This window comes from Marinomonas gallaica (assembly GCF_001639745.1).
Taxonomy (GTDB): Bacteria; Pseudomonadota; Gammaproteobacteria; order Pseudomonadales; family Marinomonadaceae; genus Marinomonas; species Marinomonas gallaica.
Genome location: NZ_LTAX01000023.1, coordinates 1 through 55,214 on the forward strand (window position 1 = coordinate 1; position 55,214 = coordinate 55,214).

Genomic DNA, 55,214 nt, shown 5'->3' on the forward strand with positions numbered 1-55,214 from the left:
TTCCCTGATAGCTCAGTTGGTAGAGCAAATGACTGTTAATCATTAGGTCACTGGTTCGAGTCCAGTTCAGGGAGCCATATCTAGCACTATATGGTGGGCGTAGCTCAGTTGGTAGAGCTCCGGATTGTGATTCCGGCGGTCGTGGGTTCAAGCCCCATCGTCCACCCCATTAGTTGCCTATTTAATATTTTCTTCCTTTCGCTTTTCCCTTCAGTATTTTTCATTTTCTACATTTCTACATTTCTACATTTCTACATTTCTACATTTCTACATTTCTACATTTCTACATTTCTACATTTCTATATTTCTACATTTCTACATTTCTACATTTCTGTTACTTGTCGTTCCTTGAGTGGTTGCTATGAATAGCCGTAGGTCTTGAGGGGGGGGGGGGGGGGTTCTCTGATAGCTTTTCGAGCCGTTTTGTTGTTCAGGTGTTGTGGTTGCTTTGGTGTTTGATAGGTCGGTCTGCAAAGTATTTCTAAGCTATTGAGAGGGGTTATCTTGCTTGCTCCTTGTTGAGTCGTGCTTATTAAAAGTCTGCACCAATCGTGGGTCGTAGATTGACTGGTTTGGGTGGGTCGTTGCTGCTTGCTAGAGTTTTCTTTGTTGTGCTCCCATTATTTACGTATCAATAACAAGATTTTTCGCTGTGGTTGGTCTGAGGTTTTATCGGATGATTCGATACGGGTGCAGGCTTCATGTTATGGGCGAATATAGCAGTCTTGGTGTGTTTGGTTTTGTAGGGGTGAGTTGATCGCTGAGGGGCTGACTGGTGCTTAGTTAAGTAGTTCTGTGATGTATGGGCCTGGGAGAAAGCTTATGTGTGGGTGCTCAGTATCAGTGGTTTCTGTGGTGTTCCGAGGTTTCTTAGTTGCTTGTAAGTGGCTATTGATATGGGAGTTGTATAGCTAATAGGTATCTGAGCTGGTCTAGTGGTTATTTAGTTTGAGAGGGTTGGGTGTCTGGATTTATTGATGGAGAGGGTTTGAAGGGTTTTCTCTGATATAAATAATATCGCTATGTTTGAAGTGCTTAAATAATTATAGAAATGGTTTTGTTGTTCAGTTGAAGTGTTTTTAATTACTTAAGTCAGAATGACTCGATAGATAAATTTTTAATTTCGAACGATTTTTATAAATGAAAAATCGAGAAAATAAAAATGGTGGAGGGAGGTGGATTCGAACCACCGAAACTTTCGTGGCAGATTTACAATCTGCTCCCTTTGGCCACTCGGGAACCCCTCCACAGCAGCGAGGCATATATTACGTATAGCCCCGCCTCTTGTAAACCCCTTTTTTAACTTTTATTCGTTAAAAGTGCTAATTTAGCTTTCATGCGCTCTTCAGGCGACAGATTATCGAATTGAGGGTCTTGTTTTGGTTGGTTGCGCTCTTTGTTTGATGAGCGTGGGTTTGCTTTGCCTTTGCTTTTATTTGCTTGAGGTTTGTTGTCTTGAGGACGTTTGCCTTTGTTGTGTTTAGGCATTGGCTTTTTCGCCTCAGGTGCAGCAGTAGGCTTCTTAGTGTTAGGAAGTGCTGGTTCATCGCTTACCGCGATGCCTTCTAAGTCAATACGAGGTTGGCCCGACTGTAGACACTTCTTGTAACGGTCAGAGCGTGTGTAAGCGGCCATGGCGCGCTTTTGTTTGCTGGCGTTAAACTCTTCGTCCAAGGTCATATCTTTATCGATACCAACCTTAAGTGGGCGAGGGTTATTCCAATCGAATGCTTTGGGGTAGCGATCTTCCAACATCTTAATCAGGCGACGATTGTTCTTCTGATTTTTCTGACGACGCTTCTCCTCGGCACTGAGTGATGCTGTTTCAGGAGTTTCGCTAGGCGTAGAGGTTGTTTCAGTATGCTCAACTTCAGTCGCAGCAGTCTCTTGGATGTCAGCGGTGATCGTTGTTTGTTGTTCAGTAGTCATAGGAGAGTCTTTTGTTTCTTGAATGTCTTCAGTTGGTTGATCTTCCAAAGCAGAGTGAAGAAGGTCAAAGTTTAAAGTGGTCTGGTTGTTGTCTGTTTCTGGCTCATCTGCCTCTGATTCAACAGGATTGAGCAGGTCTAAACTGTCTTCAATGTACAGTTGTAGCTGTTCTTCGGTTGAACGGCGCTGGCTCATTGAAGAAAGTAGATCTAACGAGGCATCACTTGGCGCGCTGCTTTCATTAGAGTGGGTGTGCTCTTTTAATTGCTCAATTTCAAGTTTAGCGAGTTCTAACTGATTCACTAAATCATCGATTTTGCCTTCTAAGGCTTTGATTAAGCGGTCCATAAGTTAATTTCCTGCATCAGCAAGCCAAAGTGGTACACGCGGAGCGTCTTCAAGGCCAACCATTTTATTTAGCTGCTGGGGGGTAGGCAGAACAACCAGAGAAGGTGTGCTGTTTTCCAACCAGCGATAGACGCTAATCAGAGCAATACAAATAATAAGAATCGCAAACAGTTTCATAGCGTTAGAATGTTAGACCCACGCCGATGGTAGCATGGCGATCGTAAGCAGTGTCGTTAGAGTTATACACCTTCATAAAAAGGTCGATACGAGTGTCATCGGTAAGACCGATGCGAAAGCCGGCCTCTGGATAAAACGCAACATCATCTAATACATTAACGCCAGCACCTAAGTAGCTCCAAACAGGAGCGGAACCATTGACATAAAATAGTGGTGTTGGCGTATAAAAGCGCATGCCAACGTGGCCGCCCGTTTCAAAGCTGTCTCGTAAAATGAAAGACACACCACCATATACTGATAGGCTACGAGGGTAAGTGTATTCCATTGAAGCATTTATAAAGCTTGATGTTGTGCCTGTTGCTGTTGTCGGCTTGCTGAAAACGCCTTCAAAGCTGAATAGAGGAGAAAATTGTCCAGCGGCAAATGCGCTGGTGGCCCCTGCAAGAAGTGCCGCTGTAACAAATTTTTTCATAAACGTTAATTAATCCAGTTGGTTAAGTTTGCTCAGCATTTGGTTCAAGCTGCTTTCCCAGTTTGTGGTTTGCTCAGCTTGTTGTGCCAGTTGTGCTTTTGTTTCGTCACGCTCTTCTGATAGCTCGTAGTTCTGCATCTCCAGTTCAGAGATGCGTTGACGAAGTGTTGAAATCTCTTCTACTGCTGCATTGATACGCTGTTCTAGGTGATGTAATAATTCGTTGTTCATGTAACTTCTATCCTGATCATATAGGTTGTTGTGGCTTGATTTTATTCAATTACCAAGCGATCACAACATCTTGTTGTTGTACGTTTAGAATTCTAGCTTCGACAGCGAGCTCGCCAATTGCAAAGTTCGGTTGAACTTGCGTAATTGTAACATTGATGTTGGCGTTATTAAGCTGTGTTTGCGCATTCTGCAATTGGTCAAATATCTCATAGCGACGAAAAACTTGAAACTGGTCGCCTTTTTTAATTCCAGCTAAGGCTCCAGCGTTTAAATAGATCTGGTTTCCTTGTGTACGAAAAATGTTGGCAACAAATGGTTGGCAACGTAAATCATCGCTGGTATCGATAGACATTGCATTCAATGTCTGAGCCACGACTTTACCATAATGTAGCGCCCAAAACTGTGAAGATCCAAAGCCAACCTTGTTGTTTTCTTCGGTGTCCCAGTTACCAACTTCATCATAACGATGTTGAAAGATCAAAGCGCCACTAAATCCATCGTAAATATATAAATCGAGCACAAAACTACGTTGTCCATCCTCTTTGTTCGCCCAGCTGAGCAAAGAGTTAAGGGGAGTCTTGTCTTTAGGATGTTTAGGGTACAGCTCACTGATGTCTCGAATCACACCACTTATGACGTATTGCACGCCAAGATCTTCGCCGATGCGAGCCACATCTGTTAATGAACCGTCATTATTAGCTGAGGTAGGTGCATTGATTAAATCGGGATAAACACTCAGATGGGTTGCCGCCAAAGCTCTTATATAACCTTGCTGGTTGATTGCGTCGACCAAGTTTTTAGGTAATTGACGACCAATGTTATGTAATGCACCGAGTGTGGCTTGTTGTGGAGATTGTAAGGCAAAGCCTGTTACGCCAACGGACTTTCGATAAGGGTTAACGGTACCGTTATCGCACATGTCGTCTGTATTAATATTAGCCTCAATGGTAAGGCTTAAAATATTATCAAACACTTGCTCCGAAATGATATCGACATTGTCAGCTTGCCCTGAGGCTTGGATAGAAAGGTTCGAGTTTAGTGTGCCATTACTTAGACTGTCATTGCTTCGTACTAATGCGCTGGCTTGAAGCGTTGCCTGTTTAATTGCCTGTTGTGTTGCGCGGTAGCGAGCATCATTTATATCTTGATTATAAATAATGGCTTGGCCCTCTGCTTGAATGACTTGTGCAGGAAGGCTCAATGACAGAAGCAGTAATAGAGAGGAAACCAAAACTTTCATTATTGCACGCTATAAAATGAGGACGGTTGTTTTTTGGGAGCTGCCATAGTGCTCGATGGTGTGCTGCGTTTACGTAACTGGCAGTTGGGATTGGAACGAATGGCCTCAGGAGAGCTGGCACATTGCCTAAAGTTTTCTTGTAATGCCAGCTCAACAACCGTTTCGAATGTACCGTCTTCCAGTTCTCGCTGTGAAATCACTTTGGCACCTACTAAATAAGCATTTACATAAGTTCGAAGTTGGTCATGTTCCATCATCATGTTGCTCAGGGAGCTGGTGCCATCCAAACTGATCCCATAAACACGTTCGGAAAGGTTTCGATAAGCTTCAAGCTTTGAGCCCCTCATGGACATAAGACGAGCTTGAGACTTCGACATGGACTTACTGGAAATTGGAGCAGAATAGCCGGTAGCATTAATGACAATAGGGTCTCTTTGTACGACATCTACGATTTCAACATTACGAGCTTGTTGCGATGCAGCTGGGCTGCCCGCTACGGATGCCATACCGTCAACACAAGGCGATGTTGAGGTGCAGATAGGCGTGCGTGGTTGCGTGGTGACACAGCCTGAAAGTAACAGCATTGATGTGCACGCCACGGTTAGCAGACCACCTTTTAATTTCATTGAAGCTCCTCCATATCGGCATGCCTTGTTCATATTGCATCGCTAAATTCATATTCCCTATAGTGTACGGTGTTTACCACCCAATCTTGAAGTAAATTTGCACAAAATTGCATCATAAGGCTGCTATTCATATGAAAATCTTGTCTTTAGAAATTGTAAGACAGGGTAATCCATTCTGGTGAAAGTCTGATCTGTGTCTATACTTATCTCGATAAAAGTGGGAGGTTGCATATGATAAATGTCCTTGAACTTAGCTTGTTGAGTCAAGCTCATAACCTGCCAGCCTCATTAGCCGAGCGTTTGCGCTTTGAAGTCGAGCAAACTCTAAAGGGATTGTATGCTGATGAGTCCTTAGCAGACCGAATTGATGATCTTTTTTTGCCCTTTGCTCGCTGGGTGAGCGACTGTTCCAAGCCTAAGCATGCACCGCTGATTCTTGGTTTAGGTGGTCCGCAAGGTTGCGGTAAAACCACTTTTTGCTCCGTTGTTAGTCATATTTTGGCAAAAGGCTTTGATTTGAATGCCGTTGTCGTCAGCTTGGACGATTTATATCTACAGCGTTCGGATCGACTGTCCTATGCCTCAAGAAAGCATCCATTATTTGGAACCAGAGGTGTGCCAGGGACTCATGATACTCAGCTGGCGCTTACTATTTTTAATCGTTTAAAAAACTTAAAAGCAGGTGAAGTAATGTACGTACCTACTTTTGATAAGTCTTTAGATGATCGTAAGCCTGTGCACCGCTGGCAAGAGGTGTCTGGCCCTGTTGATGTGATTTTCTTTGAGGGCTGGTGTGTTGGTGCTCAGGCCATGCCTGAAGAGCATTTAATGGAGCCAATGAACGTCTTGGAAAAAGACAAAGACCCTGATGGCATATGGCGTAGTGAGGTGAATAAGCATTTACAAACGGATTATCAAACGTTATTTGATTTAATTGATGTAAAAATGTGGATGCAGCCACCCAGCTTTGATGTGGTATATGATTGGCGCAATAAGCAAGAGCGTGTTCTCGAGGCGCATTTGTATGACATACATGGCGGTGTTTTAGATACGTTAGACATAAAAGTGATGTCGCCTGAAGTGTTAAAAGGCTTTATGCAATATTATGAGCGAATTACGCGTCATATGATTTGCTCGATGTTACAGCAAGCGGATGTTCAGTTTGTATTAGATGAACATCAAAAAGTGCTGGAAACAAAGTTGCCGAGCTCTCATTAAGCAGAGCAGAAATAACGCTGAGATATGATAGGCTATCGTGATAAACGATAGCCTATTTTTTTTGGAGATACCCGTGGCAGAAGCACTTGAATATATAACAGTTGATACAGCAGAGAATCCACAATATGCCGTGATTTGGCTGCATGGATTGGGTTCAGATTGTCATGACTTTGAAGGTTTGGTTCCGCAGCTAGGGTTATCAGGAAAGGGTGTGCGCTTTGTTTTTCCTAATGCGCCCATTCGTCCGGTTACGATTAATGGTGGCATGAAAATGCGTGCTTGGTATGACATATTAGAAATGACGCTCGATCGTAAGGTCGACATGGACAATATTCATGAATCGGCAGAGCAAATTGAAACCATCGTTACAGATTTAGCCGAGCAGGGGATTTCAAGTGAAAATGTCGTGATAGCAGGATTTTCCCAAGGAGGCGTAATTGCTTACCAAGTCGCCTTATTCGGTCAGCATCGCTTTGCTGGCGTAATGGCGCTGTCTACTTATCTTGCGGATCCAGACGTCATTGAAAACGATGGCTCGAATACAAACCAAGAAACACCATTTTTAATTCATCATGGCTCTTATGACCCTGTAGTGGCGCCTGTTCTAGCTGAGCGAGCTAAGCAGCACTTAGATGAATTAGGTTATGATTGTGAGTATAAAGTTTATGAGATGCCTCATGCCGTTTGCCCAGATCAAGTGCGCGATATCGCTTTATGGCTAAATCAACGTTTTTCATAAAAGGCTCGGAATAATGGACGAAGTAACGGTTGATGAGTGGCTAAGTTACGCTAAAAGTTGGGCGACACATGCGGGTGCAATGATACAGGAGGCACGCAATCTTGCTGACTTTTCTGAGCAATATAAGTCTGAGCACGAGTTAGTGACGTCAACAGATTTGGCTGTGGATGATTACTTGTGTAGACAAATTAAGCAGACTTTTCCTGATCATTTAATTTTATCTGAAGAGTCTTCTCCTGATTTAGCATTAGTGCAGAAAAGTGACGTCCCTGTATGGGTTATTGATCCCATTGATGGGACGATTAATTTTGCGCAAGGTTTACTTTACGTTGCGGTATCCATTGCCGTTTTATATCAAGGCGAGCGCTGGGTAGGGGTGGTGCATGCGCCGTTTCTAAATCAGACATTCAGTGCGATAAAAGGGCAAGGTGCTTGGCTAAACGGAGAAGAAATTCACGTAAGTAAACGTTCCGACATTCGCAATGCGATTGTGGCGACGGGGTTTCCTTATGACAAAACTGCCTTACCGCAGCTAATGCACTCATTAGGTTCAGTGTTAGCGTCTTGCCAAGATATACGGCGCAATGGCTCTGCTGCATTAGATCTGTGCGCCGTGGCGAGTGGTGTGATTGATGCTTATTACGAGACCGTTAAGCCATGGGATATGGCTGCCGGGGCCTTGATCGCGAATGAAGCGGGTGCTTTGGTTGGCAGTTATACGCCACAAAATGACTCGTGGCCTTCTGCCATAAACGGCCACTGTCTACTGGTGGCGCCCCCTGATTTATATCATTCTTTATTAGATATCTTGCAACTGTCGAAAATTTGACCTGATGTGCGTCAGTCTAGTTCATGACGTTTACTTCTAATCTGGTGATGAGTGTTTTAACCGAATAGGAGGTCGTTATGTTTTTAGATGATGTGGTTTTAGCGGGTGTTGTGACAGTAGGGTTGATGTGTGTCTTTTTTATTGGCTTTGGGGTCATTGTTTATCGTCATGTAACCCGTGACAAAAAGTGAAAACTCTGGGCATTGCAGTATTTGTGGTGCCCAATCCTCCTTCTTTTGCTGATCGTTTCCTGAACCCTGTGTAGAATAGATTCTGAGCACATGACCAGATCTCAGGAGACTTATGTCTACAACTTCATATTTTATTGCTTTGGCGGTTTGTTTACTTCTCATCGTCGCATCTATTTACTTCATCTCAAGACAGCTAAAGCTGAATAAACAGCGTGCTGATCGAATTCAAGCTGGTGAACAGCGTCTTCAAGAAGAGCGTGCGAAACGTATTGAAAGTGTTCGTATTCTTATGCAGGCCATTGAAGAGGATGACAAACTGACTTGGACAGAGGTCGCAATCCGTGTCAAAAATTTGCTAGATCAGTTAAGCATTGACTTGTCTGAACATGAAAGTGTAAGCGCGATTTATGTGGTCGAGCAAAATACGCAACATATTCCGACACATGATCAATGGAATGAGTTACCACTAAAGGCTCGCCGTAAATATCGTGACGAAATGGATGCGTTGGAAGCGAAGCATCTTGAGCAACTGCGTCAGGCAAAAATCGATTTGTTAGCGTATAAATTCGACTGATTATGGCACAAGCTATATTGGCGGTTCTAATTAGTTTTGTGGTGTTTATCACCATACTATTATTTTTTATAAAGCATCGTCAGCGTATGCCGTATTATCAGGTAGACCAAGAAGGGTGCATCAAAGTGCTTCAAGAAGCCGTTTCCGGCTCATTGTTAGAGCGTGATTGGCATATCTTTATTGGGATGCAGGTTCGCTATGATAATGAAATTGAAGCTTTGCGGTTGGCGTGCCTTGAAGTGGATGATAGGCATGTTATAAATACCGTTACTAAAAACGGAAAGGTGTACATGGTGTTCTCAAAACAGGGAACACTAGTGCTCCAAGATCTGTTAGATCATTGGCAGCATAAAAAAGACTATTTAGCTTAACTAACGAGAGAGTGGGAATTACTTATGGATGACTTGGAAAAGTGGATCGACGAAGGAAGCCAATGGCTACCTTGGATAACTGAGAAGGGTGTGGCCATCATTGCTGGCATCGTCATCTTCTTTATTGGTAAATGGCTTGCTAGACGTGTATCGGACTGGGTCGAAAACCGCATGCTTAAATCCAAAGTGGATAAAGCAGTAGCAGGCTTTGCATCGAGTATTATGTACGCTCTATTGTTTGCGGGCGTGGTGTTAATGGCCTTGGGCCAAATTGGTGTAGAAACCACATCATTTATTGCCATTTTAGGTGCGGCTGGCTTGGCAGTAGGTCTTGCTTTACAAGGGTCGTTGTCAAATTTCGCATCGGGTGTATTGATTATTCTTCTACGTCCATTCCGTGCCGGTGATTTCGTAGATGCTGGTGGTCAAATGGGAACTGTAAATCGCATTGAACTGTTCCATACTCATATGAAAACGCCGGATAACCGAGTTATTATCGTACCAAACTCGGATATTATGGACAGCTCAATTGTTAACTTCTCGCGAGAATCAACGCGTCGTTTAGATCTGGTGATCGGTATCAGTTATGAATCTGATATCAAAAAAGCGCGAGATCTAATGAAAGAAATTTTGGTTAATGATGAGCGAGTTTTGAAAGATCCGGAGCCTATTATTTGGGTCTTTGAATTAGCCGACAGTTCTGTAAACTTTGCTGTACGCCCTTGGGTTAAGGCTGAGGACTATTGGGCTTTGCGTTCAGACCTTTTAGAAAAAATTAAATACACATTTGATGAAAACGGTGTTGGTATCCCATTTCCTCAAATGGATGTACATTTGTCGAAAGAAGACTAATAGTCGTCCTTTGTAAATCAAAGGCGCTTCGTTTTCGAAGCGCCTTTTTTGTATCTAAAATATACGGGTAAGTAGAAAGTTATGAGTCGATATCGCCCACCAGGAGCACCTAAAGCTGCCTATATCACCAAAGAGGGTGCTGATAAGTTATTGGCTGAGCTTAAATATCTGTGGAAAGAAAAGCGCCCAGAAGTCACTCAAAGTGTGAGTGACGCTGCTAAGCTCGGTGATCGATCGGAGAATGCAGAATATATCTACGGAAAAAAACAGTTACGAGAGATTGATCGTCGCGTGCGTTATTTAGAGAAACGTTTAGATCAATGTACGATCGTGGATCGTCTGCCTATTGATCGTGGTATTGTGTTTTTCGGTGCTTGGGTGACTTTGGAAGATGAAGATGGAAATCTAGAGCGTTATCGTATCGTAGGCCCAGATGAAATAGATCATCATGAGGCTTATATCAGTATGGATTCGCCTGTTGCAAAAGCGTTACTAAAACGACGTGATGGGGATGAAGTCGTGTTACGACGTGTAGGCGGAGACAGAACCTTCTTTATTGAGCAAATTGAATACCTAGAGCCCTAATGTCGATGATTCGTTTTGGTATGGCGCAATGGCAACACCCTGCTTGGGTTGATTGGATCTACCCAAGGTCAGAAAGTACTGGCGCTCGATTGGGTCATTACGCGCGGTTTTTTAAAAGCGTGGAGGTGGGGAGTACCTTTTATACTGATGTGGCGCCAGAGCAGATTGAGCGTTGGTCACAACAAGTACCGGATGATTTTCGTTTTTCTTTCAAAGCACCGCGTCGTATCTCACACCAACTTAATGAAACACCTTTTGCAGAGGTGTTAAAAGACTGGCAGCAATTTCAAACATTGCTTCAACCGATTCAAGATAAGTTGGGACCCACCATGCTGCAGTTTCCTGCGTCTGTAGACAGCAGCTACCTCATGACAATAGCGCAGTTGTGCCAAAGCTGGTGCTTAACAAGCAGTTTAAGTGTTGAAGTACGCTCTTTGAGCTATTTTGATAAACAAGAAGGTGAAAGAGCATTATTACGTTTATTGGCGGGTGGTCAATACGATAAAGTGATTATGGACTCTCGTCCGGTTTTTTCTACGCCGGCGTATTGTGACAGTCTTGAGGATGCGCAACGTAAGAAGCCTCGAGTGCCTTGCCACGTATTAGCAACCGGCGGTTTTCCGGTCGTGCGTTTCATTGGGCATCCTGATCTTGAGCGAAACCATATTTGGCTAGATCAATGGGCTGCTAAACTAGAAATGTGGTTGACGGAGGGGCGAGAGCCGACGGTGTTTGTGCATTCGTCAGACAATATTGCGGCGCCAACCTTAGCTAGCTGGTTAGATGAGAAGCTATCGATCAAAATTAGCGGCTATGAGAAGCAGCTTGCTTTGCCTGTTCAGCATGAGCAGATGGGATTGTTATAGAGGAGTATGTCTAATGTATAGCTTGATATTTTACGTGCCTGAAACACACTTGGAGCAGGTCAAAGAAGCCGTATTTGCTGCTGGTGCGGGACACTTGGGAAATTACGATTTTGTGTGTTGGCAAGTAAAAGGAGAAGGTCAGTTTCAGCCGTCGTTACATGCCACTCCGTTTATTGGAGAAGCGGGTAAGCTGGAAGAGTTAGAAGAATATCGAGTCGAGATGATATTGCTGGACGATTGTCGGGAAGCGGTGGTCAGTGCGTTGAAGTTAAGCCACCCTTATGAAGAAGTGGCTTATCATCTGATTGCTATTGAGTGTTAACAATGATGTTGTCTTCATGGAAGCCATAATGGCCAGACTTATGATCTTCTATGAAGAACTCAAGTGTCTTGGTGACGCTACTGAAAGCCATCTCATCCCACGGAATGTCTGCTAATTCGAATAACTCAACTTCGGAGCTTTCTGAGGTAGGGTGAAAATCTGCTTTCTGTAATTCTGCTAAATAATAAATGTGTACTTGGTTAACATGCGGAATGCTGATCATTGAGAAGGGTTGCTTCGCAATGGCAACCGAGCCACTCTCTTCTAAGGTTTCTCTTAAGGCCCCTTCAAGCGTGGTCTCGCTGTTTTCCATAAACCCTGCTGGCAGTGTCCAGTAGCCTTTGCGCGGCTCGATATTGCGCTTGCAGAGTAGAACTTTGCCTTGGAATAGAGGCAGTGTGCCAGTGATCATTCGAGGATTATCGTAATCGATGAATTCACAGTTAGGACAAACCGCGCGTTTGCGATTATCGCCTTCTGGAATCTCCATGTTCACCTGGTGGCCGCATTTAGGGCAAAATCTCATAAGGTTACCTGCTAGCGTTTATGTTCTAGGCGTGCGTATTTAACAACTTTGTCTTCGATTTCTTGGATCTCAATGATGTAGTTATCCACCCATAAACTAATGGGGTGTTCTGGGATGAATTCAAGCGTTTCAATGATTAGTCCGTTAAGCGTTTTAGGTCCATCTGTCGGTAAGTGCCAGCTAAGTGTTTTATTGATGTCGCGAATGTGTGTTGAGCCTTCGATCCGGAATGAGCCGTCTTCCAGTAAGTTGATCTCTTCTTCTTCGTCTTCCTGTGGTGGCGTAAACTCACCGACAATCTCCTCGAGAATGTCTTCCAGTGCTGCAATCCCTTGTACATCGCCGTACTCATCTACAACGATCCCCATTTGCTGGTGATCTTTTTGGAAGTTTAGTAGCACGGTGTTAATCGACGTACTTTCAGGAATAAAGTAAGGCTCTAGTGTTGCTTTTAGTAGGGCGGCCTTGGAAGGGTTTGATTCTCTTAAGAATTGAGCCGCATGACGGGCATGCAAAATACCAATGACTTTATTAATTTCACCATTATAAACAGGCATACGCGTGTGTCGAGATTGGCAGATTTGCTCGATAATTTCTTCGATTGAATCTTCGATGTCGATTCCGACTACTTCGTTACGCGGGATCATGATGTCTTCAACAGAGACATTTTCAAGATCAAGGATCGAAAGTAGCATTTCTTGGTGGGCTGCTGGAATCAAACCACTGGCTTCGTTTACAACGGTTCGTAGTTCTTCTGAGCCCAGTTTGTCGTGGTTGCCATGAATGTGTTTAACGCCGACTAAACGCATTAATCCGTTAGACATGGTGTTTACAATGACGACTAATGGGTACAGAACTTTAAGCAGGACTGTCAGGACCCATGAGGCAGGGAAAGCAATCTTCTCTGGGTGAATCGTTGCCATGGTTTTTGGCGTCACTTCGGCAAAGATCAAAATAATCAATGTTAAGGCACCGGTTGCAATCGCAACCCCTGCGTCACCCCATATACGCACCGCAATGATGGTAGCGATGGCAGAAGCTAAAATATTGACGAAGTTGTTACCGATTAAGATAACGCCGATGAGACGGTCTGGCCGCTCAAGAAGTTTGCTGGCTTTTTTGGCGGAGCGATTTCCACTTTTCACAAGATGTTTGAGACGATACTTATTGATCGACAACATCCCTGTTTCGGAGCTAGAAAAGAACGCTGACAAAATAATTAGGAAAAACAGTATTCCAGCGAGAATACTTAAGGGAACTTCGTTCAAAAAAATTGTGCCTCAATGATATGGTCTGACCGGATTATTAGGGGTCGCAAGACGACTGTCAAATATCCTAGTCATTTATTAATGATTTCTATCGCGATCTGGGTGCCAAAGTACCCGATCATCAATAATGCAAAGCCGCTTAACGTCAGTTTTACCGCTAACTGACCACGCCAGCCTAAATACAAGCGCCCCCCTAGCAATCCGGCAAACACAAACCAAGACGCAATGGTAAAGGCTGTCTTATGCACTAAGTGCTGGGCAAACATATCGTCAATGAAATAAAAGCCCGTTGCGATGGTGATGCTTAATAAGACAAAAGCGGCCCAGATAAATTCAAACATTAAACGCTCAAGTACTTGTAATGGTGGTACTCGTAGCAGTTGTTTTAAATGGTGATTCTTTAACTGATACTCTTGGATTGCTAGCAAAATTCCTATACCACAAGCGGCGGTAAATAGACTGTAGGCGACAGAGGCAATCAAAATATGCATTGATGTGCCTAACGAACTACTGTGTAGCTGTTGTAAATCCCATGGCTCGACCGCATTAAGACCAATAATGACGGCTGCCAGAGGGAAAGCAATAGAAAGTAGCAAAGATAAATCTTTGTCACGGTTGCTGAACCACAGCAATAGGTTACCAATCAAGGCGATCAGTAAGCCTATGGTTAGAAAATCGAAGCCGTCTTTACTACCTAGCAACTGAATAAGTGCCATGGTGTGGACGACAATTGCGATCGCGCCGATGGTTTGCGTCGTGCGAACTCCGGGGCGCTGGTAATAGATACCACCAGCAGTGAGCGATAATATGCAAGCAAGCCAAAGCGAAAGATGTGTCATGTATTAGGCGATCCACTGGTTAAAACTATAGGGTGACGATCAATTCTTCGTTATAATAAAGTCAATTTCACCTTGGATAAACTGAAATACGCGGTTTTTTCCATCTAAAGCAAATTTTTGAGGGCAACATGTTTGACAATCTATCCGAACGCTTAACGTCATCCTTAGACCGAATCCGTGGTCGTGCCAAACTTACCGAAGACAATATTAAAGAAGTATTGCGCGAAGTGCGCATGGCGCTGTTGGAAGCTGACGTCGCGTTGCCCGTTGTAAAAGACTTTATTAATGCGGTGAAAGAACGTGCAGTCGGCACTGAAGTGTCGCGTAGTTTGAGCCCAGGTCAGGTATTCCTGAAGATCGTTAAGCAAGAACTTGAAGCGGTCATGGGGCAAGAGAACGATGAATTAAATCTTCGTGCTAAGCCACCTGCGGTGATTTTGTTAGCAGGTCTTCAAGGTGCCGGTAAAACCACTTCTGCCGCGAAACTTGCTAAATACTTAACCGAGCGTCAGAAAAAATCGGTGGCTGTGGTCAGTGCCGACGTTTATCGCCCCGCTGCGATTAAACAGTTAGAAACCTTGGCCAATGAGATTGGTGTCGATTTTATTCCAAGTGACATTTCGCAAAAACCAATTGATATTGCCAACAATGCCATCGATGTCGCGAAGAAGAGCCACAAAGATGTACTGATTGTCGATACAGCCGGTCGTTTGGCTATTGATGAAGACATGATGGCTGAGATCAAGGCGCTGCATGGTGCGATTGATCCAGTAGAAACATTGTTCGTTGTCGACGCAATGACGGGTCAAGACGCGGCCAATACGGCCAAAGCGTTTGGTGATGTGCTGCCGCTGACCGGTGTGATCTTGACGAAGACAGATGGTGATGCCCGTGGTGGTGCCGCGTTATCGGTACGTCATATTACAGGTAAGCCAATCAAGTTCTTAGGCGTGGGTGAAAAAACGGATGCCTTAGAGCCGTTTTACCCTGATCGATTAGCGTCTCGAATTCTTGGTATGGGTGACATGTTGTCCCTGATCGAGCAAGCCGAGCAAAAGATCGACAAAGAAAAAGCAGAAAAACTCGCTGGCAAGATTAAAAAAGGCAAAAGCTTTGACCTTGAAGACTTCCGCGAGCAACTGCAGCAAATGAAAAACATGGGCGGTATGACGTCGATGTTGGATAAGCTTCCTGGGATGGGGCAGTTAGGTGATATCCAAGATAAAGTGAACGATAAAATGTTCGTGCAGATGGAAGCCCTGATTAACTCTATGACGCCAGAAGAGCGCCGTAACCCTGATGCGATCAACGGCTCACGTAAAAAACGTATCTCGGCGGGTGCAGGCTTACAAATTCAAGATTTAAATCGTCTTCTAAAACAGCACAAACAGATGCAGAAGATGATGAAGAAATTCAGCTCAAAAGGCGGCATGAAAAAAATGATGCGCGGCTTGGGTGGAATGATGCCTGGCGGTATGCCAGGTGGCGGGAACTTCCCGAAATTCTAAAGTTTTACCTTAGAATGAAAAAATGTTTAAAGGGCGATCAATTCGCCCTTTTGTTTTTCGGTCGAATCGACTAGAATATGCCGCCTTCTTGTAGTAGGACTCACAAAGAGCCCAACAAGAGGTGTTTCGTTAAGCAATAAGGAACCAATCATATGGTAACTATTCGTCTTTCTCGTGGTGGCTCTAAGAAGCGCCCTTTCTATCACTTGAACGTGGCTGACAGCCGCCGTGCTCGTGATGGTCGTTTTATCGAGCGTATCGGGTTCTTTAACCCTGTTGCTCGTGGTCAAGAAGAACGTCTACGTGTAGACCTAGACCGTGTTAATCACTGGGTAGGCCAAGGCGCGCAACTTTCTGACCGTGTTGCTCAGCTTGTTAAAGAAGCTGGCAAAAACGCTTAATACTGGAGTAATGCTATGTCTACTGTAAAACAGGCGAAAGCTCCTGAGCAGGCGCTTGTAGTTGGACGCATTACATCAGTATATGGTGTTAAAGGGTGGGTGAAGTTGTATTCCCATACCGACCCAATGATTGGAATCTTTGATTACAAACATTGGTGGCTGAAAACCCCTAGTGGGTGGAAAGTTATAGAGTTAAGCCAAGGGCGCACACAAGGGCGTGGTTTGGTGGCAGCAATTAAAGGGTATAACGACCGCGATCTTGTTAAAGAGATCTGTGGCTTGGATATCTATATTGATGCCAATGATCTTCCTGAACTTGAGGACGGTGATTATTACTGGTCGCAATTGGAAGGTCTTAAGGTAATTACTAATGAGGGTGTTCTTCTAGGTAAAGTCTCGCAACTGATGGAAACTGGCGCAAATGATGTGGTAGTGGTTCGGAGTTGTGAAGGCAGTTACGATCGTGAAGAGCGTTTGATTCCCTATGTACCGGATCAGTTTATTTTAAGCATTGACTTAGAAAAACAAGAAATGGTCGTAGATTGGGATCCAGACTTCTAAGATCTAACGAGGCCTAGCGTGCGAATCGGTGTAGTGACGCTGTTTCCAGAGATGTTTCAAGCCATTACCCAACATGGTGTAACGGGCAGAGCCTTCAAATCTGGACTCGTCGAAGTGGATTATTTTAATCCAAGAGCCTTTGCGCACGACAAACACAAGACGGTCGATGATCGTCCTTATGGTGGTGGCCCGGGGATGCTGATGAAAGTTCAGCCCCTAAAAGATGCGATTGAGAGTGCCAAGCAATGGGTACCCAACGCAAAAGTTATTTATCTATCCCCTCAGGGGCGTACGCTGACGCAGGAAGGCGTGCAACAGCTTGCTAAACAAGCAGAATTTATTCTGGTAGCAGGCCGTTATGAAGGCGTTGATGAGCGTTTGATTCAATCTCAGATTGATGAGGAATGGTCCATTGGCGACTTTGTCCTAAGTGGTGGTGAGTTGCCGGCTATGGTGTTGATGGACTCTGTCTTTCGCATGATACCTGGCGTGTTAGGCAAACAGGCCTCTGCAGATGAAGATTCATTTTCAGATGGCTTACTTGATTGTCCACATTATACTCGCCCCGAAGTACTTGAAGGTGAACCTGTACCACCTGTACTACTTAGTGGCAACCATGAGGCGATACGGTGCTGGCGCTTAAAGCAAAAGCTCGGAAGAACTTGGCAACGCCGGCCTGACCTTCTGCAAGACCTTGAGTTGGACAAGGAACAGCAGAAGTTGTTAAAAGAGTTTATTCGTGAAACTGAAGTTTCAACCTCGGCAGAGTAGGAATCACGAGCTTATCAGAACGTTATAACCTTCGCGCTGATAAGAAACCATATCATTAGGAGTCACATCCATGAGTAATAAAACTAAGCTGATTCAACAGCTAGAGTCAGAGCAAATGACGAAAGAGATCCCGGCCTTCGGTCCTGGTGATACTGTTGTTGTTCAGGTTAAAGTAAAAGAAGGTACTCGTGAGCGTCTACAGGCTTACGAAGGTGTTGTAATTGCAAAACGTAACCGTGGCCTAAACTCTGCGTTCACAGTTCGCAAAATCTCTAGCGGTATCGGTGTGGAACGTGCGTTCCAAACTTACAGCCCGCTTGTGGACAGCATTGAAGTGAAACGTCGCGGTGACGTGCGTCAAGCTAAGATCTACTTCCTACGTGAGCGTTCAGGTAAATCTGCACGTATCAAAGAGAAATTGGCAAAACGCTAATTTCTTTAGTAGTGATAAAAAAAGGCGACTTCGGTCGCCTTTTTTTATGGAACTTCAATAGAGTATGGTGGCCTAATAAGGCAATCATAACGAGCAGAGGTTGATATGGGATACGTAGCCAAGAGTGTGTCGGCAGTCGCTTTGACACTAATAGGGATGACACAAGTGCAAGCGGGTGAGCAAGAGGTCCGAACAGCCGTGGCGAATGCATTACCGCAATATGCCGTTGAGTCGATTGAGCAGCATTCGGGTAGTGGTTTATACGTAGTAACACTTGATAATGGACCGATTCTTCATGTGACACCTAATGGTGAATATTTTATCGCCGGAGATATGTTTCAAATTGATGGTAAAAACCTAATCAATGAAACTGAACAAAAAAAGCTAGCTAAGATCGAGCAACTTCCAGAATCTGAGATGATCGTCTACAAGGCTGAGAATGAAAAAGCTCATATATCAGTGTTCACTGATATCTCTTGCGGCTACTGCCGTATGTTGCACAAAGAAGTCGAAGAGTTAAACGATCTAGGGATCACTGTTCGTTATCTTGCATACCCGCGTGCAGGTGTGGGGTCGGAATCTTACAATCAAATGGTGAATATCTGGTGTTCGGATGATCCTAAGCAATGGATGACCAACGCGAAGTTGGGTAAAGAAGTACCGGATAACAAGTGTACTAACCCTGTCGCTAGCCAGTTTCGTTTAGGAAACAGTGTTGGCGTGCGTGGTACGCCAAGCATCATTTTGGATAACGGTAAGTTCATTCCTGGCTATTTGCCAGCACAAGAGTTAGCAAAAGAACTAAACCTTTAGATGTTTACAGATATAATCTACCAAACTAAGGCCTAGTTCAGGCTTTTCTTCGTTGGGTTTAGCCACAACTGACGGTATAATCTTTGGTCACCTAATCGCTTTTTATCAGCGAGAACAAAATTATTAAAACCGTCAGTTGTGGGGTATCGTTTTGAAACCGGTAAAAGTCGGAATATGTGGTCTTGGAACAGTAGGTTCCGGTACGTTTAACATCCTGCGTAATAACGCAGAAGAAATTACACGACGTGTAGGCCGTAGCATTGTTGTAGAGCAAATTGGCGCGCGTCAAGTTAATCCTACCTGTGACACCACTGACATTAATACCACGGGTGATATTTTTGAGGTTGCTAACAATCCTGATATCGACATCGTGGTTGAGTTGATTGGCGGCACCAGCGTTGCTCGTGAGCTAGTGTTAACGGCGATCGAAAATGGTAAGCATGTAGTGACAGCGAACAAAGCTTTGATTGCAGAATACGGCAATGAGATCTTTGCAAAAGCGCAAGCAAAAGGCGTCATGGTCGCATTTGAAGCGGCTGTTGCAGGCGGCATCCCAATTATTAAGATGCTGCGCGAAGGTTTGTCTTCAAACAAGATTGAATGGTTAGCCGGTATCATTAATGGTACAGGTAACTTCATCATGACTGAGATGAGCGAAAAAGGCCGTGCCTTTGATGACGTGCTTAAAGAAGCTCAAGAGCTGGGCTACGCTGAAGCCGATCCTACGTTCGATGTAGAAGGTATTGATGCCGCACATAAACTGACTATTTTGGCGTCGATTGCTTACGGCATTCCGCTACAATTTGAAAAAACTTACACGGAAGGCATTAGCCGTATCACTGCGGAAGATGTGTCTTTTGCCCGTGAATTGGGTTATTCCATTAAACATCTAGGTGTTGCACGTCGAACGAAAGCGGGTGTTGAGCTACGTGTCCATCCGACTTTGATTTCTCAAAAAGCATTACTGGCGAATGTAAATGGCGTGATGAATGCTGTCATGGTAAAAGGCGATGCGGTCGGTCCTACTCTAACGTATGGCGCTGGCGCTGGCGCAATGCCAACTGGGTCTTCAGTTGTTGCTGACATCATTGATGTTGCTCGCACATTGACAGCAGATCCAACCAATCGCGTTCCGCACTTGGCATTCCAGCCTGATCAGCTGTCTGATGCTGAGATCTTGCCAATGGAAGAGATCGAATGTGGCTTCTTCCTAAATATGACGATTCAAGATCGTGCGGGTGTATTGGCCAACATCACACAAATTCTTTCGACGAATGGCATCAGCATTGAATCCGTTATTCAGCGTGAGCGTGAAGGCAGTGATCTAGTGCCATTGGTTGTCATGACGCATGACGTGAAAGAGCGCAACATGAATGCTGCCATTGCAGCGATCGAAGCTTTGCCAGATGTTGCGGGTTCTGTTCAACGAATCCGTGTTGAAAATCTGGCGTAAGAGGATTAGGTAATGAAATACGTTTCTACTCGTGGCCAAGCTCCTGCATTAGGCTTTGGCGATGTTCTGTTAGCCGGTTTGGCGAGCGACGGTGGCCTTTATGTGCCAGAAAAGCTGCCAACTTTCTCACAAGAAGAAATCGCATCTTGGGCATCATTGAGCTACCAAGAACTCGCATTCAAAGTAATGTGGCCGTTTGTTGAAGGTGAAGTACCTGAAAGCGAATTCAAGCGCATGATTGATGAAGCTTACGCTGGTTTTAACCATTCTGCTGTCGCACCGATGGTGCAAACCGACAACAACGAATGGGTGTTGGAATTATTCCGTGGGCCAACGTTGGCGTTTAAAGATTTTGCATTGCAGTTATTGGGCCGTTTGATGGACTACATCTTGGGTCAGCGCGGTGAAAAACTGGTCATTATGGGGGCAACATCCGGTGACACAGGTTCCGCTGCCATTGAAGGTTGCCGTCACTCTGAGCATCTAGATATCTTTATCTTGCATCCTTATCAGCGTGTTTCAGAAGTGCAACGTCGTCAGATGACGACTGTGATTGATGACAATGTTTTCAATATTGCAGTGAAAGGTAACTTTGACGATTGTCAGGGCATGATTAAAGCAAGTTTTGCAGATCAAGGTTTCTTGAAAGGTGCGAAATTGGGTGCAGTAAACTCGATCAACTGGGCACGTATTATGGCTCAGATCGTTTACTACTTCTCTTCTGCCTTGGCCGTGGGTGGTCCGCATCGTAAAGTGTCTTTCTCTGTGCCTACGGGTAACTTTGGTGACATTTTTGCCGGTTACTTGGCTAAGCAAATGGGCTTGCCGATTGATCAGTTGGTTGTGGCAACAAACCAGAACGATATTTTGCACCGTACCATCGCTACGAATGATATGAGTCGCCAATCTCTGAATGTGACGCTTTCTCCAAGTATGGACATCATGGTATCAAGCAACTTCGAGCGCTTGCTATTTGATGCTCATGGTCGTGACAGCGCAGCATTAGCTGATTTGATGGCGCGCTTTAATGCAGGTGACGTTACACTCAACGATGAGGCTTGGTCATTTGTGAAAGAGAACTTTGACAGTTACAAAGTCGATGATACGCGTACCTGTGAAGTGATCTCTGAAGTGTTCCAGTCAACTCAGTACTTGCTTGATCCACACACTGCGATTGGTCTTGAAGCGGCACGTCAGTGTTGGAAAGACAAGTCTGTACCAATGATTACGTTGGCAACGGCTCATCCTGTGAAGTTCCCAGAAGCTGTTGAAAAAGCAGGTTGTGACTTACCAAGTTTACCTGAGCACATGAAAGACTTATTCGAGCGTGATGAAGCGTACGAAGTCATTGATAACGATCTATCTGCCGTACAAGGCTTTGTTGCAGATCGTATTTAGTTCTAAGCAGAGCAAGTAGGCCTTCTACTTGCTCTCTTCCTCTCCCTTTTATCGATTTCTCCTATCCTATGAATCTTATTTTATTAGCTCCGGAACAAGTCGTTTCAGACGATCGCTATGCGCTCAACGAACGTCAACTAAAGCACATTCAACAGGTTCTGAAAAAAGGCCAAGGTGATACGTTACGTGTTGGCGTTCTCAATGGTGCGATAGGTGATGCTGAATTCGATGCCTTGCAAGGGGAAGCTGTTATTCAAAGTTTATCCATTGAGCCACCAAAAGCGTTACCGCTGGAGCTGGTACTAGCACTGCCGAGACCGAATATGCTTAAGCGTACGCTGATGAATATTACGGCGATGGGCGTTAAAACCATTCACTTATTGAACTCCGCAAAAGTGGAAAAAAGCTACTGGCAAAGTCCAGTACTTACTGAAGCGTCTTTACATTCGTACTTAATTGAGGGGTTAGAGCAAGCCCGCGATACGGTACTTCCTACCTTGCATCGACAAGTTCGCTTTCGACCCTTTGTGGAAGATATATTGCCTACAATAATGGATGGCAAAATTGGACTGGTAGCACATCCTTATCAAGCTGAGGCTTGTCCTGTTGCTTTGACTGAGCCAAGCATCTTAGCCATTGGTCCAGAAGGCGGATGGAATGAGTTTGAGATGCAAAAATGGGGCGAAGCCGGTATGAAAACGGTGCATTTAGGGGATCGAATATTAAAGGTTGAAACTGCTGTACCTGTGCTTTTATCGCGGCTTTACCCAGCGTATTAATAAAACTTTACTATCAATTTGGTTAACTTTTAAGCTATCTTTCTAGATTACGTACAGCAAGTGGAAAAGAGCATATGCCAGAGTACAAGAAGCAACCATGGCATTTGATTTGGAAACGATGGTTCTCAGTGACCTTAAACGCTGGAGCGATCAATCATTCGTTTACCAACAGTTCTCGACGAACATTTATTATCAATTTATTTTGCCTTGTCGGTGTGTTGTTCACAGCGCCTTTGGGTATTCTTTCTTTACTTCAAGGAAACCTTCTTGTTGGCATTGCTCTTCTAGTGATTGCCACAATTTATGTTCTTAATCATCTCTATCTACGCCGTACACGTAACTATCTTTTTTCGGCCAATGTCATTTTATACCCGCTTTATACGCTCATGCTGTATCTTGTTTACAGTGGCGGTGTAAACGGCACTGGTCATGTTTGGATATATTGTATTCCCCCTGTTTCTTTGTTTCTGCATGGTTTGAAGCGCGGCTTGTTGGAAGTTTTTGTATTTATACTGGCACTGATATTTATACTTTTTGTGATTCCAACTCCCTTTGATAAGTTGGGTTATCACCCTGATTTGAAAACGCGGATTATTTACTCGTTTATTTTAATAGCCTTTTTGTCGACCATTTATGAGTACATATCGTCGCGCTTTAATCAGTCTCTCCAAGAGTTGTCTGTAAAACTTGAGGTCGCTGCTACCACCGATCCATTAACAGGATTACTAAATCGACGAGGTCTACAACAGCGCTTTGAGGCGTTGCAGTGGCATGCACCTGCGCTGCTGTTGTTGGATATCGATCATTTTAAGCGGATAAACGATGACTACGGCCATAAATATGGTGATGAGTATTTGGTTTTGTTTGCGCGAACCTTAGAGGCGTTTTTCCCCAAGCAGGAAAGCTTAGTGTCGCGTTGGGGCGGGGAAGAGTTTTTAGTGGTTATAGAAAAAGTGGATAATCTTAAGGATATGGCTGAAGCGCTTAGAGAAGCGCTTAAAGCAATTACGTTAAGTACTGGCTATGACGCAAATATGTCTGCGACTGTCAGTATCGGCGTTACTCATGTTGGGGTCGGAGAAGATATTTTGAAAGCGATTTCTCGGGCGGATCAAGGCTTATATATAGCGAAGAATGCCGGGCGAAATAGAGTTGAAGCGATAGACTAAGGGTGAATACTAGGCACGTTCAAACAATTAACGTGCCTAGTATTAAGACTAATTACGAATCTTAGAACCCATTAAACCGTAGTAAGCAATGTATAGATAGCACAATACCGGTAGAGCAAAAGAAATCTGCAAGCCAATATTGTCCGCTAAACCACCTTGCATCACAGGTACAATTGCACCCCCTACAATCGCTAGACATAGCAAGCCTGAGCCTCGACTGGTGTTAACGCCTAGACCTTTTAAGGCCAAACTGAAAATCGTTGGGAACATAATCGAGTTACAAAGACCCACTAATAAGATTGACCACATTGCCAGCTCACCGTCACTGCTAATGGACAGAGCGATCAATGCCGCTGCGGCAATACTGTTAAATGCCAACAGTTTACCCGCTGCAATTTTCTGCATTAATACAGCTCCTGCAAAACGACCAACCATCGCGCCACCCCAGTAGTATGCAATGTAGTGGGCCGCTTCAGACTCAGGCATGTTTGCAATGTGCTCGAGGCCAAAATAGTTTACTAAGAAACTGCCAATCGATACTTCTGCTCCCACATACATAAAGATAGCCACAGCGCCTAGCACCAAATGGCGGTATTCCATTAAGCTACTTTGCGTATTACCAATTGCTTGACTGTCCTTTTCGAGGTCCGGTGTAGGTAACGAAATACGAGTAAAGATCAAAGCCAAAATCACCAATACGATCGCTAGGCCAAAATACGGCACAATGACACTTTCGGCTTCTTGTGCTTTGCTCGCGAACTCAACCGTTGCTGAAAAAATCAGGATACTACCAATGATAGGTGCAACCGTTGTGCCTAACGAGTTAAACGCTTGCGTCATGGTTAGACGACTTGATGCGGTATCTTCAGGGCCCATAATGGTCACAAGAGGGTTGGCTGCAACCTGTAAAATAGTGATACCCGATGCCAGCACAAATAGCGCCGTTAAGAAAACCCAGTAGGTCTGTACTTTGGCTGCGCCGATAAACAGTAAACAGCCTGCGGCTGCAATCATCAGTCCAATCCCTAGACCACGTTGGAAGCCCACTTTTTTTACTAAGTTACCAGCTGGAACAGAGACCAAAAAATAGGCGCCGAAGAAGCACATCTGTATGAGCATGGCCTGTGTGTAATTTAGTGAGAAGACAGATTTAAGATGCGGGATCAAAATATCATTCAGTGATGTAATAAAACCCCACATGAAAAATAATGACGTGAGTGCGACAAGCGCGAAACGTTGTCCCGACTTGCTTTGGCCCACTGATGAAGCGTGATTGCTCATAAAACCAACCTTTTTAATCGTTATGGAAAGGGATCGTTAGTGGGCGCGGATAATAACTGAGCTAGTTTCAGAAAAGAGTTAAAAATACGTGAATGGGCGCTAAAATCCATTAATGATGCAATATCAAACCTGCTTTGTAACGCTTTCTTGCGAAGCGTTACCGCACCTATTTTTTTGTCGGAGAACCGGACTTTTGTTGGACAATGGGTAAGTAAAAAAGTGGTTACAGTTCATAGCTCTAAAGCGTACGTGCGGTGATAGCACGAGGGGCAGCAAAGTTTAAAAGGAATTATGTTACAGTGGCTGCTCCGCCGTATTTCAATCTACCTATTATAAAGATTCCAACATGCGCATTATTCAACGAGCCCTGCCTGATGGTTTAGTCAATGACTTTCCAGCGCACTTCCCAGCGACCTTGTCACGTATTTATCGATCCCGTGGCGTGACTGGGCTAAAAGAGCTGGAGTACAAACTTGCGAGTTTAGAGCATCCCAAGCAGTTTTTTGATATCGACAATGCTGCGGGCATTTTAGCGGATGCGGTTGAGCTGGGTCAGCGTATCGTTATTGTTGGCGATTTTGATGCAGACGGTGCAACGTCGACAACACTGGGCATATTGGCTTTGACCGCAATGGGGGCGATTGAGCCACAATACATTGTCCCGAACCGCTTTGAATACGGTTACGGTTTGACGCCAGAAATCGTGCTCTTAGTGCAAGAGCTGGAGGCCGATGTATTGGTCACAGTCGATAATGGTATTGCTAGTCTGGAAGGGGTTGCAGCTGCGAAAGCCGCAGGTATGAAAGTGATCGTAACCGATCATCATCTACCCGGTGATACCCTGCCGAATGCCGATGCGATTGTTAATCCTAATCATCCAGACTGTGGCTTTCCTAGCAAAGCTTTAGCTGGTGTTGGGGTGATATTTTATGTGATGTCTGCACTTCGAGCGCAACTGACCCAGCGTCAATGGTTTGAAAAAGCGCATATCCCTCGTCCTAATATGTCGGATTATCTAGATATTGTGGCGCTAGGTACGGTCGCAGATGTGGTGCCGCTGGATGCCAATAATCGCATTCTAGTGCAGCAGGGATTGGCTCGAATTCAGTCCGGGAAAGCGCGCCCTGGTATTTTAGCATTGCTGGAAATAGGGGGGCGCGAGGCGAGTCGAATCAAAGCGACGGATTTAGGTTTTGTGGTGGGCCCGAGATTGAATGCCGCTGGGCGCTTAGATGATATGTCTATTGGTATTGAATGCTTATTAGCAGAACAAACCATGTTAGCGCGATCTTATGCCGAGCAGCTGGATATGCTTAATCGTGAGCGTAAAGCCATAGAGTCCGATATGAAACTGCAGGCGGAGCGTTCCTTGCAAGATTTAGAAACAGGCAGCGAGCTCCCTTATGGTATGTGCTTTTATAAAGAGGACTGGCACCAAGGGGTAATCGGGATTCTAGCTTCACGGATGAAAGAGAAGTGCCATCGTCCTGTGATTGCCTTTGCCCAAGCGGATGAAGAGACACTAAAGGGTTCTGCTCGTTCTATTCCAGGGGTGCATATTCGTGACGCGCTGGATTTATTAGCAAAACGCCATCCTACTTTATTGTCCAAATTTGGTGGTCATGCCATGGCCGCAGGCATGTCGATTAAAACAGAAGACTACCCTGCCTTTGCTAAAGCCTTTGATAACATTATTGAAGAGTGGGTGACCCCAGAGCAACTGGAAGCAACGCTTTATACGGACGGTGCTTTAGCCGCCCAAGATTTTAGTCTGGAATTTGCTGAACAGTTACGCGTAGCTGGGCCTTGGGGGCAAGCATTTCCCGAGCCTTGTTTTGATGGCGAGTTTGAATTACTGCAACAGCGTATTGTCGGGGAAAAGCATCTTAAGCTGACGTTGCGCGATCCACAAACGAGCATGTTGATCGATGGCATACACTTTTTTGCCGATCTCACTGTCTGGCCAAATACTGCACAACGAGCACGGTTGGTTTATAAGCTGGACATTAATGAATTCCGCGGTCAACGCAATTTGCAGCTCATGGTCGATCATATCGAGCCATTGAGTTGAGTTTTAACAGAATAAATACCTAGGTATTTGCATACAGAGGGGCGGCATTCCTTTGATAATAGGATATAATCTGCGTCCCTCACTTAACCACCGAATAATTTTTGCAGGAGTTCATTCATGGCTGCACTGGTTCTTGACGGCAAACAATGCGCGAAAGAGACCGAAGAGCGTTTAGCAAAACAAGTTGCTAAACTAAAAGAACGTACCGGCGGTACTCCTATATTGGCTACGATCCTAGTAGGTGCAGATCCTTCTTCTGCTACTTACGTAAAGATGAAAGGCAATGCATGTCGCCGCGTTGGAATGGACTCTCTTGCGATTGAACTGCCGGAAACCACCACCACAGAAGAATTGCTGGCAAAGATCGAAGATCTAAACGCAAATCCTGATGTTCACGGTATTTTGCTTCAGCACCCAGTGCCTGAGCAAATCAACGAGCGCGCTTGCTTCGATGCGATTGCGGCCCATAAAGATGTCGATGGTGTTACCTGTCTTGGCTTTGGTCGTATGGCGATGAAAGAGCCTGCTTTTGGTGCAGCGACTCCCGCAGGTGTTATGCGCCTATTGGAAGCCTACGATATCGACATTGAAGGCAAGCATGCGGTTGTAGTGGGACGAAGCCCAATTCTAGGTAAACCAATGGCGATGATGCTGTTGAATGCCAATGCAACGGTGACTATTTGCCACTCGCGCACGCAAAACCTCTCTGACATCGTTAAACAAGCGGACATTATTGTTGGCGCAGTAGGCAAACCTGAACTGATCAAAGCGGATTGGATCAAAGATGGCGCCATTGTTATTGATGCTGGTTACCACCAAGGTGGCATCGGCGATATTGAGCTTGCGCCATTATATGAGCGTGCTTCAGCCATCACACCTGTTCCAGGTGGTGTTGGCCCAATGACAATCAATACATTGATTTTGCAAACACTGGAGTCTGGCTTAAAACAATTAAGCTAAGCTTGAAGTGACTGCTTATGATCCTCATATATAGATCATAAAGAGCCGTGCCCATGGGCGCGGCTTTGTTTTTTTAATTCAGACAAAAAGGTTACTCCCCATGTCCACAGAAATGTTACTGGATGCGCTGGACTTCGATTTAATTGCGGATGTATTTGTTACCGAATCTATTTCGGCATCACCGGCTGAATTGCATGGGCAACTATGTGGGTATCTGGCGTCAGGCGTCGCATTACCCTTAGAAGACTGGCTTGCGATGGTAGCGGAGTTCTGTGATATCGAAGGTTGGAAAGAAGACGCCAGTCGTGATGCGATTGTTGAACTGTATCAATCAACGATCGAATTGTACCGCAATGGTGAGTACGCATTGGTGCCTTGTATGAGCGACGATGATGCGCCACTTAGTGAACGTGGTACAACGCTAGCACAATGGGCACATGGCTTTTTAGCCGGTTACGGCTTATCTGGACATAAACCAAACTTGTCAGACGATGCGAAACAAGTACTACAAGATTTTGCCAACATCTCGGCCATGCAGGCTGATATGGAAGCTCTTGAAGAGAATAATGACAACGAAACCGATTTAATCGAACTGGTCGAATACGTTCGCTTGTCTGCCATGATGTTATATTCAGAGCACGGTAGTGTTGCGGAAAAAACGGATGCCAGCCAAGCGCCGCTTTTCCACTAATCGCACTTGAGTGAAGTAAAAGGAGTATGCAATGAAACTGTCTAAAGAAATTTATCGCGAGCGTCGTCAGCGCCTAATGAGTGCGCTCGGTGATCATACCGTTGCGGTGATTCGAGCGGGTGAGTTAGCCACGCGTAATAATGACTGCGACTATGAGTTTCGCCCGCATTCGAGCTTCTTTTACTTAACTGGATTTAATGAACCCAGCGCGATGCTGTTTATTTTACCGACAGGTGAGAGCCACATGGCTGTGCAGCCAAAAGATCCTGAGCGAGAGCAGTGGGATGGTTTTCGTCATGGCATGACTGGAGCGATGCAAACCTTTGGTATGGACCAAGCGGTTGAGCTTGATGAGTTAGACGACTTGGCTTTAGAGCTGTTCGATGGCGCTGATAAAATCGCTTTGTTAATGGAAGACGAGCTGTTGCGTGATCAAGCGTTAACTTGGCGCGATGCATTAGCAGCACGTGCTCGCCAAGGCGCTGTTGCACCAACCAGTATTGTCGACTTGAGCGATGTATTGCATGAGATGCGTCTAATTAAAGACGCTGCTGAAATCGACATTATGGAGCGCGCGGCGCAGATCAGTGTTCAAGCACACACCCAAGCCATGAAAGCGGTTGTGCCAGGGATGATGGAATACCAGTTGGAAGCAGAGCTGAACTACGTGTTTATGAAAAATGGAGCACGCGTTCCTGCATACAATAATATTGTGGCCTCTGGTTGTAATGCCTGTGTCCTACATTACATTAAAAACGATGAAGAAATTGCCGATGGCGACTTAATTCTGATTGATGCGGGTGGTGAATTAGGCTGTTACGCTTCCGATATAACCCGTACTTTCCCTGCAAACGGTAAGTTTAGTGAGCCACAGGCTCAGCTATATCAGCTGGTTTTGGATGCCTATCATGCCGGCTTAGCTCAAATGACCGTTGGTAACCCGTATGAAGCCTTTCATATCAAAGCAGTAGAAGTGTTGGTCGCAGGATTGGTAAAGCTAGGTTTGTTGCAAGGGGATGTCGAAGAGCTGATAGAGAACAAAGCCTATCGAGATTTTTACATGCACAATACTGGGCACTGGTTAGGTTTGGATGTACACGATTGTGGCCGTTATAAAGAAGCAGGTGAATCCCGCCCCTTGCAAGCGGGGATGGTTTTGACCCTTGAGCCAGGACTTTATATTAACCCAGATAATGAGTCTGTCGATGTAAAGTGGCGCGGTATTGGCATACGCATTGAAGATGACATACTCATCCGTGAAGAAGGTCCCTACGTATTAACCCACGGATTGGTAAAAGAGATTGCTGAGATTGAAGCCTTGATGGCGTCTAAATAAGTTGGAGTAGAGGTTTGGTATGGCCAGAGAATACGATGTAGTCATTGTGGGAGCCGGAATGGTTGGCGCGTTAACCGCAGTATTAACCGCTCAGAAAGGCTTAACTGTCGCTTTGATCGATAAACACTCTGGCCGTTATACGTTATCCACACCTCCAGCGTACGATGCACGCGTGAGCGCTATCTCAAAGTTATCCCAGACACTGCTTGAAGAAGCGGGCGCTTGGCAGCGTATTGCACAAGATCGCCTTGCACCCTACCATAAAATGGCGGTCTGGGATGGGCTTGGGGATGGTTATGTGGATTTCGATACACATTATCAACAGGGGCAAACGTTAGGCCAGCTTGTGGAAAACGCTGTTTTATGTAATGCCTTAATGAAAAGTGTGCACGATACACGCGGTATTGATTTGTATTTTGATGACAGTGTGGTTGCTCAACGCCAAGTAGATCAAGGTGTAGAAATAGACCTTGCTTCTGATCGTCAATTACAAGGTTCTGTGCTGGTTGCAGCGGACGGCGCGAATTCTCAAGTGCGACATCAAAATGGCTTTGAAACGGTCGAATGGGACTATGGTCATCACGCTATTGTGACGACGGTTGAGATTGATCAGCCGCATGAAGGTACGGCATGGCAAGCGTTTGGAGAGGAAGGCATTTTAGCCTTTTTACCTTTGCCGAGTGTCGATGACAAACATTACGTGTCGATTGTTTGGTCAGTAGCGCCTAATGATGCTGAGCAGTTGGTGGCCTTAGAAGAGGCCGATTTCTGTAAGCGCTTAACGTATGCCATTAATCGCCGTTTTTCTGCGCTGTCGATTACGGTTCCTCGAATGGCAATCCCGTTGCGTCAGCGTCATGCAAAGCAGTATGTGCAAGAGGGGATTGCCTTAATTGGTGATGCGGCCCATACGATTCATCCTTTAGCAGGGCAAGGTGCAAATCTTGGTTTTGCCGATGTCAGTGCGTTGGTGCCTATTCTGGTAAAAGCGCATCAGCGTGGAGAAACGCTCGGATCGATGAAGGTCCTGCGCCGCTATCAGCGTGCGCGTATGTTGGATAATATTGCTATGTCGGCATCGATGGAAGCCTTCAAACGAATGTTCACGACGCAACAGCCTATTGTTGTACAGCTGCGTAATATGGGGATGAAGGTGTGCCATTCATCGTCGACTATTAAGCGTCAGTTGGTGGCTCATGCCTCCGGTATTCGCTAACGTCAGAAAAGCGATTAATTAACGACCTAATAACCGTTTAAAAGAGAACCTTAGTTCTCTTTTTTTGTCTATTCATCCCGTGAATTTTGTTTTTTGGCAAGTCTGCAACGATCAAAGCGGAAAAGCTATGTAAATAAAAACAGTTTTCATTTATAGTGATATTTAAATAGTTTAGCCACAACTCATATGTGTCGAGCCTCAGAATTTATAAGGTTGTAACAATGAATGCATTAGTAAGCGTATCTGGCGCGTCTGCGCGCACTTTGGTTAGTAAAAGTATCTCAATGGCTCTAGTGGCCGGTGCTGTGTTAGGCAGTACGCTGGTCACTGCAGCGGGTGAAGTGAATGTTTACTCGGCGCGAAAAGAAGCGTTGATTGCACCAGCGTTAGACGCTTTTTCAAAAGCCAATGATGTGACAGTAAATCTTGTTACAGGTAATGCCGATGCGTTGTTGCGTCGTTTACAAGTTGAGGGCAGTGCAAGCCCTGCCGATGTTTTTATCACAGTCGACGCGGGTCGTTTATACCGTGCTAAAGCAGCGGGTGTGTTGCAACCTTTTGAAACCGATGTGCTGAATGATGTCGTGCCTGACAACTTACATGATCGTGATGGGTATTGGTATGGACTGTCACAGCGTGCACGTGTGATTTTCTATAATCCAGAAAAAGTAGATGCAAGTGAGCTATCGACTTACGAAGCTCTGGCTGATCCTAAATGGAAAGGTCGTATCTGTGCGCGGTCTTCTTCGAATATCTATAACCAATCACTTGTAGCGTCAATGATTGAAGCGGATGGAAAAGAAGCGACTCAAGAATGGGTAAAAGGTTTTGTTGCCAACTTGGCTCGTCCGCCATTTGGTGGTGATACCGATCAGCTCAAAGCCGTTGCTGCTGGCGTGTGCGATGTGACCTTGGCGAATACGTATTACTTTGGCCGCCTAGGACAAAGCGATAAGGCATCAGATCGCGCTGTATATGATCAAGTTGCGTTATTTTGGCCCAACCAAACGGAAGGCGATCGTGGGGCTCATGTCAATGTAAGTGGCATTGGCTTAACAACCTCAGCGACAAATATCGACAATGCTAAGTTGTTAGTGGAATACTTAACGAATCATGAAAGCCAAGAGTGGTACGCTAACGTTAATAACGAATACCCTGTTATTGACGGTGTTGCTCCACCAAAGAGCCTGCAACCATTTGGCGAATTTAAAGCTGACTCTATGTCTCTAAGTGTTCTAGGCGATAATAACCGTATGGCGGTTGAGATGATGGATACAGCGGGCTGGAAATAATCTCACTGAACTAGAGTAAGTGTATTAATGTCGACATTGACTCAAGCAAATCCTGCTGTGCAAAGCCGTAGCAGGATTTCTTTATTGAAGCTCAGCGCAATTACGATTGCGTTGTTACTGGCTGTGCCTGTGTTGATCATTTTGGTCAATATTTTTTTAGGTGGCAGTGGGGTATGGCAGCATTTATTAGATACTTTGCTGTTTGATTACATTTCCAATTCCCTTTTACTCATGTTGGGCGTCACCCTAGGGACACTTGCCATGGGGGTCCCTGCGGCTTGGTTAACAAGTGTGTGTAATTTCCCGGGACGATCGATGTTCGCTTGGGCGCTACTCTTGCCTCTTGCGATGCCCGCTTACATCATTGCGTATACCTACACGGGCTTATTTGATTTTGCTGGCCCTGTACAAACCTTTATTCGTGATGTAACAGGATTAGGGTACGGTGAGTATTGGTTCTTTGAAATGCGCTCTTTAGGCGGCGCTTTTGCGATGCTTTCGTTAGTACTGTATCCATACGTGTATTTAATGAGTCGTGCGGCGTTTCTAGAACAATCGGCGAATACTTTAGAAGTGTGCCGTACACTTGGTTATTCCGCGCCGCAGGCCTTTTTTCGTTTAGCATTGCCAATGGCCAGACCTGCGATCGTAGCGGGTGTGACATTGGCGATGATGGAAACCTTAGCCGATTACGGTACGGTACAGTATTTTGGTGTGACGACTTTTACGACGGGCATCATGCGAACTTTTTATGGGTTTGGTGATTTGGCTGCTGCATCGCAGCTGGCCGGTATCTTGTTGTTATTTGTCGCCGTGCTTATTTTTTCTGAGCGCTACTCCCGCAGAAAAATTTCTTACCATACTTCAGGGCTGCGTAAAGCCAGCCAACGCAAAATCGAGTTACGCGGGGTGTATGGTGTCGCGGCGTTTACGGCGTGTGCTATTCCTGTTTTAGCGGGCTTTGTTATCCCTGCCTTGGTGCTGTTCTATTGGGCTATGTTTGAAGCCGAAGCAGTGGGTTGGGACTTTATACAGCTCGCTTGGAACTCATTCTATTTGGCGGCTCTAGCAGCTATGATCGCGGTCTCGTTAGCTATGGTGTTGGCGTATGCTGGGCGATTGAATAAAGAGAAAAGTGTACAAACAGCGATTGTAACCTCAGGCATGGGCTATGCTTTACCTGGTACTATTATTGCTATTGGGGTTATTGTCCCCTTGGCATGGCTAGATCATCGAATTATTGAATTTTTTCAACATGTGTTTGAGATCAAAATCGGGTTGTTTTTCTCTGGTACTATTGCTGCGTTATTATTTGCTTATACTGTTCGCTTTATGGCAGTGTCGTTAGGCTCGGTTCAAAGTGGCCTAGGAAAAGTAAAACCAAGTATGGACATGGCTGGTCGCTCATTAGGTTGTACGCCAGCCCAAGTATTGCGCCGTATCCATGTGCCTTTGTTAAAAAGCTCTGTGCTCACAGCATTATTAATCGTTTTTGTTGATGTCTTAAAAGAGTTGCCAGCAACATTAATTTTGCGTCCATTTAACTTTAATACGCTTGCCGTGAGAGCATTTGAGCTGGCTTCTGATGAGCGTCTAGTAGATGCTGCACCAGCATCATTAATGATTGTCGCGGTAGGCCTAATTCCAGTGATTTTGTTAAGCCGATCTATTTCATCCAGTGCACAGCATGAGGCTTAATGAGGTATAACATGACAGCAATGCCACCGAATAAAATGTTAAAAGAACTCAAATTAAGCAATATCGCTGTGGGCTACCAAGGTATCCCTGTAGTGCAAGAGGCTAACTTTCGAATTATCGAAGGTCAGATAGGCTGTTTACTCGGGCCAAGTGGTTGCGGCAAATCTACCTTACTACGGGCTATTGCTGGTTTTGAGCCGCTAATGGGCGGTGAAATCACATTGGATAATGAGGTGCTGTCCTCGGCTACGGAAACACTGAGCCCTGAAAAGCGCAGTATTGGTATGGTGTTTCAAGATATTGCCTTATTTCCGCATTTAACCATTGGTGCCAATATTGCCTTTGGCCTAAAAGGCTGGTCGAAGAAAGAGGTTCAGGCTCGAATTGAATACTTGCTCGAGCTTGTTGGCTTAGAGGGTTATAACGAACGCTATCCGCACTCCTTATCAGGAGGGCAGCAACAGCGTGTTGCGTTGGCGCGTGCCATTGCCCCAAAACCAAAACTCTTACTCATGGATGAGCCGTTCTCAGGGCTTGATGCGAAGCTTCGAGAAGAGCTTGTGCCCGATATTCGTGCCATATTACAGCATGAAAAAGTCAGTGCGATTCTTGTAACGCATGATCAAGCGGAAGCCTTTGCGATGGCGGATCAGGTGGCCATTATGGAAGCCGGTCGCATTCTACAAGTGGGAACGCCCTATGAGATTTATCATGAACCGGTTTCTCGTTTTGTGGCGATGTTTATTGGTCAGGGGGACTTCTTGCCAGCCGTTGTGTGTGGTGATAACTGTGTGCATTCTGATCTAGGTGAGATTCACGGGGATATGGAGCATGGCTTTAAGTCAGGTGCGAAAGTGGATTTACTGGTTCGCCCAGATGATATCCTGCACGATGATGACAGCGCCTTTAAAGGCCTAATTGTCAGTAAATGGTTCCGTGGGTCTTACTTTTTATATCGTGTGAAATTGCCTTCTGGAAAAGTAACTTATTGTTTTGCGTCCTCGCATCATAATCATTCTATTGGTCAAGAAATTGGCTTAAGCGTCAATTTAGATCACCTAGTGATGTTTCCTACCCATTGAGTGGCTGTCAAACTTAACAAAGCGCCTCAGGCGCTTCGTTAAGTTTGAAGGTTTAAAGATTGCCAATACCTTGTTCGCGACAGGTATCGATAATTCCTTCGAAGTCATATTCGGTAAGCGATAAATGCTCTAATGCAAAGTGCCCTATTTGCATCCATTCATAATCTTCAGCGGCTTTACCAAGATGTTTATACGTCGTGCTGATGTGCTCCGCCATTTTCAAAATAGACATAAAGGTAAGGTACTTAGTATCGCCTGCAATGCGTTCATTGTAGAGCTTTTGCGCACGGTGATGATGAGCAATGACATAACAGCACGCTTTGGGCAGGGCCCAAGATTTAGCCAGATAGTAACCGACAACCGAATGATTGGTGCGAAAGGTGCGGTTTTCAATATCGGTTAGTTCAAAGTCATGGCTTTGATAACCTTCTTCTAGCACTGCTTTGTAGCCGTCAAACCGGCTCATCATAAGTGGAATGCCTGCATTGTGAAACAAACCTAAGGCATAACACTCGTCTTGATACTTGAAGCCAATTTGATGGGCGATACTAGAACAGACGGCTGCAACATCCATCGCGTTGTCCCAGAAGTTATGCATCTCTTCAATAGCACCATCGGAGAGCTCACCTTTTACAGCTAAGCCATTCACAATATTAGAGATAGAGTTTATGCCTAACATCATCACGGCTTGTTTAATCGAGGATATTTTACGAGGTAACCCGTAATAAGCCGAATTCACAAATTTCAGTACGGCGGCGGATAAACCAACATCTTGTGAGATGATTTGTGCGATGCGGTTCATATCCGGCTCTGGCATCACTTGTTCCATATGTAGGTCAACCATGACCTGCGGCTGAGGAGGGATAGCGATACCCTGAAGCACGCGTTTGAGTTGATCGTCATTTATGCCAGTAGACATCGAAACCTCTTTTTTTGAATCTACTTAATGAAAAGATCACGAAATACACCATTATCGTAGAAATCCAACACTGAACAATTATAATAGCGTTTTTTACGTAACCTTGGTGAGAATTTTGAGTGTAATTAGGTTAAAAGGGCAAGCGGACAGAAGGCTTCGTGCTGGCCATCAGTGGATTTATAGCAATGAAGTAAACATGGATGCGACGCCTTTAAAGCAGTTTAATGCTGGAGATCAAGTAATTGTTGAAACGGCCCAAGGTAAACCTTTGGGTGTAGCAATGATTAACCCTAATACACTGATCTGTGGTCGTTTGATTAGCCGTAGCGTTGATACAGTGTTAAACAAATCGACTCTTATTCATCGATTGAAAATTGCGTTGTCGCTGCGTGATATGACATACCCTGAACCATACTACCGTTTGGTTTTTGGTGACTCAGATGGCTTATCTGGTCTGGTTGTCGATCGCTTTGCTGATATTCTAGTGGTACAAATCTCTACTGCTGGCATTGAACGTATAAAGGACGAAGTCATTGAAGCGTTGCAAGAAGTGGTTAAACCAAGCGCCATTTTGATGAAAAACGATGGCAAAATGCGCAACGTTGAAGGGTTAGATACCTACGTTGAAGAAGTATTTGGTCATGTGCCAGAAGTCGTTTACCTAAAAGAAAACGATGTACTTTTCCAAGCGCCAGTTTGGGATGGTCAAAAAACAGGTTGGTTCTACGACCATCGTGAAAACCGCAAAACCATGCAAACCTTCTGTTCAGGTAAGCGCGTTTTAGATGTGTTCTCTTACGTGGGCGGTTGGGGTGTCCAAGCTGCTGCAGCCGGTGCCACGGATGTGACTTTCATAGATGCGTCGGAAGCGGCACTTGATCATGTGGATGCGAACCTTGTTTTAAACCAGTACGAAGGTGAATCCAACCTTTTGCAAGGCGATGCTTTTGAAGCGATGCAGTCTTTGATCGAAGAGAAGCAACGTTTCGATGTCGTCGTTATGGACCCACCAGCGTTTATTGCACGCCGTAAAGACATTAAAGCTGGAGAAGGGGCTTATCATCGCGCAAATCAATTAGCGATGCGATTGGTTGCAAAAGGTGGCATTCTTGTATCTGGCTCATGCTCAATGCATTTAGAAACGAGCCGTTTGCATGACATCGTACGCAGTAACAGTCGTCAGCTAGAGCGCTTCTCTCAGTTAGTCTACCGCGGAACGCAAGCGCCCGATCATCCGGTGCATCCTGCGATTCCTGAAACGGAATATCTAAAAGCACTGTTCTATCGAATACATAACAATATGGGCTTATAAGTCTTCAGAGAAATTAGGCCATCAATAAAGCTGGATCTTGCTGATGAGGTTCAGCTTCTTGACACTAAATGGTAAGGTATTCGTAAGTGTTACTTTGATAGACAGCAATTTTATGTGGCTGTAATAGAATCTTCTCCGCTATTAAAAGGAGCTTATCCCAGCCTAATTTGGCACCGAAATAGATAAGCTGTTACGGAATTAAACAAGGAGATTTCAATGGATTTTAAACAAGTTAAAACAATTTTCATGGATGTGCTGCAAAACTACAAAAACTTTGAAGGACGTAGCCGTCGTAAAGAGTTCTGGGTTTTCCAATTTTGTACCTTTCTAATTACGCTTCCATTTAGCATTGTCGGCGGTATTATTGGTTTGTCGCTTCTTGGCTTAATTGTTTCGTTGATCTTTTTAGTGCCTAACGTTGCAGTTTGTATTCGCCGGTTGCATGACACGGGGCGAAGTGGTTGGTTTCTACTGTTAACTTTCATCCCTGTTGTTGGCGCTCTGGTACTGCTGTACTTCTTTTTACAAGACAGCCATTCAGAAACCAATGACTTCGGCGTATCGCCAAAAGTAGCCATGACTTAGTGTTTTATGTAAAGGAAGCCATAGCGCTGTGGCTTCCTTTTCACCTTAACTGACTTAATAAAAGTATGACCTATCGATTTCTAGGCAGACTGTCTCTACTGATCTTTCTCTTAATAATGCTTATCTATTCGGCAGTAGTGTGGTGTATCTGGCACTATGATACGAAGCCGATAAATCCTCGCGCTGATGCCGCCGTTGTACTTGGTGCTTCGACAACGCCTTCAGGCCCTTCTCTGGTGTATCGTGCCCGTATTGATCACGCTATTGATCTTTACCGACAAGGGGCCGTTAACTCAATCATTCTCACTGGCGGTATGATCAAAGGTCAGGCGTCCTCTGATGCTAAAATTGCTCAGAGATATGCATCTTCAGCGGGCGTTCCTATTGATGATCTTTTGATTGAAGAGCAGTCGAAAACCACCAAGCAAAACTTAATATACATGCTTGAATTAGCAGATGAGTATGATATCCACTCTTTTGTGATTGTCAGTGATCCACTTCATCTGATGCGTGCTATGGCTATGGCGGATGACTTGGGAGTGAAGGCGATTGCTTCCGGAACGCCCACCAGTCGCTATGTAAGTTGGTCAGTTAAGATGGAATTCGCGCTCAGAGAGGCCTATTACTATCTCGCGTATCAAATATTTGGCTCTGTTCTTTCAAGTAGTTCAAATATCAGCAATGCTTCATCTAAGCAGCTTTAGAGCTAGATTTGCTATGGCGTATTTTTCAGTTGCGTTCGAATACGGCTTAAAGCAATAGGGGTAATGCCAATATAGGATGCAATTTGTTGTTTAGGTAATGTGTCTTTTAATTCAGAGAAATCTCGGCAAAAATCCAAGTATCGCTGCGTCGCAGAATGTTTCACCATGGCATGCTCTTTTTGTTCCTTGACAATGAAGATACTTTCTAAGAACTTAATATAGGCTTGAGTAAACGCTAGATCCTGACACATTTGTTGATAAAAGGATTGCCATGAAAATGAAAAGGCAACACTGTCCACAACAGCCTCAATATTAAAAGATGCAGGCTGAGCAAGCGTCAGTGCACGAGTCGAACCTACCAGCTTAGGCGCTTTGGCCAGTGTTTGAGTGTATTCTTTGCCACTTTCGGAGAGGCTGTAATAACGCACTAAACCACAGCTCAGAAAAAACATGTTTGCGCTTGTCTCACCTTGATTTAATAAGCATTCTCCTTTACTAAGCGAATGCACTTTGATCTCAAGCGTCAACGAATCCCAGTGGATACCTTGTTGATACTGGTCGAAAAAGTGCATCAGTTGATGCGTCAAATATTGTTTGTCCATATCTCTATTCCGAGCGTGTTGCCTGATGACTGTCTATCATTAGGATTGCCAGTAGCACCATGAAAGCGCCGATCATGAAACCATAAGAAAAGAGCAATATGGCTTCGCTTTGTGTGGCTTGATAAATAGCCACCCAAATCGGTATGGTATAGCTAAACGCCAGTAGACGTGATGCGCCCCCATAACGAATAACGAGTTGTTGCAGTACAAAGGTGAGTAGCGTCGTAAACAGTGTCAAATAGATAAGTAGTAGCCAAAATTTAGAGGCTTGCCAAGCGACATGACTTAAATCGCCCCAAGTTAGGGTAATTGGAATGAGCCAAGCCGAGCCAAACAGCATGATTCTATAAGCGCCTTCAAAAGCGGCGACGTGTCCTCCCCAGTGCTGCACACTAATGATATGCAAAGCCAATAATCCACACGCGATAAAATAAATGGCATCGCCAATATGCCAGACCATTTGACCTTCGCGAGTAAAGACTAAGACACTGATTGCACCAGCGGATCCAATCATATACCCCAGCCAATGTTTGAACGACGTACGCTGACCAAAAGCGAACATTAGCATGGCACCTAATAACGGTACGAAAGTATACATGACTGAGGTATTCAAAGAAGACGTTGTTTTCAAAGCGGTAAAAAGTCCAATGAAGAACCCGACTAAGGACCCGCTTATCAGTAAATAGCGAAGCGTTAAAATAGGCGATTTGAACACGGTTATCAGAGAGCTTTTAGTTGAGCGTTGGATGAAAAAGTAGATTGGCGACATGACTAGCAGCGCTAAGGTAAAGCGTAGTCCTGTTGTCGCCAGAGGTGACGCGTAGGGTGTGATATAGGCCGAGGCAATAAAAGATGAAGCCATCAACCAAGCCCAAAGCAACGCCACTAGAATAGAATGCATAATGGCTTCCTTTAGTTTTTCGTGATTTCTAGCTTTGGGGCGATATGGTGAGTAAATAGAAATTCACAAAGCTCGGGTTCGATACAAAGATCAAAGGTGTGTCGGAGCACTCCAAATAATTTTTCCGGCGAATCAATAATTGAGACAGATTCAGAAGATTCTGTGGCATGTTTAAATCTTTGATTGGCGAGAGAGAATGTTTCCGTAGGCGTTTTCTGACTTACCACGACATTATTTACAAATACGGCGGAAGAGTGTTTATGCGAGTAAAAATGTCCGACTTCGCAGTCCGCATCACTGTACTGAGCAAGATCAAAGCGGTACAAGATGAAAGGCTCGCCTTCTTTAAGTAACAGTAATTCGTACTCATTGTGATTGGTGGCTCGAATTTGGTAATACTCAAGTCCTGCTTTTTGAGGTGTCTTACGGTTAAAAGCAATGGGTAAAATAGGACACGTCGCACCAAATCCAACATCCACTAAATATGTTTCCCCCGCGCACTCAACGATGGTCAATCGATGCGTTCTAGGTACCGGTCGTTCGTTGTTATTAATGACTTTTGCCAGAACCAAACGGACGTTGAAGCCCCACTCGGCAAGTGCTTCATAGGCGATTTTGTTATGTTCAAAGCAGTAGCCTCCCGCACCGCGCTGAACGACTTTTTTGAGTATGGATTGACTGTCTAGTGGTAGATCTTTGTGTAGTAAAACGGCTAAGTTGTTAAATGTGAAACGCTCAATATGATGCACTGTAAAAGTGTTTAAAAAGTCTAAATTAGGCTCTTGAGGACGAGCCAGATTTAGCGCTTTTAAATAGTCGGTGTAAGTCATTGTTATTCAGCTCCTACGCTAAGAATTGAACAAAATCTTGGCTTGGAATACGAACTTTTGTTGGAAGTTCAAGCGAGTCATTTCGGTAGCCAACAGCGCAAATGACGCAGGTGTTCAAGCCTTGGTTTTCAAAGCCCAAAAGCTGATTAAACGCCTCTACGTCGAAGCCAGTCATAGGGCATGTGTCGATGCCTTGTGTGGCCGCTTCTGTCAACAAAGAACCCAGAGCAATATAAGCTTGCTGTTGCGCCCAGTTTTGTTGCTCTTGATGGCTTTTAGCTGCTATTGCAGATTTAATGTGATCAGAATAACCATCTAGACTGCCTATCTCAGCTTCTGTTTGCTCATAGTAGTGTTGAAAGTATTGATCAACGAGCTCATCACCAATCTTAGTTTGATGAGCGAATACAATTAAATGTGAGCATTCGTGGAGTTGGGGTTGATCAAATGCATGCTTAGCAAGTTGTTCAAGCAGGATTGGGTTTTCTATTACCCATACCTGATAAGGTTGTAAACCGTAAGAAGAGACGGAAAGTCTGGCCGCTTCCGTCAGGTCAGTAACCTGCGCTTTGGATACTTTTTGGCTGGAAAAGTGCTTTAATGAATGCCGCCACTTCAAAGCTGGGAGTGTACTCATAACCTATTACCTCTGAATGTATTAGTAAGTTCAGTCACTTTAGCCAGCTTTTAACTGAAAATAATTAACCTAAGTTTAGTACCCTAAAAATTTTACCTATATTTAAAGCCAAGCTAAGATCCGCAACAATCAAGTTTCTGATGTTTGTAAAACCTGTGGCGAAGCCACCTACACGGAGTAATAGAAAATGAAACGGTTAATTGGGCTGCTTGCCTTGTCGCTGATGTTGCCACTAGTCGGATGTGCATCCAAGACAGTAACGCCACTAGAAGTAGGTACAAAAGTAACGTTGAAAGGAATAGAGAATCAGTACGGTGAACCGTTTAAAAACCAAAATTCAATGCAGGCACTTATGTTTGTAGAAGGAATGTCAGCCAAAGAAGTGCTTCAAAGTGCGCTTGATAGAGTTGATACGAGCTGTTTGGATGAAGGGAAGTTAGTTTACCTTGCCGATATCAGTGGTATGCCGAGTTTGATTTCAAATATGGTGGCAGTACCTAAAATGCGTACTTATGATTATCCTATCTGGCTTGATCGAGAAGGGGATATATCTGCGACGCTTCCAAGTAAAGAGGGCCATGTTTCATTGCTTAGTATTAATAAGCAAGTAGTGAGGGCTGCAAGTTTCTACGCTAACAGTGATACGTTGTCCCAAGCACTGATTAATGAGTGTGGCATTGAACGCTAGCGAGTATTGAACAATCATAAAAAACGCAGCATCGACTGCGTTTTTTATGATGATAGAGACTACAGAGAATTGCCACGTAGAGAAATATGTGGCCAGCCACGCTCTTTTGCGATCTCTGTTAAGGTCGGGTCAGCGTCTACCGCAATAGGGTGTTCAACCAATTCAAGCAAAGGTAAATCATTGCGAGAGTCGCTGTAGAAATAACTGCCTTCCATAGAATGGCCAGTTTCTTTTAGCCAATCATTTAAGCGAGTTACCTTGCCTTCTTGGAAACTCGGGATACCGACGACATTTCCCGTGTATTGATCATCAATCACTTCTGGGACAGGCGCAATAATGTGGTCCATACCGAGAGAATCAGCGATCGGGCCCGTTACAAATTGATTTGTTGCGGTAATCAATAACAAAAAATGACCTTGGTCTTTGTGAAACTTCAGTAATTTAGAGGCTTCTTCTTGCATCATAGGGCGTACTTTTACATCCATAAACTCTTGATGTAATGCGTCACGCTCGGCTTTACTGAATTGCGTAAGCGGCTTTAGGCTGAACGCTAAATATTCATAAATATCCAATGCGCCTGCTTGATACTGCTCAAAAAAACGATCATTTGCTTCCTTGTACAGTTTTGTATCAACCAACCCTTTTTCAACGAGGAATTGTCCCCAGTTGTAGTCACTGTCGCCGCTTAGCAGCGTTCCGTCTAAGTCAAATATTGCCAGTGTCACAGCATCACCTATTAATTGAATTATGTTGCACAGTATAACGACGGTATTGACAAATAACATCCCGATTAATTGTGTGAAACACGGAATTATGGAACAATGATGAGCATTAGATTTTAGTTATAAGGTGAGACCTCGTGATTGATGCAGACGGATACAGACCGAATGTAGGCATCATCTTGATGAACGAACGAGGCCAGCTTCTTTGGGCGAGGCGCGTAGGACAAAACGCGTGGCAATTTCCCCAAGGGGGCATCAAAGCGGATGAAACACCGGAACAAGCCTTATACCGCGAACTTAAGGAAGAAGTGGGGTTAGAGCCACATCAAGTTGAGATCGTTGGTAGAACCCGAGGCTGGTTACGTTACAGGCTTCCTAAGCGAATGCTGCGTCATAATAGCAAACCCTTATGTATCGGACAGAAACAGAAATGGTTTTTGCTTTCCATTCGCTGCGCTGATGCGTGCGTGTGTGTTGATAGCAGTGATTGTCCAGAGTTTGATGGATGGCGCTGGGTAAGTTATTGGTATCCGTTAGGCCAAGTGGTTGCGTTCAAAAAGGATGTCTATCGTCGTGCATTAAAGGAACTCGTTCCCAATGCACACAGATGGTTAAAGCGTACGAAAAAGCCGGCATAAGCTTCGCTTTATCCTGCGCCAGACAGTAGAGGATTTATGTTAAGTTTATTGAGACGAATCACCCAAGAAGTTACAGCGGCTCAGTCGTTGCAAGCTGCGCTCGATATTATTGTGCGTCGTGTGCGTCGAGCGATGCGCTCTGAAGTGTGCTCAATTTACTTAGTGGATCCTAACAGTCAAGATTACGTACTAATGGCAACCCGTGGTTTAAATGCGGACGCCGCGGGCAAACTCAGCCTTAAATCCGATGAGGGTTTGGTAAGTTTAGTGGGACGTCGAGCGGAGCCGGTTAACCTAGAGGATGCGCATGTCCACCCGGCCTTTCATTACTTAAGTGGTACTGGTGAAGAGCGCTATCGTTCGTTCTTAGGTGTGCCTATTATCCACCATCGTCAAGTCCTTGGCGTGCTAGTTGTACAGCATGAAGATCGCCGACGCTTTGATGAGGGGGAAGAAGCCTTTCTGATTACCTTATCAGCCCAGCTTGCAGGTGTTATTGCGCATGCCGAAGCAACGGGCGCGATGATGTCTTTAACACCGAATACGCCACCTTCCGGAACAGACTTTCGCTACAAGGGGATTGCTGGCAGTTCGGGAGTGGCGATTGGTAAAGCGGTTGCGATTTATCCGCCTGCCGATTTAGACGTTATTCCGGATCGAACACCGCAAAGTATTGCCTCTGAAATCGAAGATTTTTATCAGGCACTTGGCGCGGTACGTAAAGACATTAAGAAAGTCAGCAGTCGCTTAAGTCAGCACATTAGTACTGATGAAAAAGCATTGTTTGATGTGTATTTGAAAATTCTCGATGATAACTCTCTTGCTGCTGAAATCGTCCGTAAGATTGAAGAAGGCAACTGGGCACCTGGGGCATTGCGTCAGGTCGTTAAGCTTCACATCTCAGTATTCGAGCAGATGGAAGACCCTTACTTGCGCGAGCGCGCAACGGATATTCGAGATTTAGGGCGTCGAATCTTATCTCACTTACAAGAAAAAACGACCAATGTTAGTGAAGAGATCACTGGGCCAGTGATTCTTGTAGGTGAAGAGTTGACGGCCTCGATGCTGGGTGAATACCCGCTCGAAAAAGTTAAAGGTTTAGTGTCTGTGATGGGCTCAAGCAGTTCTCACGTAGCAATTCTGGCGCGTGCTATGGGCATTCCGACGGTAATGGGGGCGGTCGACTTACCTTATACGAAGCTTGATAAAGTCGACATGATCGTGGATGGCTACTCTGGTCAGATTTTTACCTATCCTTCGGAAGCAATCATCGATAGTTATCAGCAAATTGTTGATGAAGAGCGTGAGCTTGAAAGTGAGTACGAGCAACTTAAAGATCTGCCATGCGAAACCTTGGATGGTCAGCGTATAGGCTTATACGTGAACACCGGCTTATTGGCAGATGTTAACCGCTCTTTGGATCGAGGTGCAGAAGGTGTCGGTCTATACCGTACCGAAGTGCCCTTTATGATTCGCGATCGTTTCCCTACTGAAGCGGAGCAAGAGCAAATTTACCGTCAGCAGCTTGAAGGCTTTGCCCCGGCACCAGTGACCATTCGAACATTGGATATTGGTGGTGATAAAGCGCTGCCGTATTTTCCAATCAAAGAAGAAAACCCATTTCTGGGCTGGCGCGGTATTCGTGTTACGCTGGACCATCTTGAAATATTTATGGCGCAAATTCGTGCCATGATCAAAGCCAGTTCAGGTCTGCATAATTTGAAGATTATGTTGCCGATGATTTCCAATGTGGCCGAAGTAGAAGAAGCCTTAGCGTTGATTCGACGTGCTTATGCTGAAGTGAAAGAAGAAGGCTTTGATGTGGTGATGCCACAAGTGGGCGTGATGATTGAGGTGCCGAGTGCGGTTTATCAAGCCAAAGAGTTAGCGGCAATGGTCGATTTCATGTCTGTGGGTAGTAACGACTTAACTCAGTATCTGCTCGCGGTAGACCGTAATAACTCTCGCGTGGCGAACTTGTACCACACATTCCACCCCGCGGTACTTCGAGCTTTAGCCGACATTGTCGAACGTACTCGAGGTGAGGGTGTTAAGTTGAGTGTGTGTGGCGAGTTAGCGGGGGATCCACTGGGCGCGATTTTAATCATGGCAATGGGTTACGACACCCTGTCGATGAGTTCAACAAGCTTACCAAAAGTCAAAGCAGTCTTACGCAAGCTCAGTATGGCTCAAGCGCAAGATATGTTGCATCAAGTACTGCCATTGGTGCATTCTGATGCCGTACGTCAGACCATGATGAAACTCGTCCGCGAAGCGGGGGTCGAACGACTCATTCGTCCGTCTAAAACGGCCGCTCTTCAGTAACAACATCAACGAAAGACTTTTTATGATTGCCTACCCAGATATCGATCCGATAGCGGTTTCACTCGGCCCCATCGCCATTCATTGGTACGGATTAATGTACCTTATAGGCTTTGTGTCAGCTTATTACTTAGGTGTGTATCGTGCTAAACGCTCTGATGGTTTATGGACCTCCGAGCAAGTCAGTGACATGATCTTTTATGGTGCGATGGGGGTCATACTAGGGGGACGTATTGGGTATATTCTGTTTTATCAGTTTCCATCGTTCCTAGATAATCCACTGATGCTATTCCGTATATGGGAAGGCGGCATGTCTTTCCATGGTGGGTTGTTAGGTGTGATATTCGCGATGTGGATGTTTGCCCGAAAAACAAAAAAACACACCATTGATATCTTAGATTTTGTCGCACCTTTTGTGCCTATTGGGCTAGGATTGGGCCGCTTAGGTAATTTCATCGGTGGTGAGCTTTGGGGGAAACCGACTGACGTGTCTTGGGCGATGATTTTCCCTGGGGATCCGCTGCAACTGACGCGCCATCCATCTCAGTTATACCAATTCGCGCTTGAAGGTGTCGCGTTGTTTGCGATCCTGTGGTTTTTCTCTCAGAAACAAAAGCCGCGTTATTGTGTGTCCGGTATGTTCCTATTGTTTTACGGTATTTTCCGTATTCTGGTCGAGTTTGTACGTGAGCCTGATCCGCAGTTGGGCTACATTGCATTTGGTTGGTTAACGCAAGGTCAAATACTGTCGACGCCAATGGTGTTGTTAGGTGTTGGCCTACTGATTGTTGGCTATAAGCTGCAACGTTACCCGCAAAAGTAAACCTGTCTTTGAAACCAAAAACGCCGCATACATGATGCGGCGTTTTTAGTTGTGCTAAATGCTGCACAGAAAATATAGCTACACAGAAAATGGGTAGGCAATTGGCTCGTGATATTCGTAGCCTTCTAGCTCGAAGTCTTCCAATGTGACCCACGTTTCAAGATCTTCCAAGGTTTTGATGTTTGGATTGATTTTGAAGGTTGGCACGGCCAGTGGTTCGCGTTTTAGTTGCACGTCACGCATCAGCTCAAGCTGATCTTCGTAAATGTGAGCATTCACGATCTTGTGGTACGCCTTACCCGGCTTTTTGCCTGTAATCTGCGCCATAATGGCTAACAAGAAGTAGACCTGAACCATATTGAAGTTCAACCCGAGTGGCACATCACAGCTGCGTTGTGTGCTATTTAGGTAGAGGGTATCACCTAGCAATGAAAAGTGATGGCTGTACATACATGGACGTAGGCACGCCATGTGCAATGCACCCGGATGATAGAAGGTGAAGATTTCGCCACGGTTGTCGATGCCTTGGCTAAGGTCGTCAACGATTAGGCGCAGTTGGTCAACTGAACCGCCATCTGGTTTTGGGAAATTACGGCCAATCGCACCATAGCAAAGCCCCATATCGTCTTCACCTTTACGGTATGGATTGTTGAGCCATACTTGGTTGTCGTTGGCATTAGCATCCCAGGTTTTAGTGCCTAAGGCGCGAAAATCTGCGGCATTATCGTAGCCACGAAGGTAGCCAATAATCTCTGCAATGGCTGACCTCCAGTAGCTCTTACGTGTCGTGACTAAAGGGAATTCACCTGCGCCAACGTTGTAGGTGAGATCTGCGTTGATCACGGTTAGGCAACGCTTACCTGTACGCTCATTCGCTACCCATTCACCTTCATCAATAATACGATGACAAAGGTCGAGATACTGTTTCATGTAATTGAGGCCTTTGTTGGGGTAAAATGGTGGTAATTATAACAGATCTAAGAAAGCTCTGAGAGTTTTCGACACTATCCAATTTATCTGGAGCTAACATGCTGTCACTTATTGTTGCTATGTCGACCAACCGTGTAATCGGGATCAATAATTCGTTACCTTGGCATTTGCCAAATGACTTGAAGTACTTCAAGCAAGTGACAATGGGTAAACCGATTGTAATGGGTCGTAACACTTATGAGTCCATTGGCAAGCCTTTACCTGGGCGTAGAAATATCGTCATCAGCCGTAATCCAGATTACCAACCTGATGGGGTGGATGTGGTGTCGTCGCTGGATGCGGCCATCAAGCTGGGCGAAGATATTTGTTTAATAGACGGTCACGAAGAAGTGATGATCATTGGTGGCGCACAAATTTATGCACTGGCCTTACCACGTGTGGATCGCTTGTATATTACTCATGTGGATGCCGAGGTTAACGGCGATGCATTTTTCCCCGAAGTAGATTGGGACAATTACGAGAAAATAGGCGAAGAGTCGTTTGCTGCAGAAGGGCCTAACCCGTATGACTACCGTTTCAGTGTGTATCAACAAGGCTAATCGGTATGTGGTTTCAAAAAGAAGTAACGCTCGCCGCACGCAAGCGAGGCTTTCATCTGGTCACTGATGAGATAGTGCGTCAGCTACCGGAGCTAAGAAAGCTGAAACTAGGGCTGTTAAATGTCTTTATCAAACATTCTTCAGCGTCATTGACGATTAATGAAAATGCTGACCCGACGGTACGTGTGGATTTTGAGAGTTTCTTTAATCACGCAGTGCCCGAAAATGAACCTTACTATCAGCATACGTATGAGGGCAGCGACGATATGCCTGCGCACCTTAAGAGCAGTATTCTAGGGTCGAGCTTGACGATACCGGTGACGCAAGGTGATCTGAACTTGGGTATTTGGCAGGGGGTTTATCTGTGTGAGCATCGTAACCACGGTGGCGCGCGTACGCTCGTGCTGACATTGCAGGGTGAATAAAATGTTTTCGCAGCGTAAAGGGGCGTGAGCCCCTTGTTATAGGTGTGTCTTTTATTCTGCTATGGAAATAGAAACACCTGTCGTTCGGCCTTTTTCTACAGCAGAGTTGGCGCTCTGAGCCAGTTCTTCAATGGTTTCGCCATCCTCTGGGAAAGTCGCTAGACCGACGCATAGATTTAAATGACTGCTGTCGCTGAATTCCAATACTTTCTGTTCTTCTTCACGAGGTAATAAAAAGTCATTGATCAGTTTCTGAGCGTCTTTCAAGCTGGTATTCGGTAGCAGTAATAACAGTTTGTCGTGAGCGACGCGCGCAAGGATATCGGCTTCACGAATCTTTTTATAGATGTATCGTGCTGTTGTATGAATAGCGGTATTACGCTTTTCTAATGGCATGTCTGCCAACAAACCACGGGCGTCCAAATCAATTTTCGCCATGGTTAATGGTGTGTATTGACGGCGAGCAAGCCCCAACTGTTTGGTGAAATGTGTGAGCGCTGCACCACGGTTCAATAACCCAGTCAGTTCATCGAAGGTTGCTTGAGCACGTAAATGCTCTTCAAGGGCTTTCTGAGGGCTGATGTCTTCAATAAAGCCAATGATTTTAAGCACTTCCCCTTGAGGGCCTTGGCTATAAGTGCGGCCACGTTCTCGTACCCAAATGAACTCATCATTGGCACGGCGAATACGGTACTCGGACTCGTAATAGCGTTGTTTGTGGTTGATGTGTTCTTCAACCGTTCGTGTCATCTTTGGCAAGTCATCTTGATGGATGCGTTCACGCCAAGCTTGACTGCTGTGAGGTGTGTTCTCCAATGAGCAGCCGAGTAGAGATGCGATCGATTGCGAGCATGAAATGGTATCTTCCTCGACTTCCCACATCCAAATGCCAGCGGAAGACTCCGTCAGCGCAAACTTTAATAAAGTATTTTCCGCGACACTGAAATCCAAGTGCTCGGTGTGTGAGATATATCCGAGCACATGTCGATCATCAAGTTCTGTTAATGTGATTTCAGCGGTAATGAAGCGATCACCGACTTCCAGTTTGGTACTTAATCGCTCGACTTCACCACGTTGAATCTTATGAACGATGCTCGCTAGATCGCTTTCGCTGTCATTCATTAACGATTGCCACGTAGTTTGGCGAGCTGCGCCAACATTTAGATATAGATTCTCTAAGCTCTCGTTAGCCGCAACGATCTCGCCACTGTCGATCTGTGCGATAAACGCGGGTGTGGGCATGTGATGAAATGCGCTGGTAAACGGGATGGACATAAAGACTCCTTATCAAGTCGTGTGCTCGCCAATCGAGCCTTACTCAGGTGTAATCCAACGTAGTTGGAAGTGCGCATCGTCGTCTTCTGCCAGTACGTCGCGCAAATAGGGAAGAAACGCTTGGGCTTCTTTTTCCAAGGTCCATGGCGGATTAACGACAATCATGCCGCTGCCTGCCATACCGCGCTTGGTTTCCGTCCCGCGAATATTCAGTTCCAATAATAACGTATTTCTAATTTTGGTCGCCGCCACCGCATTAAGCAAATGATCTGCTTGGCGTCGATCCAACACAGGATACCAGATTGCAAAGGTACCTTGAGAGAAACGCTTGTAACCATCTTCAAGAGCTTTGACGACAGTCTGGTAATCTTTTTTCACTTCGTAGGGTGGATCCATCAATACGAAGCCACGTTTTTGTGGCGGTGGAAGCATGGATTTTACGGCAAGAAAACCATCATCTTTTACCACATTTGCGATTCTTTTTTTAGGGAAAAGTGCAGCAAGTTTTGGGTAGTCGTTTGGGTGCAGTTCACATAAATGCATTTTGTCTTTCTGACGCAGATAGTGATCAATTACCATCGGGCTACCAGGGTAGACCTTTAATTGGCCTTTTGGGTTGAGATCTTTGACGATATCAATAAACAATTCAAGAGGCTCAGGTAAATCATTACGCTCAATTAAGCGGCTTATTCCGGTGTCGTATTCATGGTTTAGCTGCGCTTGATCCGATGCCAATTCATACAAGCCGATTCCCGCGTGCGTGTCTAAATAAAAGAACGGAGCCTCTTTTTTAACTAGATGTTGGCAGACTTGGCTGGCAACTAAATGCTTAAGAATGTCGGCGTGATTGCCTGCATGATAAATATGGCGATAACTAAGCATGGCATAGGGTCCAATATAATTAAAAAAGCCGCTCCTCTTTTTAAGGTGCGGCTTTGTGGTGTTAAGCGAGGATTAGTCTAGTTGGTCTAGATCGCGTACTGCGCCTTTGTCAGCACTGGTTGCAAAGTGTGCGTACACTTTCAATGCTGTTGATACTTTACGTGGACGTTCTTCAACAGGTTTCCACGCCTCAGAACCTTTTGCTTCCATTGCCGCACGACGGTGGGCCAATTCTTCATCAGATAGCAAAACGTTGATGGTACGGTTTGGAATGTCGATCAAAATACGATCGCCATTTTCAACGAGACCGATTGCACCGCCTGCAGCCGCTTCAGGTGAAACGTGACCGATAGATAGGCCTGATGTGCCACCAGAGAAACGACCATCTGTTAGAAGAGCACAGGCTTTGCCTAGTCCTTTTGACTTGATGTAAGACGTTGGGTAAAGCATTTCCTGCATCCCTGGGCCGCCTTTAGGACCTTCGTAGCGAACGATGACAATGTCACCCGCTTCCACTTTGTCATCCAGAATGTTCTTAACCGCTTCGTCTTGAGACTCTGTTACATGAGCACGGCCTTCAAACACAAGAATCGATTCGTCTACACCAGCACTTTTTACAACACAACCATCAAGAGCAATGTTGCCATAAAGCACGGCTAAGCCGCCTTCGAGGGAAAATGCATTTTCAATCGAGCGAATACAGCCTTCTGCACGATCACCATCAAGAGATGGCCAACGAGTGGACTGGCTAAAAGCCGTTTGCGTTGGAATGCCAGCAGGCCCTGCTTTGTAGAACTCCATAATCTCTGGCGTAGGTGAGCGCATGATGTCCCATGTCTCTAATGCTTCGAGCATGGTTTTTGAATGCACTGTGTGACATTGGTTGTGTAAAATACCAGCACGATCCAGCTCACCCAGTAAAGCAAATATACCGCCAGCACGGTGCACATCTTCAACGTGATATTTGGGCGAATTTGGCGCCACTTTACAAAGTTGAGGTACTTTGCGGGATAGGCGGTCGATGTCTTTCATGGTGAAGTCAACACCTGCTTCACGGGCAAGTGCCAACAAGTGAAGAATGGTGTTGGTTGATCCACCCATTGCGATGTCTAGCGTCATCGCATTTTCAAACGCTTCGAAGCTTGCAATGGAGCGAGGTGCCCAGTTTGCTTCATCGTTTTCGTAAAAACGCTTAGTGATCTCGACGATACGGCGACCGGCATCTAAAAATAAAGCGCGACGATCAGAGTGCGTTGCTAATGTCGTGCCGTTGCCCGGTAGACTTAGACCAAGCGCTTCCGTTAGACAGTTCATTGAGTTGGCGGTAAACATACCAGAACAAGAGCCACACGTTGGGCATGCTGAGCGTTCGTACTCGGCTACTTTTTCATCTGTCGCCGTTGGATCTGCAGCGATCACCATGGCGTCGACTAGATCAAGCTTGTTCTCGGACAGTTTGGTTTTGCCCGCTTCCATTGGGCCGCCAGATACAAAAATAACCGGAATGTTTATGCGCATGGCGGCCATTAACATTCCAGGTGTGATTTTGTCACAGTTTGAAATACAAACCATCGCATCGGCGCAATGGGCATTAACCATGTATTCAACAGAGTCTGCAATCAGGTCACGAGATGGCAGGCTGTAAAGCATGCCGTCATGACCCATGGCGATACCGTCGTCGACAGCGATAGTGTTAAACTCTTTCGCTACGCCGCCGGCGGCTTCAATTTCTCGAGCAACCAGTTGACCCATGTCTTTAAGGTGTACATGACCCGGGACAAATTGAGTGAAAGAGTTGACCACTGCTATAATTGGCTTCTGAAAATCATCGTCTTTCATTCCGGTTGCACGCCATAGCGCACGAGCGCCGGCCATATTACGGCCGCCAGTAGAAGTTTTGGAGCGGTATTCTGGCATTTGTATCCCCACAATTTATTTTGCTTTCTTTATGAGCTCATGTTACCAAGTTTATTGCCCTCGCCCAAAGCGAAATTTAGCAATATACTGCGTAAATAGTAGCTAGTTTCGTCTGAATTATGGTCATATGACGGTTAACGTTAAATAAGGTAGTTGAACGTATGATGTATCACAATGTCGCGCTCGCTCGACAACCGATTGTAGACAATAAACTGTCTACGTTTGGCTATGAGCTGTTGTATCGCCGTGATGTTCAAGCAATGAATGCTGATGTCTATGATCAAGTTGGAGCGACAGCGCAAGTGATTAGTGCCTGTTTGCTCGATCTTGGGATGCAAAACATTGTCGGTACTGGAAAAGCTTTTATTAACTTTCCTCGCGCTTATCTTATTAATCCAAGTGGCGTACCGCTACCAAAAGAACATACGGTCATTGAAGTTCTTGAAGATGCTGGTTTTGATGCCATGTTATTAGCCTCCCTGCGCCGCTGGAACAAAGCCGGTTTTAAAATTGCTTTGGATGATTTTGTTTTTGAGCCAAAATTGGCGCCGTTTGTTGAGCTGGCTGATTACGTCAAACTCGACATTCTCGCGTTAGGCAAAGATAAGTTTCACCAGCAAGTGGAAGCTTTGCGTCCTTTTAAGGTGAAGATCATCGCCGAAAAAGTCGAAACATGGGAGGACTATCATTTTGCTAAACTGCTTGAAGTAGACTATTACCAAGGCTACTTTTTTGAAAAGCCCCAATCTATTTCAAAAAAAGCGTCCAGTGTAAATCAAATGACCTTACTGCAATTGATGGCGTCGCTCATGCGTGCCAATGATATGTCGATTGGTGAGCTGGAAAATATTGTAGGTCAAGATATAGGGCTGGTTCACAAACTCCTCAAATATCTTAACTCTCCTATTATGGGACTGGTCGCTTCAGTCGATTCTTTGCGTTTAGCGATTACTTTGATTGGTACTGAGCAGCTTAAATCAATAACTAACCTTCTATTAATGTCAGAGATGACGGCGGATCGAGAAGTGTTACAAGGACAAGTGCTGTTACGAGCTAAACATGCTGAGTTGTTTGCGCAGTCGCAGAAATATGCCAATCAAGACCGCTATTTTTTAGCCGGCATGTTGTCGATGATTGATGTCTGTGTCGGCATCAATTTAGACGACGTGCTATCTGAGCTTCCCCTACCGCTAGAATTCACTAATGCCATCATCGAACGTTCAGGCCGCGTTGGCTACACGTTAGATTTAATTGAATCTTATGAAAAAAATCGCATTGTTAAGTCAGAAGATGACTTACAGACGCTGGCTGAAACCTATGCTGAAGCAGTGAAGTGGGTGGAAGGCTTTAAGTCTACCTTTTGAGACTTGATATTTTGTAAGGATATTCTTGCATGCCTGTAAGGTGTTTCTGAAATGTTGCGAGAAAGTTGGAAAGGTGTGTTAGGTTTTTTCATATCTTTTTGAATTTAAAGTGGTTTTTTTTTTTATTAAAGTTTTGTGTGTTTTTCATTCTTTCATGATTCGGATATATTTAGCTCATCCAGACGGAAATCAAGGATTGAGTGGCACATAGAGGTGCAGCAAGGAAGGGAGCCTTGTGGGATAAAATGGAGCGGCGACGGATGCTTTTAGACGGATTTTATATGAAGGATTAATGCTCAACGGATTAGGGTCATATTGCCAAGGTTAGGCGGAACTCAGGGATGGGGCGTTACGGATAACGACTCACTGGATGAGTGCTTTAAAGGACTTAAAGCATAACAATGGGCAGCTTAGGCTGCCCTTTTTATTGTCTGCGTCATATTCCTCTGTTCCTCTTATGTTTATCGTTGTTATAACAAAACGTTTGTTTTGTAGGGATTGTCTGACATAGGTGTAGGGTGTTTCTGTAATGCACTCGGATTAATGGAAATATCATTTCGTATTATCGGTAAACATTTGATTTATATGTAAATATTTTGTTTTTTGTGGATTTCGATATGTTTGCATCTCGCATCAGATACTGTACATTTAGCTTATCCAAAGGGAACTCAAGGATTGAGAAGCACATAGAAGTGCAGCAAAGCTTGGAGCTTTGTCGGAGATAGGATTAGAGAGCGGGCTGCTCAAAGACGGATTTTACAGGACATTCAAACTCGACGGATTGAGTTAAAGAGCCAAGTACGGCACGTTATGGATTGACGGCATGGAGTCGCATACTCACGGACAGAGCGCTTTAACGGATTAGAGCAAAAAAATGGGCAGCCTAGGTTGCCCTTTTCTTTGCCTGCTATTCAGAGGTGAAGGCATAAAAAAAGCAGCCATTGGCTAATGCTGTTCACTTAAGGATTGCATTAAGTTAAATAGCCCAAGAAAATCCGATTAAGCATTCTTAATCGGATTTTT

Annotated in this window: 58 protein-coding genes and 3 tRNA genes; 40 read left to right on the forward strand and 21 right to left on the reverse strand. The window is 45.0% G+C overall.

The annotated features are described in order from the left end of the window. The first annotated feature begins 1 nt into the window (after window position 1). Together AYW76_RS15955 and AYW76_RS15960 are read left to right on the forward strand one after the other, a co-directional pair. A tRNA-Asn gene (locus tag AYW76_RS15955) sits at window positions 2-77 on the forward strand. 16 nt (window positions 78-93) lie between these two features. Continuing rightward, window positions 94-169, forward strand: a tRNA-His gene (locus AYW76_RS15960). Between the two features lie 994 nt (window positions 170-1,163). Here AYW76_RS15960 and AYW76_RS15965 read toward each other — a convergent pair. The 7 genes from AYW76_RS15965 to AYW76_RS15990 all read right to left on the reverse strand — a co-directional run bounded on the left by AYW76_RS15965 (window position 1,164) and on the right by AYW76_RS15990 (window position 5,023). Next, window positions 1,164-1,247: transfer RNA gene (locus tag AYW76_RS15965), tRNA-Tyr, on the reverse strand. A gap of 52 nt (window positions 1,248-1,299) precedes the next feature. Beyond that, window positions 1,300-2,277: a ProQ/FINO family protein gene (locus tag AYW76_RS15970; protein WP_067222948.1), complete on the reverse strand. Its 978-nt coding sequence runs from the start codon at window positions 2,275-2,277 to the stop codon at window positions 1,300-1,302. Between the two features lie 3 nt (window positions 2,278-2,280). Then, entirely contained in the window at window positions 2,281-2,454 is a 174-nt protein-coding gene (locus AYW76_RS19150; RefSeq protein WP_156489098.1) for a hypothetical protein, read from the reverse strand. A gap of 4 nt (window positions 2,455-2,458) precedes the next feature. Beyond that, window positions 2,459-2,926, reverse strand: coding sequence for a hypothetical protein (locus tag AYW76_RS15975; protein ID WP_067033553.1), 468 nt, complete (start codon window positions 2,924-2,926; stop codon window positions 2,459-2,461). Between the two features lie 9 nt (window positions 2,927-2,935). Beyond that, window positions 2,936-3,157 carry a cell division protein ZapB gene (locus AYW76_RS15980; protein WP_067033555.1) on the reverse strand — a complete coding sequence of 74 codons (222 nt, stop codon included), beginning with the start codon at window positions 3,155-3,157 and terminating at the stop codon, window positions 2,936-2,938. 49 nt (window positions 3,158-3,206) lie between these two features. Continuing rightward, the gene (locus tag AYW76_RS15985) at window positions 3,207-4,397 is read right to left on the reverse strand and encodes a flagellar assembly protein FlgT (protein ID WP_067222951.1); all 1,191 of its coding nucleotides are present in this window, start codon (window positions 4,395-4,397) and stop codon (window positions 3,207-3,209) included. Beyond that, window positions 4,397-5,023 carry an LPP20 family lipoprotein gene (locus AYW76_RS15990; protein ID WP_067033561.1) on the reverse strand — a complete coding sequence of 209 codons (627 nt, stop codon included), beginning with the start codon at window positions 5,021-5,023 and terminating at the stop codon, window positions 4,397-4,399. Before AYW76_RS15990 ends, AYW76_RS15985 begins: the two co-directional genes overlap by 1 nt. A 231-nt stretch (window positions 5,024-5,254) precedes the next feature. Here AYW76_RS15990 and AYW76_RS15995 point away from each other — a divergent pair, with 231 nt between their 5' ends. The 10 genes from AYW76_RS15995 (at window position 5,255) to AYW76_RS16035 (ending at window position 11,570) form a co-directional block, all read left to right on the forward strand. Further along, on the forward strand, window positions 5,255-6,241 hold the full coding sequence (locus AYW76_RS15995; protein WP_067033563.1) for a hypothetical protein: 987 nt from the start codon (window positions 5,255-5,257) through the stop codon (window positions 6,239-6,241). Between the two features lie 73 nt (window positions 6,242-6,314). Beyond that, window positions 6,315-6,980, forward strand: coding sequence for an alpha/beta hydrolase (locus AYW76_RS16000; RefSeq protein WP_067033566.1), 666 nt, complete (start codon window positions 6,315-6,317; stop codon window positions 6,978-6,980). Between the two features lie 13 nt (window positions 6,981-6,993). Next, entirely contained in the window at window positions 6,994-7,809 is an 816-nt protein-coding gene (locus AYW76_RS16005; RefSeq protein ID WP_067222954.1) for an inositol monophosphatase family protein, read from the forward strand. 77 nt (window positions 7,810-7,886) lie between these two features. Continuing rightward, on the forward strand, window positions 7,887-8,000 hold the full coding sequence (gene ccoM, locus AYW76_RS19600) for a cytochrome c oxidase subunit CcoM (protein ID WP_331709461.1): 114 nt from the start codon (window positions 7,887-7,889) through the stop codon (window positions 7,998-8,000). Window positions 8,001-8,112: 112 nt separating this feature from the next. Next, on the forward strand, window positions 8,113-8,574 hold the full coding sequence (locus tag AYW76_RS16010) for a DUF2489 domain-containing protein (RefSeq protein ID WP_067222958.1): 462 nt from the start codon (window positions 8,113-8,115) through the stop codon (window positions 8,572-8,574). Window positions 8,575-8,576: 2 nt separating this feature from the next. Next, on the forward strand, window positions 8,577-8,945 hold the full coding sequence (locus AYW76_RS16015; RefSeq protein WP_082866271.1) for a hypothetical protein: 369 nt from the start codon (window positions 8,577-8,579) through the stop codon (window positions 8,943-8,945). 24 nt (window positions 8,946-8,969) lie between these two features. Beyond that, the gene (locus AYW76_RS16020; protein WP_067033576.1) at window positions 8,970-9,797 is read left to right on the forward strand and encodes a mechanosensitive ion channel family protein; all 828 of its coding nucleotides are present in this window, start codon (window positions 8,970-8,972) and stop codon (window positions 9,795-9,797) included. Window positions 9,798-9,878: 81 nt separating this feature from the next. Next, window positions 9,879-10,382 (forward strand): transcription elongation factor GreB, encoded by a 504-nt coding sequence (greB, locus tag AYW76_RS16025; RefSeq protein ID WP_067033580.1) that lies wholly within the window; start codon window positions 9,879-9,881, stop codon window positions 10,380-10,382. Continuing rightward, a complete protein-coding gene (locus AYW76_RS16030) occupies window positions 10,382-11,248 on the forward strand; it encodes a DUF72 domain-containing protein (protein ID WP_067222961.1) in 867 nt (288 codons plus the stop codon). The genes greB and AYW76_RS16030 overlap by 1 nt, the downstream gene beginning before the upstream one ends. A 13-nt stretch (window positions 11,249-11,261) precedes the next feature. Further along, window positions 11,262-11,570, forward strand: coding sequence for an NGG1p interacting factor NIF3 (locus tag AYW76_RS16035; RefSeq protein ID WP_067222964.1), 309 nt, complete (start codon window positions 11,262-11,264; stop codon window positions 11,568-11,570). Here AYW76_RS16035 and AYW76_RS16040 read toward each other — a convergent pair. The 3 genes from AYW76_RS16040 to AYW76_RS16050 form a co-directional block, all read right to left on the reverse strand. Then, window positions 11,557-12,096 carry an NUDIX hydrolase gene (locus AYW76_RS16040; protein ID WP_067222967.1) on the reverse strand — a complete coding sequence of 180 codons (540 nt, stop codon included), beginning with the start codon at window positions 12,094-12,096 and terminating at the stop codon, window positions 11,557-11,559. The two genes, AYW76_RS16035 and AYW76_RS16040, sit on opposite strands and share 14 nt — an antisense overlap. Window positions 12,097-12,107: 11 nt before the next feature. After that, on the reverse strand, window positions 12,108-13,364 hold the full coding sequence (locus AYW76_RS16045) for an HlyC/CorC family transporter (protein WP_067033592.1): 1,257 nt from the start codon (window positions 13,362-13,364) through the stop codon (window positions 12,108-12,110). A 71-nt stretch (window positions 13,365-13,435) separates the two neighbouring features. Beyond that, window positions 13,436-14,203: a cytochrome C assembly family protein gene (locus AYW76_RS16050; protein WP_067033594.1), complete on the reverse strand. Its 768-nt coding sequence runs from the start codon at window positions 14,201-14,203 to the stop codon at window positions 13,436-13,438. A 128-nt stretch (window positions 14,204-14,331) separates the two neighbouring features. Here AYW76_RS16050 and ffh point away from each other — a divergent pair, with 128 nt between their 5' ends. From ffh to AYW76_RS16100, 10 genes are all read left to right on the forward strand, one after another. Beyond that, window positions 14,332-15,711: a signal recognition particle protein gene (gene ffh, locus AYW76_RS16055; protein WP_067033597.1), complete on the forward strand. Its 1,380-nt coding sequence runs from the start codon at window positions 14,332-14,334 to the stop codon at window positions 15,709-15,711. A gap of 152 nt (window positions 15,712-15,863) precedes the next feature. Further along, a complete protein-coding gene (rpsP, locus tag AYW76_RS16060; RefSeq protein ID WP_067033600.1) occupies window positions 15,864-16,112 on the forward strand; it encodes a 30S ribosomal protein S16 in 249 nt (82 codons plus the stop codon). A 15-nt stretch (window positions 16,113-16,127) separates the two neighbouring features. Continuing rightward, entirely contained in the window at window positions 16,128-16,673 is a 546-nt protein-coding gene (gene rimM / locus AYW76_RS16065) for a ribosome maturation factor RimM (protein ID WP_067033603.1), read from the forward strand. An 18-nt stretch (window positions 16,674-16,691) separates the two neighbouring features. Further along, window positions 16,692-17,444, forward strand: a complete 753-nt coding sequence (trmD, locus tag AYW76_RS16070) for a tRNA (guanosine(37)-N1)-methyltransferase TrmD (RefSeq protein WP_067222970.1) — start codon at window positions 16,692-16,694, stop codon at window positions 17,442-17,444. Between the two features lie 70 nt (window positions 17,445-17,514). Further along, entirely contained in the window at window positions 17,515-17,877 is a 363-nt protein-coding gene (rplS, locus tag AYW76_RS16075; protein ID WP_067033609.1) for a 50S ribosomal protein L19, read from the forward strand. Window positions 17,878-17,982: 105 nt separating this feature from the next. Then, window positions 17,983-18,690: a thioredoxin fold domain-containing protein gene (locus AYW76_RS16080; RefSeq protein ID WP_067222973.1), complete on the forward strand. Its 708-nt coding sequence runs from the start codon at window positions 17,983-17,985 to the stop codon at window positions 18,688-18,690. Between the two features lie 151 nt (window positions 18,691-18,841). Beyond that, the gene (locus tag AYW76_RS16085; protein ID WP_067033614.1) at window positions 18,842-20,143 is read left to right on the forward strand and encodes a homoserine dehydrogenase; all 1,302 of its coding nucleotides are present in this window, start codon (window positions 18,842-18,844) and stop codon (window positions 20,141-20,143) included. A gap of 12 nt (window positions 20,144-20,155) precedes the next feature. Beyond that, window positions 20,156-21,541, forward strand: coding sequence for a threonine synthase (gene thrC / locus AYW76_RS16090; RefSeq protein ID WP_067222976.1), 1,386 nt, complete (start codon window positions 20,156-20,158; stop codon window positions 21,539-21,541). A 68-nt stretch (window positions 21,542-21,609) separates the two neighbouring features. Beyond that, on the forward strand, window positions 21,610-22,320 hold the full coding sequence (locus tag AYW76_RS16095; RefSeq protein WP_067222980.1) for a 16S rRNA (uracil(1498)-N(3))-methyltransferase: 711 nt from the start codon (window positions 21,610-21,612) through the stop codon (window positions 22,318-22,320). A gap of 74 nt (window positions 22,321-22,394) precedes the next feature. Beyond that, entirely contained in the window at window positions 22,395-23,489 is a 1,095-nt protein-coding gene (locus tag AYW76_RS16100) for a GGDEF domain-containing protein (protein ID WP_067222984.1), read from the forward strand. Between the two features lie 48 nt (window positions 23,490-23,537). Here AYW76_RS16100 and AYW76_RS16105 read toward each other — a convergent pair whose 3' ends face one another. Further along, window positions 23,538-24,770: a sugar MFS transporter gene (locus AYW76_RS16105; protein WP_067222988.1), complete on the reverse strand. Its 1,233-nt coding sequence runs from the start codon at window positions 24,768-24,770 to the stop codon at window positions 23,538-23,540. 346 nt (window positions 24,771-25,116) lie between these two features. Here AYW76_RS16105 and recJ point away from each other — a divergent pair, with 346 nt between their 5' ends. From recJ to AYW76_RS16145, 8 genes are all read left to right on the forward strand, one after another. Further along, window positions 25,117-26,841 carry a single-stranded-DNA-specific exonuclease RecJ gene (gene recJ / locus AYW76_RS16110; protein WP_067222991.1) on the forward strand — a complete coding sequence of 575 codons (1,725 nt, stop codon included), beginning with the start codon at window positions 25,117-25,119 and terminating at the stop codon, window positions 26,839-26,841. Window positions 26,842-26,958: 117 nt separating this feature from the next. Then, entirely contained in the window at window positions 26,959-27,801 is an 843-nt protein-coding gene (gene folD, locus AYW76_RS16115; protein WP_067033635.1) for a bifunctional methylenetetrahydrofolate dehydrogenase/methenyltetrahydrofolate cyclohydrolase FolD, read from the forward strand. 100 nt (window positions 27,802-27,901) lie between these two features. Next, the gene (locus AYW76_RS16120) at window positions 27,902-28,492 is read left to right on the forward strand and encodes a UPF0149 family protein (RefSeq protein WP_067222995.1); all 591 of its coding nucleotides are present in this window, start codon (window positions 27,902-27,904) and stop codon (window positions 28,490-28,492) included. A 31-nt stretch (window positions 28,493-28,523) separates the two neighbouring features. Next, on the forward strand, window positions 28,524-29,828 hold the full coding sequence (locus AYW76_RS16125) for an aminopeptidase P N-terminal domain-containing protein (RefSeq protein ID WP_067222998.1): 1,305 nt from the start codon (window positions 28,524-28,526) through the stop codon (window positions 29,826-29,828). Between the two features lie 19 nt (window positions 29,829-29,847). Then, window positions 29,848-31,044 carry a UbiH/UbiF/VisC/COQ6 family ubiquinone biosynthesis hydroxylase gene (locus tag AYW76_RS16130; RefSeq protein ID WP_067223002.1) on the forward strand — a complete coding sequence of 399 codons (1,197 nt, stop codon included), beginning with the start codon at window positions 29,848-29,850 and terminating at the stop codon, window positions 31,042-31,044. Window positions 31,045-31,328: 284 nt separating this feature from the next. Then, on the forward strand, window positions 31,329-32,336 hold the full coding sequence (locus AYW76_RS16135) for a Fe(3+) ABC transporter substrate-binding protein (protein WP_067223054.1): 1,008 nt from the start codon (window positions 31,329-31,331) through the stop codon (window positions 32,334-32,336). 27 nt (window positions 32,337-32,363) lie between these two features. Next, window positions 32,364-34,034 (forward strand): ABC transporter permease, encoded by a 1,671-nt coding sequence (locus tag AYW76_RS16140; protein WP_067223006.1) that lies wholly within the window; start codon window positions 32,364-32,366, stop codon window positions 34,032-34,034. Between the two features lie 11 nt (window positions 34,035-34,045). Further along, window positions 34,046-35,116 carry an ABC transporter ATP-binding protein gene (locus AYW76_RS16145; protein WP_067033649.1) on the forward strand — a complete coding sequence of 357 codons (1,071 nt, stop codon included), beginning with the start codon at window positions 34,046-34,048 and terminating at the stop codon, window positions 35,114-35,116. A gap of 52 nt (window positions 35,117-35,168) precedes the next feature. Here the strand turns inward: AYW76_RS16145 and AYW76_RS16150 are convergent, their stop codons facing one another. Further along, window positions 35,169-36,035, reverse strand: a complete 867-nt coding sequence (locus AYW76_RS16150) for an HDOD domain-containing protein (protein WP_067033652.1) — start codon at window positions 36,033-36,035, stop codon at window positions 35,169-35,171. Window positions 36,036-36,150: 115 nt separating this feature from the next. On the opposite strand from AYW76_RS16150, the gene AYW76_RS16155 reads away from it, so the two are divergent. From AYW76_RS16155 to AYW76_RS16165, 3 genes are all read left to right on the forward strand, one after another. Continuing rightward, window positions 36,151-37,347, forward strand: a complete 1,197-nt coding sequence (locus tag AYW76_RS16155; protein WP_067033655.1) for a class I SAM-dependent rRNA methyltransferase — start codon at window positions 36,151-36,153, stop codon at window positions 37,345-37,347. Between the two features lie 216 nt (window positions 37,348-37,563). Then, window positions 37,564-37,932 carry a DUF805 domain-containing protein gene (locus AYW76_RS16160; protein ID WP_067223010.1) on the forward strand — a complete coding sequence of 123 codons (369 nt, stop codon included), beginning with the start codon at window positions 37,564-37,566 and terminating at the stop codon, window positions 37,930-37,932. A 116-nt stretch (window positions 37,933-38,048) separates the two neighbouring features. Continuing rightward, entirely contained in the window at window positions 38,049-38,636 is a 588-nt protein-coding gene (locus AYW76_RS16165; protein ID WP_197467842.1) for a YdcF family protein, read from the forward strand. A gap of 11 nt (window positions 38,637-38,647) precedes the next feature. Here AYW76_RS16165 and AYW76_RS16170 read toward each other — a convergent pair whose 3' ends face one another. From AYW76_RS16170 to AYW76_RS16185, 4 genes are read right to left on the reverse strand one after another with little or no spacing between them, the layout of a single operon-like run. Then, entirely contained in the window at window positions 38,648-39,238 is a 591-nt protein-coding gene (locus AYW76_RS16170) for a Crp/Fnr family transcriptional regulator (RefSeq protein WP_067223017.1), read from the reverse strand. A 4-nt stretch (window positions 39,239-39,242) separates the two neighbouring features. Beyond that, window positions 39,243-40,139: a DMT family transporter gene (locus tag AYW76_RS16175; RefSeq protein WP_067033665.1), complete on the reverse strand. Its 897-nt coding sequence runs from the start codon at window positions 40,137-40,139 to the stop codon at window positions 39,243-39,245. Window positions 40,140-40,150: 11 nt separating this feature from the next. After that, entirely contained in the window at window positions 40,151-40,969 is an 819-nt protein-coding gene (locus tag AYW76_RS16180; RefSeq protein WP_067033668.1) for an arylamine N-acetyltransferase family protein, read from the reverse strand. 13 nt (window positions 40,970-40,982) lie between these two features. Then, entirely contained in the window at window positions 40,983-41,606 is a 624-nt protein-coding gene (locus AYW76_RS16185; RefSeq protein ID WP_067223021.1) for a nitroreductase family protein, read from the reverse strand. Window positions 41,607-41,793: 187 nt separating this feature from the next. Between AYW76_RS16185 and AYW76_RS16190 the strand changes: the two genes are divergently transcribed. Continuing rightward, window positions 41,794-42,294, forward strand: coding sequence for a hypothetical protein (locus AYW76_RS16190; protein WP_067223025.1), 501 nt, complete (start codon window positions 41,794-41,796; stop codon window positions 42,292-42,294). 59 nt (window positions 42,295-42,353) lie between these two features. Here the strand turns inward: AYW76_RS16190 and AYW76_RS16195 are convergent, their stop codons facing one another. Beyond that, entirely contained in the window at window positions 42,354-43,019 is a 666-nt protein-coding gene (locus tag AYW76_RS16195) for a histidinol-phosphatase (protein ID WP_067033676.1), read from the reverse strand. A gap of 134 nt (window positions 43,020-43,153) precedes the next feature. Between AYW76_RS16195 and AYW76_RS16200 the strand changes: the two genes are divergently transcribed. The 3 genes from AYW76_RS16200 to lgt are packed head-to-tail and all read left to right on the forward strand — an operon-like array spanning window position 43,154 to window position 46,799. Then, window positions 43,154-43,654: an RNA pyrophosphohydrolase gene (locus tag AYW76_RS16200; protein ID WP_067033679.1), complete on the forward strand. Its 501-nt coding sequence runs from the start codon at window positions 43,154-43,156 to the stop codon at window positions 43,652-43,654. Window positions 43,655-43,690: 36 nt separating this feature from the next. Continuing rightward, window positions 43,691-45,979: a phosphoenolpyruvate--protein phosphotransferase gene (gene ptsP / locus AYW76_RS16205; RefSeq protein WP_067033682.1), complete on the forward strand. Its 2,289-nt coding sequence runs from the start codon at window positions 43,691-43,693 to the stop codon at window positions 45,977-45,979. A 22-nt stretch (window positions 45,980-46,001) separates the two neighbouring features. Then, a complete protein-coding gene (lgt, locus tag AYW76_RS16210; RefSeq protein WP_067033685.1) occupies window positions 46,002-46,799 on the forward strand; it encodes a prolipoprotein diacylglyceryl transferase in 798 nt (265 codons plus the stop codon). Between the two features lie 78 nt (window positions 46,800-46,877). Here the strand turns inward: lgt and AYW76_RS16215 are convergent, their stop codons facing one another. Beyond that, window positions 46,878-47,729: a thymidylate synthase gene (locus tag AYW76_RS16215; protein WP_067223028.1), complete on the reverse strand. Its 852-nt coding sequence runs from the start codon at window positions 47,727-47,729 to the stop codon at window positions 46,878-46,880. Between the two features lie 98 nt (window positions 47,730-47,827). Between AYW76_RS16215 and folA the strand changes: the two genes are divergently transcribed. Both folA and AYW76_RS16225 read left to right on the forward strand, forming a co-directional pair. Next, the gene (gene folA, locus AYW76_RS16220) at window positions 47,828-48,328 is read left to right on the forward strand and encodes a type 3 dihydrofolate reductase (RefSeq protein ID WP_067223032.1); all 501 of its coding nucleotides are present in this window, start codon (window positions 47,828-47,830) and stop codon (window positions 48,326-48,328) included. Window positions 48,329-48,333: 5 nt separating this feature from the next. Further along, window positions 48,334-48,753, forward strand: a complete 420-nt coding sequence (locus AYW76_RS16225) for a secondary thiamine-phosphate synthase enzyme YjbQ (protein ID WP_067223036.1) — start codon at window positions 48,334-48,336, stop codon at window positions 48,751-48,753. A gap of 51 nt (window positions 48,754-48,804) precedes the next feature. On the opposite strand, the gene AYW76_RS16230 is transcribed toward AYW76_RS16225, so the two are convergent. From AYW76_RS16230 to ilvD, 3 genes are all read right to left on the reverse strand, one after another. Next, entirely contained in the window at window positions 48,805-50,028 is a 1,224-nt protein-coding gene (locus AYW76_RS16230) for a PAS domain-containing protein (RefSeq protein ID WP_067223039.1), read from the reverse strand. A 39-nt stretch (window positions 50,029-50,067) separates the two neighbouring features. Beyond that, entirely contained in the window at window positions 50,068-50,910 is an 843-nt protein-coding gene (locus AYW76_RS16235) for a 23S rRNA (adenine(2030)-N(6))-methyltransferase RlmJ (RefSeq protein ID WP_067223043.1), read from the reverse strand. Between the two features lie 72 nt (window positions 50,911-50,982). Continuing rightward, window positions 50,983-52,827 carry a dihydroxy-acid dehydratase gene (gene ilvD, locus AYW76_RS16240; RefSeq protein ID WP_067223047.1) on the reverse strand — a complete coding sequence of 615 codons (1,845 nt, stop codon included), beginning with the start codon at window positions 52,825-52,827 and terminating at the stop codon, window positions 50,983-50,985. A gap of 161 nt (window positions 52,828-52,988) precedes the next feature. On the opposite strand from ilvD, the gene AYW76_RS16245 reads away from it, so the two are divergent. Beyond that, the gene (locus AYW76_RS16245; RefSeq protein ID WP_067223050.1) at window positions 52,989-54,191 is read left to right on the forward strand and encodes an EAL and HDOD domain-containing protein; all 1,203 of its coding nucleotides are present in this window, start codon (window positions 52,989-52,991) and stop codon (window positions 54,189-54,191) included. Window positions 54,192-55,214 lie beyond the last annotated feature (1,023 nt).

What these genes read in the sequence shown, in the direction of transcription:
- ptsP (WP_067033682.1), top strand. Translation starts at nt 43,691, where the DNA reads ATGTTAAGTTTATTGAGACGAATCACCCAAGAAGTTACAGCGGCTCAG.
- AYW76_RS16140 (WP_067223006.1), top strand. Translation starts at nt 32,364, where the DNA reads ATGTCGACATTGACTCAAGCAAATCCTGCTGTGCAAAGCCGTAGCAGG.
- greB (WP_067033580.1), top strand. Translation starts at nt 9,879, where the DNA reads ATGAGTCGATATCGCCCACCAGGAGCACCTAAAGCTGCCTATATCACC.
- AYW76_RS16030 (WP_067222961.1), top strand. Translation starts at nt 10,382, where the DNA reads ATGTCGATGATTCGTTTTGGTATGGCGCAATGGCAACACCCTGCTTGG.
- AYW76_RS16170 (WP_067223017.1), bottom strand. Translation starts at nt 39,238, where the DNA reads ATGGACAAACAATATTTGACGCATCAACTGATGCACTTTTTCGACCAG.
- lgt (WP_067033685.1), top strand. Translation starts at nt 46,002, where the DNA reads ATGATTGCCTACCCAGATATCGATCCGATAGCGGTTTCACTCGGCCCC.
- rpsP (WP_067033600.1), top strand. Translation starts at nt 15,864, where the DNA reads ATGGTAACTATTCGTCTTTCTCGTGGTGGCTCTAAGAAGCGCCCTTTC.
- AYW76_RS16120 (WP_067222995.1), top strand. Translation starts at nt 27,902, where the DNA reads ATGTCCACAGAAATGTTACTGGATGCGCTGGACTTCGATTTAATTGCG.
- AYW76_RS16135 (WP_067223054.1), top strand. Translation starts at nt 31,329, where the DNA reads ATGGCTCTAGTGGCCGGTGCTGTGTTAGGCAGTACGCTGGTCACTGCA.
- ccoM (WP_331709461.1), top strand. Translation starts at nt 7,887, where the DNA reads ATGTTTTTAGATGATGTGGTTTTAGCGGGTGTTGTGACAGTAGGGTTG.
- AYW76_RS15995 (WP_067033563.1), top strand. Translation starts at nt 5,255, where the DNA reads ATGATAAATGTCCTTGAACTTAGCTTGTTGAGTCAAGCTCATAACCTG.
- AYW76_RS16125 (WP_067222998.1), top strand. Translation starts at nt 28,524, where the DNA reads ATGAAACTGTCTAAAGAAATTTATCGCGAGCGTCGTCAGCGCCTAATG.
- ilvD (WP_067223047.1), bottom strand. Translation starts at nt 52,827, where the DNA reads ATGCCAGAATACCGCTCCAAAACTTCTACTGGCGGCCGTAATATGGCC.
- folD (WP_067033635.1), top strand. Translation starts at nt 26,959, where the DNA reads ATGGCTGCACTGGTTCTTGACGGCAAACAATGCGCGAAAGAGACCGAA.
- AYW76_RS15970 (WP_067222948.1), bottom strand. Translation starts at nt 2,277, where the DNA reads ATGGACCGCTTAATCAAAGCCTTAGAAGGCAAAATCGATGATTTAGTG.
- folA (WP_067223032.1), top strand. Translation starts at nt 47,828, where the DNA reads ATGCTGTCACTTATTGTTGCTATGTCGACCAACCGTGTAATCGGGATC.
- AYW76_RS16165 (WP_197467842.1), top strand. Translation starts at nt 38,049, where the DNA reads ATGCTTATCTATTCGGCAGTAGTGTGGTGTATCTGGCACTATGATACG.
- AYW76_RS15980 (WP_067033555.1), bottom strand. Translation starts at nt 3,157, where the DNA reads ATGAACAACGAATTATTACATCACCTAGAACAGCGTATCAATGCAGCA.
- AYW76_RS16095 (WP_067222980.1), top strand. Translation starts at nt 21,610, where the DNA reads ATGAATCTTATTTTATTAGCTCCGGAACAAGTCGTTTCAGACGATCGC.
- AYW76_RS16245 (WP_067223050.1), top strand. Translation starts at nt 52,989, where the DNA reads ATGATGTATCACAATGTCGCGCTCGCTCGACAACCGATTGTAGACAAT.
- AYW76_RS16175 (WP_067033665.1), bottom strand. Translation starts at nt 40,139, where the DNA reads ATGCATTCTATTCTAGTGGCGTTGCTTTGGGCTTGGTTGATGGCTTCA.
- ffh (WP_067033597.1), top strand. Translation starts at nt 14,332, where the DNA reads ATGTTTGACAATCTATCCGAACGCTTAACGTCATCCTTAGACCGAATC.
- AYW76_RS15975 (WP_067033553.1), bottom strand. Translation starts at nt 2,926, where the DNA reads ATGAAAAAATTTGTTACAGCGGCACTTCTTGCAGGGGCCACCAGCGCA.
- AYW76_RS16040 (WP_067222967.1), bottom strand. Translation starts at nt 12,096, where the DNA reads ATGAGATTTTGCCCTAAATGCGGCCACCAGGTGAACATGGAGATTCCA.
- AYW76_RS16160 (WP_067223010.1), top strand. Translation starts at nt 37,564, where the DNA reads ATGGATTTTAAACAAGTTAAAACAATTTTCATGGATGTGCTGCAAAAC.
- AYW76_RS16020 (WP_067033576.1), top strand. Translation starts at nt 8,970, where the DNA reads ATGGATGACTTGGAAAAGTGGATCGACGAAGGAAGCCAATGGCTACCT.
- AYW76_RS16150 (WP_067033652.1), bottom strand. Translation starts at nt 36,035, where the DNA reads ATGTCTACTGGCATAAATGACGATCAACTCAAACGCGTGCTTCAGGGT.
- AYW76_RS15985 (WP_067222951.1), bottom strand. Translation starts at nt 4,397, where the DNA reads ATGAAAGTTTTGGTTTCCTCTCTATTACTGCTTCTGTCATTGAGCCTT.
- AYW76_RS16015 (WP_082866271.1), top strand. Translation starts at nt 8,577, where the DNA reads ATGGCACAAGCTATATTGGCGGTTCTAATTAGTTTTGTGGTGTTTATC.
- thrC (WP_067222976.1), top strand. Translation starts at nt 20,156, where the DNA reads ATGAAATACGTTTCTACTCGTGGCCAAGCTCCTGCATTAGGCTTTGGC.
- AYW76_RS16105 (WP_067222988.1), bottom strand. Translation starts at nt 24,770, where the DNA reads ATGAGCAATCACGCTTCATCAGTGGGCCAAAGCAAGTCGGGACAACGT.
- AYW76_RS16100 (WP_067222984.1), top strand. Translation starts at nt 22,395, where the DNA reads ATGCCAGAGTACAAGAAGCAACCATGGCATTTGATTTGGAAACGATGG.
- AYW76_RS15990 (WP_067033561.1), bottom strand. Translation starts at nt 5,023, where the DNA reads ATGAAATTAAAAGGTGGTCTGCTAACCGTGGCGTGCACATCAATGCTG.
- AYW76_RS16235 (WP_067223043.1), bottom strand. Translation starts at nt 50,910, where the DNA reads ATGCTTAGTTATCGCCATATTTATCATGCAGGCAATCACGCCGACATT.
- AYW76_RS16005 (WP_067222954.1), top strand. Translation starts at nt 6,994, where the DNA reads ATGGACGAAGTAACGGTTGATGAGTGGCTAAGTTACGCTAAAAGTTGG.
- AYW76_RS16080 (WP_067222973.1), top strand. Translation starts at nt 17,983, where the DNA reads ATGGGATACGTAGCCAAGAGTGTGTCGGCAGTCGCTTTGACACTAATA.
- AYW76_RS16230 (WP_067223039.1), bottom strand. Translation starts at nt 50,028, where the DNA reads ATGTCCATCCCGTTTACCAGCGCATTTCATCACATGCCCACACCCGCG.
- AYW76_RS16145 (WP_067033649.1), top strand. Translation starts at nt 34,046, where the DNA reads ATGACAGCAATGCCACCGAATAAAATGTTAAAAGAACTCAAATTAAGC.
- AYW76_RS16035 (WP_067222964.1), top strand. Translation starts at nt 11,262, where the DNA reads ATGTATAGCTTGATATTTTACGTGCCTGAAACACACTTGGAGCAGGTC.
- rimM (WP_067033603.1), top strand. Translation starts at nt 16,128, where the DNA reads ATGTCTACTGTAAAACAGGCGAAAGCTCCTGAGCAGGCGCTTGTAGTT.
- AYW76_RS19150 (WP_156489098.1), bottom strand. Translation starts at nt 2,454, where the DNA reads ATGAAACTGTTTGCGATTCTTATTATTTGTATTGCTCTGATTAGCGTC.
- AYW76_RS16010 (WP_067222958.1), top strand. Translation starts at nt 8,113, where the DNA reads ATGTCTACAACTTCATATTTTATTGCTTTGGCGGTTTGTTTACTTCTC.
- rplS (WP_067033609.1), top strand. Translation starts at nt 17,515, where the DNA reads ATGAGTAATAAAACTAAGCTGATTCAACAGCTAGAGTCAGAGCAAATG.
- recJ (WP_067222991.1), top strand. Translation starts at nt 25,117, where the DNA reads ATGCGCATTATTCAACGAGCCCTGCCTGATGGTTTAGTCAATGACTTT.
- AYW76_RS16225 (WP_067223036.1), top strand. Translation starts at nt 48,334, where the DNA reads ATGTGGTTTCAAAAAGAAGTAACGCTCGCCGCACGCAAGCGAGGCTTT.
- AYW76_RS16180 (WP_067033668.1), bottom strand. Translation starts at nt 40,969, where the DNA reads ATGACTTACACCGACTATTTAAAAGCGCTAAATCTGGCTCGTCCTCAA.
- AYW76_RS16130 (WP_067223002.1), top strand. Translation starts at nt 29,848, where the DNA reads ATGGCCAGAGAATACGATGTAGTCATTGTGGGAGCCGGAATGGTTGGC.
- AYW76_RS16190 (WP_067223025.1), top strand. Translation starts at nt 41,794, where the DNA reads ATGAAACGGTTAATTGGGCTGCTTGCCTTGTCGCTGATGTTGCCACTA.
- AYW76_RS16185 (WP_067223021.1), bottom strand. Translation starts at nt 41,606, where the DNA reads ATGAGTACACTCCCAGCTTTGAAGTGGCGGCATTCATTAAAGCACTTT.
- AYW76_RS16050 (WP_067033594.1), bottom strand. Translation starts at nt 14,203, where the DNA reads ATGACACATCTTTCGCTTTGGCTTGCTTGCATATTATCGCTCACTGCT.
- AYW76_RS16215 (WP_067223028.1), bottom strand. Translation starts at nt 47,729, where the DNA reads ATGAAACAGTATCTCGACCTTTGTCATCGTATTATTGATGAAGGTGAA.